The 40436-nt window shown below is 27.1% G+C and carries 35 protein-coding genes and 1 pseudogene (1 of these 36 only partly in view); 33 read left to right on the forward strand and 3 right to left on the reverse strand.

Going from position 1 to position 40436, the window contains the following annotated elements; translation table 11 throughout:
- The 3 genes from B5E87_RS05785 to B5E87_RS05795 all read left to right on the forward strand — a co-directional run.
- Window positions 1-199, forward strand: partial view of a caspase family protein gene (locus B5E87_RS05785; protein ID WP_087243981.1) — the end only. The gene continues 770 nt to the left of window position 1, outside the view; 199 of the gene's 969 nt are visible here — the last part of the coding sequence; its start codon lies off the left edge, out of view; it ends in the stop codon at window positions 197-199.
- A gap of 25 nt (window positions 200-224) precedes the next feature.
- On the forward strand, window positions 225-530 hold the full coding sequence (locus B5E87_RS05790) for a toll/interleukin-1 receptor domain-containing protein (RefSeq protein ID WP_087243982.1): 306 nt from the start codon (window positions 225-227) through the stop codon (window positions 528-530).
- Between the two features lie 92 nt (window positions 531-622).
- Window positions 623-1018: a TIR domain-containing protein gene (locus tag B5E87_RS05795; protein WP_087243983.1), complete on the forward strand. Its 396-nt coding sequence runs from the start codon at window positions 623-625 to the stop codon at window positions 1016-1018.
- A 1168-nt stretch (window positions 1019-2186) separates the two neighbouring features.
- On the opposite strand, the gene B5E87_RS05800 is transcribed toward B5E87_RS05795, so the two are convergent.
- The gene (locus B5E87_RS05800; RefSeq protein WP_087243984.1) at window positions 2187-3197 is read right to left on the reverse strand and encodes a WYL domain-containing protein; all 1011 of its coding nucleotides are present in this window, start codon (window positions 3195-3197) and stop codon (window positions 2187-2189) included.
- Window positions 3198-3372: 175 nt separating this feature from the next.
- On the opposite strand from B5E87_RS05800, the gene B5E87_RS15530 reads away from it, so the two are divergent.
- The 24 genes and pseudogenes from B5E87_RS15530 to B5E87_RS05915 all read left to right on the forward strand — a co-directional run bounded on the left by B5E87_RS15530 (window position 3373) and on the right by B5E87_RS05915 (window position 32299).
- Complete coding sequence (locus tag B5E87_RS15530; protein WP_275112296.1) at window positions 3373-3498, forward strand: hypothetical protein; 126 nt, start codon at window positions 3373-3375, stop codon at window positions 3496-3498.
- A 35-nt stretch (window positions 3499-3533) separates the two neighbouring features.
- A complete protein-coding gene (locus tag B5E87_RS05805; protein WP_087243985.1) occupies window positions 3534-3674 on the forward strand; it encodes a zinc ribbon-containing protein in 141 nt (46 codons plus the stop codon).
- Window positions 3675-3926: 252 nt separating this feature from the next.
- On the forward strand, window positions 3927-4562 hold the full coding sequence (locus B5E87_RS05810) for a hypothetical protein (protein WP_087243986.1): 636 nt from the start codon (window positions 3927-3929) through the stop codon (window positions 4560-4562).
- A gap of 365 nt (window positions 4563-4927) precedes the next feature.
- Window positions 4928-5164 (forward strand): annotated as a pseudogene (locus B5E87_RS05815) (ATP-binding protein); the annotation flags it as partial.
- A gap of 134 nt (window positions 5165-5298) precedes the next feature.
- Window positions 5299-5832 carry a hypothetical protein gene (locus B5E87_RS05820; RefSeq protein ID WP_087243987.1) on the forward strand — a complete coding sequence of 178 codons (534 nt, stop codon included), beginning with the start codon at window positions 5299-5301 and terminating at the stop codon, window positions 5830-5832.
- Between the two features lie 113 nt (window positions 5833-5945).
- On the forward strand, window positions 5946-6140 hold the full coding sequence (locus tag B5E87_RS05825; RefSeq protein WP_087243988.1) for a hypothetical protein: 195 nt from the start codon (window positions 5946-5948) through the stop codon (window positions 6138-6140).
- Between the two features lie 647 nt (window positions 6141-6787).
- The gene (locus tag B5E87_RS05830; protein WP_087243989.1) at window positions 6788-8131 is read left to right on the forward strand and encodes a Wadjet anti-phage system protein JetA family protein; all 1344 of its coding nucleotides are present in this window, start codon (window positions 6788-6790) and stop codon (window positions 8129-8131) included.
- On the forward strand, window positions 8132-8770 hold the full coding sequence (locus B5E87_RS05835; RefSeq protein ID WP_087243990.1) for a DUF4194 domain-containing protein: 639 nt from the start codon (window positions 8132-8134) through the stop codon (window positions 8768-8770).
- Entirely contained in the window at window positions 8739-11978 is a 3240-nt protein-coding gene (locus B5E87_RS05840) for an ATP-binding protein (protein ID WP_087243991.1), read from the forward strand. Before B5E87_RS05835 ends, B5E87_RS05840 begins: the two co-directional genes overlap by 32 nt.
- Complete coding sequence (locus tag B5E87_RS05845) at window positions 11968-13158, forward strand: Wadjet anti-phage system protein JetD domain-containing protein (protein ID WP_087243992.1); 1191 nt, start codon at window positions 11968-11970, stop codon at window positions 13156-13158. Before B5E87_RS05840 ends, B5E87_RS05845 begins: the two co-directional genes overlap by 11 nt.
- A gap of 840 nt (window positions 13159-13998) precedes the next feature.
- The gene (gene rhuM / locus B5E87_RS05850; RefSeq protein ID WP_241147138.1) at window positions 13999-14820 is read left to right on the forward strand and encodes a RhuM family protein; all 822 of its coding nucleotides are present in this window, start codon (window positions 13999-14001) and stop codon (window positions 14818-14820) included.
- A gap of 891 nt (window positions 14821-15711) precedes the next feature.
- The gene (locus B5E87_RS05855) at window positions 15712-16551 is read left to right on the forward strand and encodes a hypothetical protein (protein ID WP_087243993.1); all 840 of its coding nucleotides are present in this window, start codon (window positions 15712-15714) and stop codon (window positions 16549-16551) included.
- 525 nt (window positions 16552-17076) lie between these two features.
- Window positions 17077-17592 carry a DUF4839 domain-containing protein gene (locus B5E87_RS05860; RefSeq protein WP_087243994.1) on the forward strand — a complete coding sequence of 172 codons (516 nt, stop codon included), beginning with the start codon at window positions 17077-17079 and terminating at the stop codon, window positions 17590-17592.
- Window positions 17546-17788, forward strand: a complete 243-nt coding sequence (locus B5E87_RS05865) for a DUF4839 domain-containing protein (protein WP_158095563.1) — start codon at window positions 17546-17548, stop codon at window positions 17786-17788. The genes B5E87_RS05860 and B5E87_RS05865 overlap by 47 nt, the downstream gene beginning before the upstream one ends.
- A 36-nt stretch (window positions 17789-17824) precedes the next feature.
- Entirely contained in the window at window positions 17825-18736 is a 912-nt protein-coding gene (locus tag B5E87_RS05870; protein ID WP_087243996.1) for a restriction endonuclease, read from the forward strand.
- 28 nt (window positions 18737-18764) lie between these two features.
- Window positions 18765-19547, forward strand: a complete 783-nt coding sequence (locus B5E87_RS05875) for a hypothetical protein (RefSeq protein WP_087243997.1) — start codon at window positions 18765-18767, stop codon at window positions 19545-19547.
- A gap of 557 nt (window positions 19548-20104) precedes the next feature.
- Window positions 20105-20911, forward strand: coding sequence for an AlbA family DNA-binding domain-containing protein (locus tag B5E87_RS05880; RefSeq protein WP_087243998.1), 807 nt, complete (start codon window positions 20105-20107; stop codon window positions 20909-20911).
- Between the two features lie 263 nt (window positions 20912-21174).
- Window positions 21175-23196, forward strand: coding sequence for an ATP-dependent nuclease (locus B5E87_RS05885; RefSeq protein ID WP_087243999.1), 2022 nt, complete (start codon window positions 21175-21177; stop codon window positions 23194-23196).
- On the forward strand, window positions 23181-25124 hold the full coding sequence (locus tag B5E87_RS05890) for a UvrD-helicase domain-containing protein (protein ID WP_087244000.1): 1944 nt from the start codon (window positions 23181-23183) through the stop codon (window positions 25122-25124). Before B5E87_RS05885 ends, B5E87_RS05890 begins: the two co-directional genes overlap by 16 nt.
- 411 nt (window positions 25125-25535) lie before the next feature.
- Complete coding sequence (locus tag B5E87_RS05895) at window positions 25536-27449, forward strand: HsdM family class I SAM-dependent methyltransferase (RefSeq protein WP_087244001.1); 1914 nt, start codon at window positions 25536-25538, stop codon at window positions 27447-27449.
- Complete coding sequence (locus B5E87_RS05900) at window positions 27439-28488, forward strand: restriction endonuclease subunit S (protein WP_158095564.1); 1050 nt, start codon at window positions 27439-27441, stop codon at window positions 28486-28488. The genes B5E87_RS05895 and B5E87_RS05900 overlap by 11 nt, the downstream gene beginning before the upstream one ends.
- Window positions 28489-29670: 1182 nt before the next feature.
- Window positions 29671-30900 carry a nicotinamide riboside transporter PnuC gene (pnuC, locus tag B5E87_RS05905; protein ID WP_087244003.1) on the forward strand — a complete coding sequence of 410 codons (1230 nt, stop codon included), beginning with the start codon at window positions 29671-29673 and terminating at the stop codon, window positions 30898-30900.
- 74 nt (window positions 30901-30974) lie between these two features.
- Window positions 30975-31532: an elongation factor P gene (efp, locus tag B5E87_RS05910; RefSeq protein ID WP_087244004.1), complete on the forward strand. Its 558-nt coding sequence runs from the start codon at window positions 30975-30977 to the stop codon at window positions 31530-31532.
- A 20-nt stretch (window positions 31533-31552) separates the two neighbouring features.
- Window positions 31553-32299: an SDR family NAD(P)-dependent oxidoreductase gene (locus B5E87_RS05915; protein WP_087244005.1), complete on the forward strand. Its 747-nt coding sequence runs from the start codon at window positions 31553-31555 to the stop codon at window positions 32297-32299.
- Here B5E87_RS05915 and B5E87_RS05920 read toward each other — a convergent pair.
- Both B5E87_RS05920 and B5E87_RS05925 read right to left on the reverse strand, forming a co-directional pair.
- On the reverse strand, window positions 32296-33555 hold the full coding sequence (locus B5E87_RS05920) for a methionine gamma-lyase family protein (RefSeq protein WP_087244006.1): 1260 nt from the start codon (window positions 33553-33555) through the stop codon (window positions 32296-32298). The genes B5E87_RS05915 and B5E87_RS05920 overlap by 4 nt on opposite strands.
- 145 nt (window positions 33556-33700) lie before the next feature.
- Window positions 33701-34444: a Type 1 glutamine amidotransferase-like domain-containing protein gene (locus B5E87_RS05925; RefSeq protein WP_087244007.1), complete on the reverse strand. Its 744-nt coding sequence runs from the start codon at window positions 34442-34444 to the stop codon at window positions 33701-33703.
- A gap of 105 nt (window positions 34445-34549) precedes the next feature.
- Here B5E87_RS05925 and B5E87_RS05930 point away from each other — a divergent pair, with 105 nt between their 5' ends.
- The 6 genes from B5E87_RS05930 to B5E87_RS05955 all read left to right on the forward strand — a co-directional run bounded on the left by B5E87_RS05930 (window position 34550) and on the right by B5E87_RS05955 (window position 40425).
- On the forward strand, window positions 34550-35161 hold the full coding sequence (locus tag B5E87_RS05930) for a hypothetical protein (RefSeq protein ID WP_087244008.1): 612 nt from the start codon (window positions 34550-34552) through the stop codon (window positions 35159-35161).
- 41 nt (window positions 35162-35202) lie between these two features.
- Complete coding sequence (locus tag B5E87_RS05935; RefSeq protein ID WP_087244009.1) at window positions 35203-36105, forward strand: restriction endonuclease; 903 nt, start codon at window positions 35203-35205, stop codon at window positions 36103-36105.
- A 388-nt stretch (window positions 36106-36493) separates the two neighbouring features.
- Window positions 36494-36829, forward strand: a complete 336-nt coding sequence (locus tag B5E87_RS05940) for a nucleoside triphosphate pyrophosphohydrolase (protein ID WP_206393143.1) — start codon at window positions 36494-36496, stop codon at window positions 36827-36829.
- Window positions 36826-37788: an HNH endonuclease domain-containing protein gene (locus tag B5E87_RS05945; protein WP_087244010.1), complete on the forward strand. Its 963-nt coding sequence runs from the start codon at window positions 36826-36828 to the stop codon at window positions 37786-37788. Before B5E87_RS05940 ends, B5E87_RS05945 begins: the two co-directional genes overlap by 4 nt.
- A 148-nt stretch (window positions 37789-37936) precedes the next feature.
- Window positions 37937-40189, forward strand: coding sequence for a GmrSD restriction endonuclease domain-containing protein (locus B5E87_RS05950; protein ID WP_087244011.1), 2253 nt, complete (start codon window positions 37937-37939; stop codon window positions 40187-40189).
- Window positions 40190-40245: 56 nt separating this feature from the next.
- Window positions 40246-40425, forward strand: coding sequence for a DpnD/PcfM family protein (locus B5E87_RS05955; protein WP_087244012.1), 180 nt, complete (start codon window positions 40246-40248; stop codon window positions 40423-40425).
- The last annotated feature ends 11 nt before the right edge of the window (window positions 40426-40436 follow it).

Below are 40436 nucleotides of genomic sequence, written 5' to 3' on the forward strand. Positions count from 1 at the left end.
AGAACACAAGGTTATAGAACCATATGCTAATCAAAAAAATGTTGATAAATTTAAAGAACTTCAATTATTTGAAAGTGTTGGATTAGTTGAACCAGTTGGGACAGAACATATGTATTTTGCTGCAATGGAATCTAAGGCATGCAAATTAACAGCGCTAGGTCTTCATTATTGGAGATTATCCAAAGATAAACGATTTTAAAAATATATTAGGAGGAAAAATGTAAATGAAAGTATTTATTTCACATAAAGATGTTGATAGTGCTCAAGCGTTGTTATTGAAGAAAGAATTTCAATCACTGGGTGTTGATGCTTATTTAGATGTACTTGATTCGAGCATAAAAAATGGAGGAAAATCATTAACAGAACATATAAAGAATCAATTGAACAATTGTACCGATATAATTATACTTATGTCTGAATCGACAAAAGAATCATGGTGGGTTCCTTTTGAAATAGGAATGTCAGCACAAATAGATATGCCTACTGCAACATTCTTGAAAGAAAACTCGACAGTCCTTAAAAGAAAGTGATAAAAACTTTATTTATAAGGATACCAGAATTAGAAGAAATATTGAAACCCCAATATTCTATGAAAACTTAAAAAAGGAGTTGAGATAATATTATGATTTACAATCTTTTTATTAGTCATTCATGGACATATAGTGATGCATATGAAAAACTTGTTGCTTTATTAGATAGCGATGCATATTTTGTTTATAAAAACTATTCTGTTCCAAAAAATGATCCGATTCATAATGCACGTTATGATTATCAGTTAAAGGAAGCAATTAGAAATCAAATGAAATATGCTAGTTGTGTTTTGATATTAGCCGGAGTGTACTCAACTTATAGTAAATGGATTAATATAGAAATTGATATTGCGAATGAATTAGGAAAGAAAATTATTGCAATTGAGCCTTGGGGAGCTGAGAAAACATCACTTGTAGTTAAACAAAATGCAGATGTTGTTGTTAAATGGCAAAAATCTTCGATTTTAAAGGAGATAAGAGGCTTTTAAAAGCTATATAAAAAGCATCAAATTGTTATGAAATAATCCTCCTTTATTTGGTCGTTCAAATAAAGGAGGATTACTTTTATTATGGCACACTTACAAGAGAAAAAATAATAATTTACAAAAAAGAAAAAACGATGAATTAAATTTTTCACAATCCAAAGAATATTGTTCAACGATATAACGTACATTATAAAGTATACCACTCTTTCATTATTTTGAGTTTCGCAAAAAGTTTTCTACATAAGAAAAGGATGTCTGGTTAAATGAAAAAACTTTTTTCGATTGGCAGTCATGAGGATAATTTGTTATGTACAAGAATAATATTTATCATAAATCTCATTGAGGATTTTGTTTAAGATACAGATGTATAAAGGAAACATATAAAACTAGAAGATAATTCTTATCTCATAAGTGAAAGTCCTACCCTACTGAATGTCAAATAAAGGAGGAAATCTAAACAAGTGTAAAATTGTGAAATATCGTGAGGAAGAATTATGGGGAATCTATATGCCTATGCTTAGGATGATCGAAGTAATTGGGAAAATTAATGTGAAGATAGTTGCATGTCAATAAAGATATTACGATGAAAATTCCATATAAATGGGCATTATGCTAAAGGGAATGTTGTTTAGTTATTAAATTTATAATTTTCCCAACATTCTTGAAAGTTATGTACTCAAATAGAATTCTTTGGGTATATAAAAAAGTATTTGTGAAATAATGAAGATATATGATAAAAATTAGAGAAAAATATGCATAAAAACTATGAAAAAGATAGGGAGCTAATCAAAAGAAAGCAAATTTGAATAGTACCGAGATTTAAAAATGTCCATAAAAATGAGCCACCTCTGTCTAGTAGACAGGTGAAATAATTAAAATTGTTGTTGATGAAGTTGTCGATGAGACAGCTTCATTTTCTTTATGTAGCTAATGTTGTTCTGTTTGTATAATATGTTCTCGTTTATATTTTATTATTCTCTGAAAGAAAAATCGTCATCATACTGGTGTGATGACGACATTAAACAAGTAACACTACTCGATTTTTTAAGTGAAATATTCAAATAAACTCTTTACTACTATTATTTCTAATGTTTGAGATTTTTTATAATGAATTTCATATCATAAAGCATTTTCATATTATTAAAACAGTGTTGAAAGTATGCTAAATCATTTAAATATTTTTATAATTATTTAATGCTTCCTTATATTCCTGTATTATTTTAATTCTGACTTTCTCAGGCTCTAAAACAATTACCTCATTAAGAAACGGAGCAAAATATGACTTAAATTGTAGTTCTGAACAATTGAAGTAATAAATTCCTTTTTCTTGATCACTTTCCGGTAATGGTATAGGTCTTTCTAGATATCTGGAATCGAATAAATCTTTACCCCTGTCTGTTAATATGACTTTATAAATTGTATTATTATTAATCGAAAACTGAACACCATTTAATTTCATTTTTTTGAATTGTTCTTCTATATCAGGTTGAAATGTTCGAACACTTGCATCAAGATATACACTTGTAATATTAAATATATGTATTGTGCTAGCGAAATATTCATTCGTTTCTTCTTTATAACCTTGATATAAAAGATAATTATATAGTCCTTCTTTAGAAGTGCAAATTTCTTTAGGACTAATAAATATTTTCTTTCCCGATTTTGTTTTTATACGGATATTTTGATTATTTTTGATTGCATCATTAATTTTATTTATTATACCTTTATAAATATTTTTTTCTCTCTCGCATTGAGGCTCTTTCAGATATGAGTAAATAATATTAGCTAAATATTCAGACTCACTTGCATTTTTTGGACAGGCATCAAGTATAAAGTCTAATTCATCATCATTTTTATTTTTTCTTATGTGTATCTTTTTTTTACGTTTTCGTTTGCTTTCACCATCTAAAATTGATGTTTCAGATATATATTTAGTAATTTTCCATGCAATATTTTGATAACTTATTTCACTAAAATCATGAACATTACTTTCAGTTGTGATTGCCTCCTGTATTTTCTGTTTTAAAGAATTTATATTATGGTTATAGTTTGAATAATGATTTATTATTATTTTTTTTATTATATCTGATTTATTTTTTCCTGTTTTAAATAATTTTTGATCTTCAATTATTTTCTCATAAGCAATAGGATCTAAGTATATGGTAATTTGATTATCTGTCATTTCTTTCTCCTTTCAACCCATATTTTGTAGGTGCTTATATATACTATTTTATCTAATTATTATATTTATTCAATATATTTTGTGGGTGCATTGAAAATATAAATAACCATATTAATATTATTTTAAATAAAATATAATATAGGTATAGACATTATTAAAGAAAGGAGGATAATAAATGGCGACACACCATGGCGGAAAGATTGGAAAAGCAGCTAAGACTTTAGCGAATAAAAAAAGTAGTAAATCTGCAAAATCTAAAGCTGGGGCTACTTTAGCTAACCACAAGCATAAATGTCATTAGATGTATTATTTTTAAGCAAAGAGAGGTGATTGATAGTGTATAAAACAGGAGAAAAGCCAGGTAAGGGAACTTACGTCTGCACAAAATGTGGCACAGTTGTAACATTAGATGATACTAATGATACTTTACCACCATGTCCAAAATGTCATAATGTAACCTATCGTAAAATATCATAAGGCAACTCATTTGTATGGATATAGTAAAAACATTATTAATTCTTTAACAATAACTAACTAATCTATTTATGTTTTACCCAATACTTTATGTAAAGTTTCTTTTTATAGATAGCTTTGTTGATAATAGTATTGGGTAAAACATAAGCTTGAATATTTTTAAGTTTAATAGAACAATACTAGTTATAAAATAAAAAAATTTACATATCACTTATTTAATCTAATAAATACTATAAGTTGAAAGAAGGTTTTAATTTGATAAAAGATCAATACAGTCTATTAGAAAGTTTAGGAGAACAAGTATATTTTTTACAAAAATCAATTGAGGAGTATGATTCGGGAGTAATAATAGAAGCTAAAAGGATAGCTACGATCTTAAGAATTTTATTTCATCATACAAGTAAAAGTAAAGCACTACTTTATTTATTAGATGACTTAGACAAAACATATTTTCTTAGTACTTCAGTTCCTTATTCAGAAAATAATCTATTAACTCATTTTGGACTTTTGAATCTCCGTGCTTCCAATGATGGAGCTAAGATGAAAGCAAGATTATCAAAAGATATTACCTTTAGCCGATGGGTAACATTTGACATTTGGTGGAATGAAATCATTATCAAAGATGAAAATTCACAAACATATACTAGAAAACAATTGATAACGAAAATTGCAAATACTGATGGTGGCGCTCATGTAGATGACAATACCACATTATCTTATGAAAATCTGAAAACTGGAAAGGGAACAGGATGGTATTTTAAAGGATCAAATTCTAAAATTGAACAACATATTAATAGTAATGTTGCGTTTGAATCAATAAGAGAAATTGCTTTTGAAGTACTTCATTCATTGAAAAATAAGTACCCTATGTTAGATATTAAAATTTTTTAAAATAACACTTTAACAACTGATTATTTATGGAAAGTTAATGATTAATCAAAAATGTGACAATATGCTGAATGATAAATTTGAACTGATTTTCTAAGCAAAAAAAACGTTATATTTTAATCAAATTAATCTTGAGGGTATTAAATTAAACGAATTAAAAAGTAAGTGAATTTATGTATTTTGGTATATGACGGACGATGTGGCTTTAACTAGCGGTTTGATGGTGGCTATCATATAATAAACAGAGTGGCTCTCGCCACCCAATATATACATATATTCGACTGCCAGATTTATTGTCCAAATTAGAGTTGTCAAGAATACAAGGAACATATAAAAATAAAATCAAACAATAAGAAAAATGCAATCTTCTTATTCTTGATGAGTGGCTGTTAGTTAATACAAGCAACATTGAACATCAAGATATATTGGAAGTATTGGAGAAAAGATACAGAATGCATTCAACAATATTATGTTCACAATTTGATGTAGGAGGATGGCATAGCAAGCTAGGTGGTGGTGCATTAGCTGATGCTATAATTGATAGAATTATACCAAAATCACATACAATAAAGATACTAGGTGATAAATCAATGAGAAGTCGATAAAAAAAGAATCCTGATTTAACAAGAATCAGGATTTCATTATTGATTAGATTCATCGGAATGGCTGGTCAGCTCAATCGGAATGATTGGTCAACTTGAGCAGAATAATCAATAAGTAAGCATAAGGAGCAAAGAATATGAAACAAGGTAAAGTCATACTTTTTGATATTATTGTTGGTGTTATTGTTTGTTTAATATGTATCAGTTTTTCAGCAAAGGATATGATTGTTCAAACGGTTAATGAAGGAGCTATTGGTCATGCAGTAGCCATTCGTATTATGGATGACGTTGATGAAGCCTTTCCTGATACACCTATTGATACATTGATTGATATTCAAGAGTCTCTTGGAAATTCAAAAGCACTTGATACAATAACAGGTAAGTATATAGATGCAATGAGTGATGCTATATCAAACAATCAAGTTCCTCAATATCCAGATATTTCAAATGATTTAGTCGCATTAGCTAATGAAACGATTAATACAATAGAAAATCATTTAAATATTGAAATAAGTGAATCACAGCAACAAGTTATTCTTTCACAACTTCTTGAAAAAAGTCAGGATATTGAATCATCAATTCAAACGTATATTGATTCTCTTATAAATACAAGTTATTTACCTGATGTTCAATCAATGCTTATGAAGATGTATCAGTTTATAACATCTTGAATCTTTAGGTTTATTCTTTTGATTGTTTTGATTATTAGTGTTTATTTGATTGTTTCTTGGAAACAATCACTGAATAAAATCATGATGCATTTAGGCATATACCAGTGTTCATTGTGGGAATTGTTGTTGCATGGGTCATTCCAAGTATTGCTCAAAGTATTGGATTTGAACTTACAAATCATTTCTTAGGGAGAGCAATGTACATCAATACAGGCATGATGCAGATTATAGGGATGATAGTGCTTGTTATAGTGATTGTTTTGGTATTGATATTAAAGATTATTCAAAGACAAAAACAACCTGTTTAAAATGTATACTAATTTGTCAGTTTTCTAATCAGTATTTATTCAAATTCATGGACATTTTATATGATCAAGCAAAATATTAGTAAAAAGAAACTTATCTTTATAATAATATTATTAAATGCATGTTTGATAGGAATGGATAATGATGTGTTTAACCTTCAAATGCCTTATGATGATATTTCTGCCTTATCTGTGAAATCACATGTTATAAATAAAGTGATATAAATATAATATATTGATAGATAGTTCATAGAATTATTTGAACAAGTACAAACTTTTACGTTTTATTATCTAATATTTGAGTAATTATGTAATAGAAATAATGTAATGTAAAAAGAATTTGAGCATAATTTATATGATAGTATATTTTATTTTGTCAAAGTAATGATATGTTTTAATTATTTAGATAATTTGATAAAAAACATTATAAGCAATATCTAAAAAATATTTCAAGTTATATTTTTGTTGCCTATTTTGTTAAAAAGGCTTTTCATTTCACCTTTTTTAAGTGACCTTACAAATATTTATTTCGTTACAGCCCCTAGTATTCTATTTAAATAAAAAAATGAAAATTTATGTTTAGAATTGATATGTCATTTGTCAAATAAATAAGATATAATAAGTAATATAGATGAGAGTGTGGTGTGACGATGAATAATTTATTTGATATATTGCCAGAAAATTTTTTTAATATCTTTTATAAGAATAAAAGAATTATGAGTGACTGTCTTTTTATACTCTATGATTATATGAAGGAGGATACTGCGTTTGCTTCGTTGAAGGAAAATGTTATTTTTGAATTAACAAAGTATTTTAATAATCATATTGTTGAGATAGATGATATAGAAAGTCATGCTGCTAAAGATAAAGCATATTATGTTTATCGACGTTTTAAAGAATGTAAATGGATTACAGAAGAAGTAGGAAATAATTATCAAATTTATACAAGTTTTGAAGATTATGCTATTGTAATTTTAGAAGCTTTTATGAATCTAGATAAAGACAGTGATGTTGAATATTCTAGTATGGTTTATGGTATATATAAGTCTTTTATTAATTTCGATGTTGAAAATGGTCATAAAACATTGGAAGCAGAATATAGCCGTACTAAAGAAGTGATGACAAAATTAAAAAATCTAAATACAAATATTAAACGATATATTAAGAGACTCTTAAAAGATAATATGAAAAATAATTTAAATGATATATTAAATGCTTTATTAAGTGATTATCAGGTTAAGATTATTGATAGGGCATTTTATAATTTAACAACACGAGATAATCCGGTTAAATATAGAAATAGTATTATTTCACAAATTCAAAGGATAAGAGATAATGAAATATGGGCAGATACTATTGTTAGAAATATCATGGTTACCAAAGATATTGATTATAATGAAGCTTATGATCTTTTTGACCAACAAACTTTATATATTCTTGAGGCTTTTGAAAATATTATGGATTTGATTAATGAAATTAGTCGTAAAAATGAAAGGTTTGTTGCTGCGGCAACAAATCGAATCATGTTTTTGATTAATGTTAAGGAAGATATTGGTGGTAAGATTAATGAACTCATTAAAGAAGGGCAAAGAGATGCTACACTTTTTGAAGATATTACGCATATATCAATTAATAAGTATTTAGACGAAGAATCATTATACACACCTAGACAACCAAGAAAATCTATGGAAGTTGAATTGATTATTGAACCGCATCTAGATGAGAATGTACGAGCAGAAGCTTTAGCAAAAATGAAATTGAATGCAAGATATACAAAGATTTCAATTGAAAAAAATATCTTAGAAATATTAAAAGATAATCATGAAATTTTAGGATCTCAATATTATGAAGAGAAAAAAGATATCTCGCTTTTTGTTTTAACATGGTTATATGGGTATAGTCAAAATGCAAAATATCAAATTGAACCACTTGATAAAGTAATTATAAAAGATAAATATCAATTTAGAGATTTTATTATACGAGGAGTCAAATAAATGAATAAAAATGAATTAATGAATAAGGTATTACAAGAGTATACGAGTCTTTCTGATATACAAAAAGATAAATTTTCTCGTATTGCTAATAGATTATTAGCAGTTAATTATCTATGTGGTGGTAGAAAGAAAGATCGTGATGATTATTTTTTTATCCAAAGCAATGAACAATTATTCCAATGCTTTTTTGCTATATTAGATTATAAATTTTATTTAAAGAAAGTTGACAGTATTGCTTATATCAATAATAACCAAAACTATAATCATCTTTCTATTAATCAACTCTATTCTGTTATTCTTCTTTTATTAAGAAAATTATATTTTCAAAAATCATTGGAATTGCAGGATACAGACTTTATTAATATAACATTAGGTGAATTGCATGCAGAAATTGAAGCTACTGGACTGTATGATAGGCGTATTACAAAAACTGAATTAAAAGACGCATATCAGTTTTTATCTCGATACAATATATGTGAAAGAATTGGTGAATTAAATGATGATGATACACGCTTGATTATTTATCCAACTATAAATTATATTTTACCTGTTACTAAAATTGATGAACTTACTAATCGTATAAATAACTACAAGAAGGGAGATAATAATGAAAACATTAACCAAAGTGAAGTTGATTAATTGGCATTCATTTACCAATGAGTCATTTGAAGTTTATCACAATACTTTGATGACTGGAGAAAATAGTGCAGGAAAATCTACAATATTAGATGCTATACAATATGTTTTGACTGTTGGAACATGTAAATTCAATAAAGCAGCTAGTGATATTGGAACAAGAACTTTAGAATCTTATATTAGATGTAAAACTGGAAAAGAAGGTCAAGAATATGAAAGAAATGGGGATGTTTCTTGTTATATTGCTTTAGAGTTTTATGACGAAAAAACAAGACAATATCAAGTGATAGGAGCGGCTATTGACTTGATGAGAGGTAGTAAACCTATTCGTGATTTCTTCCAAATTATTAATACGCAAATTAAAGATGTGACTTTTATCTTGGATGACAAAGTCCTCACGAGAAAACAGTTTAAAGATATATTAATACAAAACAAACAAATAGCTTATTTTAAGGATACTATAAAAGAAGGTAAAAGATTATTTGCTAATGCACTAAGTGTTAAACCTAAATATTTTGAATTGGTTTCACGTGCATTGGCTTTTAAAGCTATTGATAATGTTTATAATTTTATTATGGACTTTTTATTGAAAGAGGATTATGTTGATATTAATAATTTAAGACAAAGTATTCAACATTATCAGCAACTAGAAGAGCAACTTAAAGTTAGTAAGGTTGAATGTGATGCACTTGCAAAGATTGCAAAGCAATATGATGACTTTGCAACAATGGAATTTAAGAAAGAAGTATTATTATTTGTTAGAGAAAAAATGACTGAAAAGCATTTATTACATTTGATAGAACAGGATAAGAATAATGAAAAGAATTATAATGCAAAAGTTAATCAACTAAACTATAAACTGATACAGATTGACACACAATATGAGTCTTATAGAAAACAATTAGATGTACTGGAAGACTCAATGCAACAAAATGAATCTTATCAATTAAGAAAAAATTTAAATGAAAAATTTAAAGAACTTGATAGAGAAAAAAATAAGAATGAAAATAAATATAAAGACGTTATTCAAAAAATTAAAGATGAAGCAAGACTATTAAAGAAGATAAATGGACAAAATAAGTTTATTGATTATGTCAATAACTCTCAATATGATGGTGAAGTACTAAATGAGCATATACAAAATGTAATTCATTATATTAAAGAAAGAAAAAATAAATTATATAAAGATATTCAAGATAAAAAAATTCATTTGAAAGAGAATATTGATGAATACAATGATATTTTAAACAAATATAATGCATTAAAAAATAATCAATTTAGCTATAAAAATGAAATTCAGGAGTTGATTAATCTCTTAAAAGAAAAACTTTTTATGCATTATGGAAAACATGTTGAAGTAAAACCATTATGTGAATATTTGGAAGTAAAAGATGAAAGTTGGAGAAATGCTCTTGAGGCTTACTTAAATACACAGAGATTTGATATCATTATTGATCCAGAATATTTTGAATATGCATTACTAGTATATGAGGAATATAAGAATAAAAGAGGAATTTATGGAGTAGGAATTGTTGATGTTGCAAAATTAAAAAAATATGACGATATTGAAATTGATGGTACGTTAGCAAATCAATTAATCTGTAAAAATACATATGCTAAATGGTATGTCAATATGTTATTGAGATATGTCAAATGTGTAGATGATGCCAGAGACTTACGCAAGCATAGAACAGCTATTACTCGAACAGTTATGTTGTATAAGAACTATACAGTGCGTGCGTTAAATCCACGATCTTATAAAGTTCCTTTTATTGGATATAATGCTATCAAGATACAAATGAAACAACTAGAAGTCCAATTAACTAATTTAAAAGAAATCATTGATAAAGAAAAAAAGGACGTCGATCAACAACAAAAGATTTTAGATTTGATTAATCAATCTCAAGCAGAAAGTATTTCTTTTCAAATAGACATTATAGATGAATATCAATCTATAGAAAAGCAGTTGCATGACATCAAAACACGCTTAGATAATTTAAAATTAGATGACTCTATCTTTGCGTTGCAAGAAGAATACGATAAATTGAGTGAACAATTCAGTTATATTAGAACTCAAAAAAGAGAAACAACAGAAGAAGTTGGAAAAATAAAAGATCAATTGAAATCTATTAAACATCAACTTGAGCAAAATCAAAAAAATCAGCAAACTATTCATGAAAGTATTGTTCAATATGAAATGGATCATATTGATATTACTCAACAAACTGATCAATGGGTCCGAGACTATGAAAAACGTTACTTTAGAGATTTTCAAAGCATTTTTAAATCTATAGATCAATGTGAGTCACAATATGATAAAGATTTATCAACTTCGAAAAATAATATTGTCTTTATGATGAATAATTATAATAATGAGTTTAATATTGGTTTTGAAAACTCATTGGATGATATACAAAGTTATTTAAAAAGATATTTTCAATTAAGAGATATGGATATTATTGATAAGACAGAAAAAACTAGACAAGCTAAACTCAAGTGTGAAGAATCATTTAAAACATCATTTATTTCTGGATTAAATGAAAAAATAGAGAATGCAAAAAGAAATATCAATGCTTTAAATAAAGGATTATCACAAAGAAATTTTAATGGCGAGACATATGAATTTATTGTAACAGCAACAAAAAAAGAAAATTTCAAAGAATATTATAAAATTATACAGACTGGCAAGGAATATATGACAGATAATCTTTTGTCTGAAACCTTGAATGATGGCCAACGACGTGTTATGGATGAATTATTTGCTAAATTATCATCAGTTGAAAATGACAAAGAAACTGATAAAACGTTAATGGAATATACTGATTATCGCAATTATTTGGATTATGATATCAAGATTAATTATGATGATGGATCGTTTGCTTATTTTTCAAAAGTTAATAAAGAGAAATCTGGAGGAGAAACACAAACACCTTTTTATGTCATTATGGCTGCAAGTTTTGAGCAAGTTATTCAAAATCAAAGACAAAATGAAGATTTTGGATGCGTTGTTCTCTTGGATGAAGCATTCAATAATATGGATGAAAGAAGAATTCAAGAGATGATTAAATTTTATAATGAAAGAGATATACAAACGTTTATTATTGTTCCTCCATCAAGAGCGGCAACTATTATTCCTTATGTAAATACAAGATTGTTAGTAATTAAACAAGATAACCATTCTTTTGTGGAAGTGATTACTGATGAAAAATAAACAATTCCAAATTTTAAATAGATTACTTGATAAATATGAGAATAGTGCGTATTTTAAAGGAACATCGTCTAAAAAAAGACGTATTACACTTAAGCTTTATAAAATGTTTCCTGATTATGGAAAAAGTGACCATTATTTAGAAACAGAGACAATTGAAAATGAAGTAGAAATTTTATTGAAATTAGGATTTGTTACTGAAGGGAGAAGTAAGGATTTTGGAAATCGTGAAATTGTACTAAATACAGATGAAACAGTGATTGATAGCATATATCAATACATAGGTAGAGAGAATTTAAAACAGTATAGAACTGTATTCTTGAATGAAATTAAAAAATGTCAAGCAAGTGGTTTTATCAAGGATTTTCTTCAGGAAATTGAAAAAAGAACTTTAGAATATCAATCATTAGCTCCCTATTTAGAAACCAATTCTGTTTCTGAATTACATGATATAATTCGCATACTAGATGCAATGATTAACCAACAAGAAGAAATATCATTTCGAAGGTTTTCCGTTATGACTTTGCAAGATTCGAAAAAATTGGAATTATATAAAAATAAGATTTATCATATTGCTCATGATTTTTATGATGATTCATTTGATAACGAAAATGAAGTTTTTGAACATTTTGGTATTATGAGAAATCCTTCAATGATTTATGTTAAAGGTCATATGAGTTTTCAAATTCATAATCAAATGATTAATCTTGAAGATTTTGATAATCAATTTGCATTTTTTTCTGAACATATTAACCACTTAAAAATACAATGTATTAACGTGAAAAATGTAATAACAGTAGAGAACTGGACATCATTTCATGATTTAAAATTAAATGATTCATTAATCGTTTACTTAGGTGGATTTCATAATTCGATATTGAATGAATTTTTATTTAAATTATATAACTATTTAGGAAATCAAGTTAAATATCTCCATTTTGGCGATATTGACGCTGGAGGATTTTATATTTATTTAAACCTTATTCAAAAAACGGGGATTCCTTTTCAAACGTGGAAGATGGATATTTCAACTTTAAAACAATATGAAATGTATACGAAGCCATTAACACTAAATGATAGAAATAGACTTCTTAAATTGAAAGAAGAATATAATCAACCGGTTATTGATTATATGTTAAAGAAAAATATTAAGTTAGAACAGGAAATTATAACTTTTGATTAATAATTATTTATTATTAATAAGGTTTTGAAACAGTATAGCTCGTTTACAATCAAAGTAAGAATGACAATATTTTACATTTTAATCTTTTATTGGACACTGAAAAACTTGGTATTTTCATTCATTTGGAGATTAAGTGTATTTGGAGAATATTTTATGATTAAAGACTTCCGTTTTATTTGTTAAAATGCTTTAGTGCTTGTATATTATAGGCATTTATATAGGTCAAGTAAAAGTGAAAATGCCTTAAAAAATATTAAACATTTTCTCTTGACTTTATTACTTCAGATGAATTTTATAATTTTAAAATATTCATTTTCAGTATAAATGAGTAAATAAAATGATTCCGCAAAACATGAATCAAACAAAAGGATTATATGATATAGGAATTAAATTAGAATTCAAATAATGACTATAAAGTAATTCGAATTGTATCGAAATCATAATCTTCCTAAGTTTTTGCTTTGTACTCTGAGTATTTCACTAAAAAGATGACACCGTTTCACTCATTTGATGACGTCATCACACCAGTGTGATGATAAAAAAATAGTCACTATAGATTTGACCATAGTGACATTTTTTATTAATCCTTTTTCGCGTTCTCATTGATTTGTTGCCCTTTATATGAATAGTATATGAAGACGATACTATTCTATCAAGTATGGCATCTGCTATTGATCCTCTGCCTAGATTTTTGTACCAATAAAGGTAAAGGGATTTTTTATTATTATAGGGAAAGTCTTACATAGCTAAAATAAGTAAATTTAATAATGTTAAGAAAAATGATACAAATGATTATAAAAAATATATAATAGTATAAAAGAAACGGAGGAGGTTTACTGAATGGATAATAATTCAAAAATGATTATTTATACAACAGAAGATGGTTTGGTGAAAATAGAAACAACTTTTAATAATGAAACAGTTTGGTTATCGTTAGATCAAATGTCATCATTATTTCAGAGGGATAAATCCACTATATCTAGACATATTAAAAATATTTTTGATGAAGGCGAATTAATTAAAGAATCAGTTGTTGCAAATTTTGCAACAACTGCCAGTGATGGAAAAACATATCATGTTGATTACTATAATTTAGATGTTATTATTTCTGTTGGCTATCGTGTGAAATCAAAACGAGGGGTTCAATTTAGAATATGGGCAACTAATCTTATTAAAGAATATATGAAAAAAGGTTTTGTTCTTGATGATGATCGTTTAAAAGAATTAGGCGGTGGAGGATACTTTAAAGAGTTGCTTGAAAGAATTCGAGATATTCGTGCATCTGAAAAAGTATTTTATAGACAGATACTTGAAATATATGCTACAAGTATTGATTATGATCCAACAGCTGATGTTTCTATCCAATTCTTTAAAAAAGTACAAAATAAGATTCATTATGCTATTCATGGAGAGACTGCAGCTGAAGTTATTTATCATAGAGTAGATGCTGAAAAGGAATTTATGGGTTTGACTACTTTTGCAGGTAATCAACCAACACTAAGAGAAGCAAAAATTGCAAAGAATTATCTCAATGAAAAAGAGTTAAAGGCAATGGGGCAACTTGTATCAGGATATCTTGATTTTGCAGAAAGACAAGCACAGCGTGAACAAGTGACGACAATGGAAGATTGGGTCAAACACCTAGATAATATTTTAAGATAATATTTTAACGGTCACTGGAGAACAATTATTAGTTGGCAATGGTTCGGTTTCTCACCAACAAGCTATGGAAAAAGCTGAAACAGAGTATAAGAAATATAAAGCAAGAACATTAAGTGATGTAGAAAAAGATTATTTAGCCGCCATTAAAGAATTAGAAAATTTGAAATAACTTCATCTATTACTATGTTTGAAATTTAGTTTAGTGTCAAAAAATCAATGATTTCTATTTAAAACTATTATTGTAAGAATAGACATGAACTATGAATTAAAATAATCAATTTTTGTGATTGTTAATGAATTCCTTTTTGCTTTAAAGATAAATCATTTATTAATTTATTTCCAAAAATAATATTTTCATTTTTGAAAAATTTTATGGTTGATTTTAATATTGAAAATTATAGATCTTATTATTCAAATAAGTATAATATTTATTAATAATGAGATGTTTAATCTCAAAGCATCCTATGATGACGAGTGACGGATCTGACTCGTTGGTAAAATAAAAAATGGCTCAAGGATACCAGATAGGGAAATCTATAACATCTTTTTTAGGCTGTTGGCTTTTTGTTTGCCAATAGCCTGAATGCTATTTATTGTTTGATTTTTTAGTTTCAAAAGGATTTCATACATTAAAGAATTTTTATAATAACGATGACCAATAAAATGACTAAATAAATGACCAAATAAAAATAGAGTTATTAATTTATTAATTAACTTATAAAATGAATAAAGACATATTTTAGCTTTATTTTATCCAATTATAAGTATTATAATTGATTAAAGAAGATTTATATGTATTGATTTGTATAATTTCCATATGGTGGTTCTTTTAAAATATATTTTTTCTAATATAATGATGATGAAAAAAAGTAAGCATAGGGAGTAAAGAATATGAAACAAGGTAAAATCATACTTTTTGATATTATTGTTGGTGTTATCGTTTGTTTAATGTGTATCAGTTTTTCAGCAAAAGATATGATTATTCAAACGGTTAATGAAGGAGCTATTGGTCACGCAGTAACCATTCGTATTATGGATGTCGTTGATGAAGCCTTTCCTGATACACCTATTGATACATTGGTTGATATTCAAGAGGCTCTTGGAAATTCAGAAGCTCTTGATACAATTACAGGTAAATATATTGATGCAATGAGTGATGCTATATCAAACAATCAAGTTCCTCAATATCCTGATATTTCTAATGATTTAGTCACATTAGCAAATGAAACGATTAATACAATAGAAAATTATTTAAATATTGAAATAAGTGAGTCACAGCAACAAGTCATTCTTTCACAACTTCTTGAAAAAAGTCAGGATATTGAATCATCGATTCAAACGTATACTGATTCTCTTATAAATACAAGTTATTTACCTGATGTTCAATCAATGCTTATGAATATGTATCAGTTTATAACATCTTGGATCTTTAGGTTTATTCTTCTGATTGTTTTGATTATTAGTGTTTATTTGATTGTTTCTTGGAAACAATCACTGAATAAAATTATGATGCATTTAGGCATACCAGTGTTCATTGTGGGAATTGCTGTTGCATGGATTATTCCAAGTATTGCCCAAAGTATTGGATTTGAACTTACAAATCATTTCTTAGGGAGAACAATGTATATCAATACAGGCATGATGCAGATTATAGGGATGATAGTGCTTGTTATAGGGATTGCTTTGGTATTGATATCAAAGATTATTCAACGCCAAAAACAAACAGTTTAGAATGTATATAAAATAAATATTTAAAAGTTTTATAATTTAGCTAGATGATAAATAATAGTATGGGGAATATAGATGTCTGATTAAACTATATTTGTTGAATGTGTTAATTCATAAAAGATTAAAATGATAATTTTTCACTTTTTAATATAGTATTGCATAATCAATTATTCAAACTAATATTAGATGCAAAAATATTAATATTTGTTTAGAATAAATGGTCTGATTTGGAAAGTGAATTAAAATTTATTTAAATCATAAAATCAAAAAGCAGTATTAAAGAAATTAAAAAATCTATTAATCAATGAATATGTCATTATTCTAGTTAATAGGTAGAAAGAAGGGGAAATAATTGAAAAAATTATTTATAAGGTATTAATAGCAATATTATTTATTTTTCCATTCATAACAGGTTGTTCATCACATTCTGATGATCAAGAAGAACAAAACGTTATAGAATCTGGAATTCAAACTATTTTTGAAATAGAATGTGATGAAAATTGGTTTTTTAGTAAATATGATGTGGACATGTATATTGATGATGAATATGTGGGTTTTATTAGTCATGGAGGAAATGAAACAATTGAAGAAAAATTGGAAAAAGGAAATCACAAGATAAAGTTTACGAATACTGAAGATAGTGAAGTTACTGGAGGAGTAGAAATTAAAGTTGAAAAAGAAGAAACATATAAAATGAATTTGTCTTGTCATAGTAATGAAATTTCAGTTGAAGTTCTTGAAGGAACTCTAGTAGAAGATGAAGAATCAAATGTTGATGTTCCTGAACAAGAAGATACTAAGACAGAGGATAATAAAGCAATTGATGAAAATCCAAAAGAAGAAGTTGAAGATGTGATACTTACTCCAGATAATTGCCCTGAATTAGAAGAATTACTAACATTAAAAGACGAATTTGATTCAAAAATTTCAGATTTTGCTTCTAAATACGCTGGAGATAAAATTGAATTTGATGCTAATATTGCTTCAATGTCTTATCATGAGAATTACAATACAAGATTTGATTTTTTTGATTCTTGGTGGTGATTATAGTGAAACATCAGTTTCAGGCCCTTATTTTCAATTGAGTGATGTTAATGTATTGGATTTAAATTTAGTTGGAGATAATATTCCGGATTCTTTAGCAACTGGAATGAATATTCATATTATTGCAATTGTAGATGAATATGATTCAAATTCAGGATTGTTTCAACTTGTTCCAGTTGAAACAAGAATGCGATAATGATATTAATGAGTAAAGGAAAGAGGTAAAGATTAAATGGCTGTAATATTAAAAAATTTAAGTTCAGATGAAAAAGTGGCATATCTGTATAAACCTATATTAATAGTTTTACAAGAAGCTGGAGGCAAATTAGATAGATCAGAAATAAAAAGTAGAATATCTGACTTAGATGAGCAAATTGCAGAATTTGCAGAAGTAGTAAAAACATCTAAGTCTACTGGAAATACATATAAGGAATTTAATTTCAAATTTAACTTTGCGATTAAAGAATTATCGTTTGTAGAGTATTTGAGTTATACAAAAGGAAATCCAAATATTACTTTAACAGATAAAGGTTTAAACGTAGATATAGATTCTTTAGATGTCAACAAAGAAATTATGATTCCAGCTAAAAAATTTTGGAATGAATTAAGTAAAAAGAATAAAAAGAACGAAGAAAATAAAACAATTGAAAATGATGTTGATGAATCAATGTCTGAAGATAGAATACTTAATGATTTTAAGGAAAATTTACTTCGAGCTATTGCAAATATGAGTCCTAAGAAATTTGAAGCATTTTCTAGAGCTTTATTAACTAAAATGGGAGTTGAATTTACAAATAAAGGTGTGCAAATTAGCAATGATGGTGGTATTGATGGCTACGGCTATCATAGAGATCAAGATGATTTTAGAACTACAAGGGTTGTTATACAGTGTAAGAGATACAATACTGGTCCTGTTACAGAACCAGATATTAATCAATTTTTAGGAGCAATGAATAAATTTCAAGCTGACTATGGTGTTTTTATTACAAATAGTCGTTTCACTAATAGTGCAAGAATTGCATCAAGAGAAGGGTCTCCAATTACATTGATAGATGGTAATGACTTGGTTGATCTTGTCATAAGATATCAATTGTATATTACACCTGTTACTACATATGTATTAGATGATTTCTATAATGAATAATATTGTATAGTTTATAGGAGGTTACTTTATGTCAAAGACATCATTTGAAAAAGCAATTGAAAAACAAATTAAGGAAAGTAAACAACAGGAACAAAGGCAAAAGCAGGAAAATAGAAGATTAGAAAGACAAAGAAAAAGAGAATCTGAAAAGAAAATTCAAATTCAACAACGAACTGATAATGCTTTATCAATTGTTAGGACATCGACTAGAATTGGAGATATGACTATTATGAATGAAACATATGAAATAATGCTTAAAATTCTTTTAGATAAATATACAGGTAATATTGATGAACCTATTAATGAAAATATTAGTATTTTTCCTACAAATATCCAATCAGATATTGAATTGAATTTTGAAGTTTTAAAAGATTATGGAATGATTTTTAATTGGCGTTTGTATATAAACGGACACTTTACTCTTTATTTAAGTTATGATGCTATCAATTATTTTAATAATAAGAAAAAAGCAGAAGAAAATAAGCAAAAAAATTATATACAAATTGGGAATTTGAACGCTAATGGAAGCAACGTTGTATTAGGTGACTTGTTTAATTCATCTTTATCTATTGATAATTCAATACAATCAATAGAAAACGAAATTAGAGAAAAAGGTGGAGATGATAAAGAAGAATTACTTGCATTATTTGAAGAAGTAAAAGATTATGCAGAAAATATTCAAAATTGTCGTTCTGTTACTAAAAATAGAAATTTATTAAGCAAGTTAAAAGAACATGTTTTTAAAAATAGTTGGTTTTATGCAGAAGTTGTAGCATTTTTAGGAGAAGTAGTTTTAAAAACTATGGGTTAAATATCTATTAATGATATTTATAGTAAGGTATTTTGTTATGAAAGTTGAATCTACGAAAGTAAATCTTTTTTTGAGGAAGTAAGATTATATATAGAGTATATGAGTGATTTGTGGATGAGAACGATAAATTTCTTCTATATTGCTTTATTTCATAGACTATTTAATGTATTTGACATGTATGAAGTATAATTTTAAAAAAATACATTATATTATTTCATAATATTTGAGTCATTTTAAAATGACAAAATAAATGCGCTAGATTTAGCGATATTTACATAATTAGCGAAGATCAGATAATTTATTTAAGAAGCTTTATAAAAAAATTTATAATCAATACCCAGAAACTATCTCGAGTTATATTGTGATATATAAAGAATTATATAATGAATGAATTTTATCGTATATTCAATAAGTATAAATATTTATTTTGTTAAAAATACTTTCGATATTTGCAAAAAGATAACATGAGAATTTATTCTATTTTCAAATAATTGTTGTAGGTCATTTGCATACATGAGATAATAACAGTATACATTTTAGGGAGGAAAATATATAATATGGAATTTCCAAAACAAATAAAAGATATAGTATATAATTTGCTAAGAGAACCAAGTCTAGAAAAAATGCGAGAATTTTTACATGCCCAAACAGGTGAGCATAATTCTATTGATTTTAAGTCTCAATGGATAGAAAATGCAACTTTAGCAAAAGAAATGCTTGCTTTAGCCAATTCATATGGAGGAATTATACTGTTTGGGGTATCTGAAAATGAAGATAAAACGATTTCTATAAACGGATTATCAGAAATTATAGATAAAGCTGATATATCAAATGGTATTAAAAATTATATATCGTCAAATTTAAAATATGAAATTTATGATTTTGTATATAATACAGCGGAATATGATTATTTAAAAGATAAAAAATTTCAAATGTTAGTTGTAGAAGATACACCAGAGTTTATTCCTTTTTTATCAAAAAGAGAAAGTGGATCATTAAAACAAAATATGATTTATGTACGCCGTGGGACTTCTTGTGAAATTGCGAATGAAGAGGAATTACAATCTATTCTTGAAAGGCGAATTAATTATTTGCATCCACTTAGTGGAGAACCATTGTCATTAGAAGAACATTTAAATCAATTAAAAATTCTTTATGATAACATTGATGAAGAGCATGTTTATTATAAAAATGGTTTATCAAAGGGAATGAAATCTATTTTTGATTCTGTTGTGAATGTATTTGGAGATGAAAAGGTCGTTGAACCTAATCCTTTATATCCTTCTGAAAACTATGAACAATTTATTTCTAGAATGATTAATGCAAAAAAGAAGAAAATTGAAAGAATTCTTGATTTATATTAAAGCAGTGAAATAAAATAATTATAATTTTTGGTTGAGATACAATCCAAATTATTGAATTAACCATGTTGAAGATTTGATATAATTTTGATGCACGAAGTATGACAAAATAACTGATAAAAACTATATTGAACTAAATGTAAGTTAAATGAACTATTTACTTAATGAGTTCGAATGTTAATAGCACAGAGTAGATATTCTCTAATTGCAAGTAGAAATTTGAAATAGGGATATATGAAGAAAATACGAAATGGGTGAATATTATAATGTATATAAATAAAATACATATTCAGAATTATAGGAATTATAACGATTTTTCAATGAATTTTCATAAAGGACTTAATGTAATTATTGGTTCTAACAATACCGGTAAAACGGGATTATTATATGCAATTTATCTACTTGAGCATCCTTCTATTGTATCTGTTGATGATTTTAACAAAAACAATCTGCTCAAATACACTGAATTGTATGTTGATTATCCACCGGAAATTGCTATAGAATATTACATTAGCCATAGAATTACAGAAGATGATACTAGCGATGAAAGTATAATAAGACTTTTACCATTCTTGGGTATAAAAGAATTTGAAGAAAACAGAACCGAAAAAGATGGTAAGATTGAATATAATATAGCTGCAAAAATCAAAGCAGTCTTTTCTTTGGATGTAAGGTATTTAGAAGACTATAGAAAAGAATTTAAATTAACCAATAATTTTGATGAATACTTTATGATGTTGAATCGCTTTGTTGAAAAACATTATTCTTGGAGTTACACTAATGGAATTACAGATACAAAAGCAGAACAAAAGATGGCAACAAGTATATTTGATATACGATTGATTGAAGCTGAAAGAACGAATGAAGAAGTTAGAAAAGAAGTAAAGCGAGAAATAGATGCTTTTACTAGGGATTCTAAGCGCGCTGCAGAATTGGATACTTTGAGAAAAAAAGTTTCGGATGAGTTGAAGATTATTTTGAATGATTCCATAACAAAATTATCAGACTTATTTAAAAATGAAAATAATGAAATTGGTTTGAAAAAAGGTAATGTTTCAATATTTTCAGATATAAAAGCTAAATTTTCAGTTTCGGACGCCTATATAACAGAAGTTAAAGATACGAAAAGTGGATTTGTAGTACCTCTTCAATACAATGGACTAGGATACAATAATTTGATTAATATTTATATGCTTATTAAATTAACAGAAGTTCAAAAAGGTAGAGATTTTAAAATTTTATGTTTAGAAGAACCTGAAGCACATTTACATCCAGCAATGCAATACAAGTTATTTAAATATCTTAAAAATTTAGATAAGAAGAATGAGTTAAATCAGCAAATTTTTGTAACCACACATTCAAGTAACATTTCTGCAGTAGCCGGAATAGACAATATGTTTATGCTTTCATATGAACGAACTGGTAAATATCCTGATTGCCGTCAACAAAGTTTGAAAGAACAATTTAAGGATTCAGAAGGAAAAACAGAGAAAAAAGAAGCAAAATTACATTTAACAAAGTTTTTAGATGTTACACGTTCTGATATGCTATTTGCAGATAAGGTGATTTTGGTAGAAGGTATTGCAGAAAAATTGTTGATGCCTCTATTTATGGAAGCATGTGGTTGTTCATATGAGGATGAACATATTTCTATAGTTGAAATTGGTGGGAAACATTTTGAACATTTTGTAGAGTTATTCAATGGGAATGCTGTAAATAAAAAGGTACTTTGTATTACAGACAAAGATTTTAAATGGATTGATAATGATGGAAAATTAAAATCTTTTGAATCATATCAAAGCGAGGAAGTAGCACATATTAAAAAACTAAAAGAACGATTCAGTATAGAAAATTTTTGCATACATACTCAAACTCTTGGTGGAAAAACTTTTGAAGATGAGTTATTTCTTGCTAATATGGATAAACCTGAAGTAGCAAAAATTATCTTTAAAAAAGCTATATGCGATGGATTGGAAGAGTTCTTTAATAAGTATGATTTTAATATAACAGAATGGATTATGAACAAGGAAGATATTGATGGTAGATCACGTAAAGTAATAAATAAGTACTTAAAAGCCTTTGAAGAAAGAGTTGATATATTGCCTAGAAAGACAGAATTTTATGAGAAACTCATATTTGCAGAATTATTTTTACATTATGCTAAAAATAAAAAAGGTGATGTTGCATTAAGTTTATTAACAGACGTTGATTTGTATAATGAAGATGAAACTACTAAGTTAATTGTACCTGAATATATACAGGAGGGGTTAAAATGGTTAATGAAATAACATCTGGTGATATATTGAATGTGGAGCAACTAAAAAAACACTCAAAAATTTATGCCGGACCCGGCGCAGGAAAAACTTATTTTTTAGTTGAAAATGTAAAAAACATTTTAACAACTAACGAATCTATTGTAAATAGCAAATCTAGAAAGGTTCTTTGTATCACATATACTAATACTGCGGTAAATGAAATACAAAAGAGGCTTGAAAGGTATATTGATTATGTTGAAGCATATACAATACATGGATTTATAATTGAACACATAATTAAACCTTTTCAAGATGATTTGATAGGTATAATGAAATCGGATTTTAACATATCTGTTTCAAAAAAAGGTATGATTTCTTCTCAAATTGAAGGACTTGGTATTTTGCATGGGATTAATAAAGAAGAAATTTATAGCTATATAAAAAATACAAATCCAGAAAAATTTGATACAGACAAATTTAATTATAGTAAAAAGATTATGGGAGAAGTTGAAGTTGATAATAATCTGTTCTTAAAGTCAAAAAAAGAGAGAGAAGAACCCATTCATGAAATTAAAGCTTCAAAAAGCATTAAAGAAGATCATAAACTTCCTCTCAAACAGTATATGTGGTCCATTATTAGAAAACTAACACATAATGAAATTTTATATTTTGGATATAGAATTTTAGAAAATAATCCAATAGCTCTATATGCTATACGTGTTAAATTTCCGTTTATATTTATAGATGAATTTCAAGATACTAACCCTTTGCAAACATTACTTGTAAAATTAATTGGACAAAAATCAACTAAAATTATTGTTGTCGGAGATGTTGCTCAATCAATTTATAGTTTTCAAGGAGCCAAACCAACTGATTTTAACGATTTTTGCATTGATCCTGAACATGATATTTTATACTCTATAAATGGAAATAGACGTTCTACAGAAAACGTAGTTAATTTTTGTAATTTTTTAAGACAATCAGATACAAATATTATTCAAAAAAGTATTAAATCATATGATAATGAAGGAATTAAGAAAAAGACAGAAGCTAAAAAAATACATTTTTTGATTGGGGAATCATCAGACAATAAAAAGATTATTAGTGATGTTATAAACGAAGGAGGAGTTGTTTTAACAAGAGTATGGGCAGCAGCTTTTGATTACATTCAAGATGTAGAAGAAAATCAAGCTAGTTTGCTAAAATCCATATATAATAGTTATAGTAGGTCACCTATACGGCTTAGAGATGAAATAATGGAACATAATAATGTTAAATGGGTACGATCTTTTCGTTTCATTTTTAAATTATGGGAAAGTTTTAAAAATGGATCTTTTATAGATATGATTTCTGCATTACAGATATATTTGGATATTAATGTCCAAAAGATTACTCCTAAGTTTATTTTTCAATTTAATCATATGTTAAGGGATATTTTTAAAGATGTTAATAATTCTTCCTTCACTTGCGATGTTATAGAAAAATTTAATAATAAAATATTGGACGGTGAGTATATTGGTTTAAAAGAATTGTTTAAAGAAGGTATTACTAAAATATCTATTTTTGACGAACAAGAAAGAGAGAACTTAATAAGCTGCGTATCTTTATTAAGATGGGATACATCATATAAATTATTTACTGAAGTCTTTTCAGAAAATAGCAAGTATATGACAGTACATCAAGCAAAAGGATTAGAGTGGGATAAAGTGATTGTGTGTTTAATGCCAGCTTCTAGAGACGGAATAGTTATTTCGGAGGTGTTTTCAAACCCCCAATTAATGGCAGAGAATAGTTCTGATGAGTTTGTAAGAATGTATTATGTTGCGTGTAGCAGAGCGAGAGAAGATTTATATATACATATTCCGAATGGATGTAGCAAAGATATTATAATAAGAAATCTAGATGAATATGTACAAAATCATGGATGTAGATTAGAATATGAATTTTTGCCAATGCCATAGAAAATTTTACTATTAGGAGAAATAATTTGAAATATAAATTTTTGAAAATGGGGGGGTTATGTTACTACAACGGGAGTATAAATAATTAATTAGAGATTTAATAGAGCAAATTATATGCAATATGTTTCTAAAAATTAGCAAATATATTAAATACAATTACCTTGTTTTGGAGTTCATGGTAAGATATGATTGAAGAAAGTTTAAGAAGATATTATCCTAAAAATATTAGGATTACCGAAAACATATGTGCTAGAAATTTTTAAATAATTTGTATCAAAGTAATCAATTTGGAGTGGAGAAAACAAATTAAATACTAACATTAATTATGAAAGAAATGGAAAAGTCTTGTGATAATTAATAATTATATGCTTAATGAAATAAATTTATTGGTTGTGGAGAGGAATGTTAATAATGGCAAAAAAAGAAATAAAAACAGATTTGTGGGTTTATGATTTGCTTAAAGAAGCTGGAATAAAAATTGATGCACAAGGTTCAACTATAAAAGAATTGGATTTAGCATTAAAAAGTGCATCAAAAAGAGGGACAGGAAACGTAGGTTTCCCTGAATATTGTGGAATTGTTAAAGATTTTGTCATAGTTATAGAAGATAAAGCAGATGTAAAAAGTCATATGATTATAGATGAAGATGTAATCAAAGATGATATAAAAGCTATAACTGATTATGCTGTAAATGGTGCCCTACATTATGGTAAACATATTGCTAAAAACACATCCTACAAAAAAGTCATTTGTATTGGAGTCTCTGGTAATGAAAAAAATCATAGAATTACACCTGTTTTTGTAGATGATACAGAATATTATAGAATTCTTCCTGATGTTGAAAGTTTCATATCGTTCAATTCTGATAACATTGAGGAATACTATATTAAAGAAGTTCTTAAAGAACAAACAGATAAAGAAAAGGAACTTGCTGAAATCTTAAAAGATGCTGCATCTTTGCATGAGGATTTAAGAAATTATGGGAATTTAAAAGATATCGATAAACCCTTGGTGGTTTCAGGTATCTTGCTTGCCTTAAATGAAAAAAAACAAAATTTAATTGATGAGCTTAATGGTGATGATATTACAACTGATGGTCAAATTATATATCAAACAATTGAGACCGCATTAAAAAGGGCAAACGTAGCTCCAGATGTTAAAAGGGATAAAATATTGCATCAGTTTACTATAATTCAAGATACTGCTATTTTAAATATTAAAAATCAAGTGTTAGGGGAAACCCCTTTGAAATATTATACAAAATTTCTATACCAACATATTTTCAGGGCTATAAAATATACTGATACTTCTGAAGATTATTTAGGAAGATTTTATGGTGAATTTATGAGTTACAGTGGAGGAGATGGTCAAACTTTAGGTATAGTTTTGACCCCTAAACATATTACAGAATTATTTTGTGATTTGGTTGATTTAAAGCCTACTGATGTGGTTTTTGATCCATGCTGTGGCACTGGAGGGTTCTTGATTGCTGCAATGCAGGATATGCTTAAAAAATCAACTTCAGAGAGTCAAAAGACACAAATAAGAAAAAATCAATTACATGGAATTGAGTTGCAACCATATATGTTTACGATAGCAACAACAAATATGATTCTTCGAGGTGATGGAAAATCTAATTTAATAAATGCTAACTTCTTTGATGAAAAGCCAAATAAATTACAATTAAAAGGGGCAACAGTTGGAATGATAAATCCTCCATATAGTCAAGGATCAAAACAAAATCCTCAACTTTATGAAATTTCATTTATTGAACACTTATTAGATTCATTAGCGCCAGATGCAAGATGTATTGCGATTGTTCCTCAATCAACATTTACTGGTAAAACAAAAGATGAGCAAAGTTTAAAAGAGAAGATTTTGAAAAATCATACACTTGAAGGAGTAATAACTTTAAATAAAGATACATTCTATGGAGTTGGAGTATTGCCTTGCATTGCTGTATTTACTGCGCATCAAACACATCCATCTGATAAGGAATGTAAATTTATAAATTTTGAAGATGATGGTTGGAAAGTATCTCCTCATATCGGATTACTTGAGACAGAATCAGCAAAGGATAAAAAACAACATTTGTTAGACGTTTGGTTTGATAGAATAGAAGCAGATACAAATTTTTGTGTAAAATCAACAGTTGAATCAACGGATGAATGGTTGCACAGTTTTTACTATTTTAATGATAATATTCCAACCGAAAAAGATTTTGATAAGACAATTGGTGATTTTCTTTCGTTTGAATTTTCCATGATAATGCAAGGCAGAAAATATCTTTTTGAGAATGGAGGAGAACAAACTGATGAATCTTAATGATAAAAAATGGAAAGAATTTCATTTTTCTTCTTTTGTTAATTCAATTGACAGAGGTAAAGTAAAAGATTTAAGCAAAATTGATGTAGGAGAGACGGCTGTAATAGCAGCTGCAGGTGCAAATGAGGGAATCTCAACTTTTGCTAATTGTAACAAAAAATATAAAAATGCCATGACTATTTCTTTAAATGGTGTTGGAACAGGAACTGCTTTTGTTCATAATTATTCGTTTAATTTAAATTCTGACTGTGGTGTTGTTATTACGGGGAGTAAAATGTCTATTGATGTCTTAAGATTTTTCCAATGTTGTATTAATATGCATAAAAATAAATTTAGTTATGGATATAAAGCAAATGAAACAAGACTCAAAAGACAAATAATTCTATTACCTGTAAAAGATAATAATGAACCAGATTTTGAGTATATGGAACACTATATTAAAGAAATTAAATTTAAAAAAAAGGAGGAATACGTAAAATTTTGTAAAAATAAACTAGATGAATTAGGAAAAGAAGTATCAATCTTACCTCTTAATAAGATTGAATGGAAAGAATTTTTCGTAACAGATATTTTTAACAAACCAATGAGAGGAAAAAGAATTATTTCTGCCAATTATATCGATGGGGATAAACCTGTTGTTTCATCAGCTGGAGGAAATAATGGAGTAATTGCATTTGTTGGTAATAAATATAAAATTAGAGAATATGAAAATTGCTTGAGCGTTGCAAACGGAGGAGTTTCGGCAGGATTTGCTTTTTATCATCCGTATAAATTTATAGCTACGGATCATATTACACATTTTAAAGGACAACAATTAAATAAATACCATTATTTATTTCTTGGCACAGTAATAAGGAATCAGATGCATACAAAATATGATTTTAGTAGAGAAATGACAGATCCAAGACTACAACGAGAAAAAATAATAATTCCTATTACAAAAGAAGGGAATCCAGACTATTCTTATATGGAACAATACATAAAAAATATAATGATTAGGAAATATTCCGAATATTTATCATATTTAGAAAGAGATTAAATATATAAAATTTAATTATATTCTATCATTTATATAATTATTTAGCGTATTATTACATAGATATTTTTTGTTTAAATCCATTTATTTTAACAGCATTAATTACTTGAATAACAAAATCGATTTTTATGCATTTTCTTCAATTTTAAGACTTTTTCTTTATATCATATTTTTATTTTGATAATCTATTTTCGATGTGTTTTAAGATTGAATTTAATTGAATTTCTTTGGGTTGTTTTTTTAGAGTGATTCAATTTTATATATTGAAAAAAGAATATGCTGAAAACGAAGATGTTTTATGGTTCATATACTCCCAGATATGAGCAATATATCATATAAGCATCGTATTAGGTGTAAATAATAATTAAAAATATACTAGCTAATATGTGTTGATGAAGGATAAAATAATTATTGTTATACTTAAGTTTTATTTGAAAGCAACTAAATTCGATGTTAAAAAGTATGAGTAAATGATAATGAAGTTTCTATGCTAAATAAAAAATTTATTTTAAAAAAACTTGTTATGATAATATAGTAGTTCTATTTTGCATATTATAATGAAAATGAAAAGTATTGTGTTGGATAAATACAGATATAATAAAAAACAAATTTTTTGATAATTATTTATAATCAAATATCATATATGAAATATGAAGTGTTTTATTGCTTAATCAGAGTTTTAATGAGTAATTGTAACAAATACCTAGAATAATATTTTTGATGTTAAACTTAGGAAAGTATTAATACTATAAATACATTTTTAATTTTATACGCTCTTTTTAATAAAAATGTTGCTAATCTTTTCTCGTTGAAGAAATATATCGTAATCATCTTTATAATTAGCCTCTTTAAGAGACAGTGGCATTGAAGTAACATATAAAAATATATTTTTATATGATGATCTCTCTGCTAGTAAATTCATGAATTTTTGAAGATTATTAATACATTAAATAAATAGCAATAAAATTCTTAAAAAGAGCGATTTTATAAAGAATCTTGAAATAAACGAACTTTCATTATACGATTAGAGATTTTATAAGATGTGTAGAAAAAAATTAAAGGTTCTAGTTCTAGTAATAAGTAATTTTAATACTAATTAATAATTAAATATACCATCTTCCACCAAAATAGTTTATAATAGGAAAGCATGTTATAAAATGCAAATGATAGGGGAGAAGGTTTGATATGATAAAGTTTTTTAAAGCCAATATGGAACCTAGAAAAGGGTTACGTATTGCAGAAGTTATTATTTCTATTTTATTATGTGTTGCTTCTATTGTATCTATTGGATATGGTATGTTCCAAGTGAATGCCCATGTCAATGATGCAAAGTTTATCCAAAGTATAGAAATGACTAGAGATAGGGAACTAGAAGATTATAGTGAGGATAATACAGTTTGTGATGTTACATATATAAGTGGGGATAAGCAATTAGTTGTTTCTTATTCGTATGAAGATTACATTCAATTAGAAGATGATAGTATTACAGCATATGAATATGAAACTGATAATGGAACAAAGCTCTATTTTGATCATCAAAATATAACAGATCAGGAAATACAACATTCATATGGACAAGTCAAAGCCAATGAATTAACACCTGTGTTTAACTTTGGAATTGCTTCATTTATTTTGATGATATCTGTTTTGATTATGACATTATTTGCAAAACAGTTTACAACATATGAAAAATCATGGTTTTTATCAATCATGGTATTGGCTACGATTATTTCTGTTATTTTTCCAGAAGAAAGTGCAAATGGTGTCAATGGAATTATCATCATGTTGCTTTATTTACTAGATACATTCCTGAATATTCTTTGTGAGTTACTTATTTCTAAGCAATCAAGATACAATTTCCTTGTTTCTGTATTCGTAGAAATCGTAGAAATAGCAATGTGTGTTGTCTTAATGTATCGTTTTGCGACAATGGTCACAACATTATTGTTCTGGTTACCAATTGATATTATTAGTTATATTAACTGGACAAGACATAAAGATGAAGAAGAAAGTGAATTGACAGTTGTCAGAAAACTCAAAGGATACCAAGAAGTTTTGGTTATTGTAGGTATTGTGGTTTGGACAATTGTTGTGGGATATTTTATTAGTGGTTTAGATATCTCAACTGATTTTTACAACAACCAATTATTAGAAACAGCCATTATATATATTGATGCCTGTGCATCAGCTGTAGGAATTGCAAATGGATTGTTTATTTTCTTTAGATTAAGGGAACAATGGATTGCATGGTATATTTGTGCATTCCTTGAAGCTGTTATTAATGTGATTTCTGGACAATATGTTTTATTAGTTCTAAAATTAGGTTACTTTACAAATACCACATATGGTTATATTAAGTGGAGTAAGTATATTCAGTCACATTCACAAGAAAAACAAAAACAAATCACTGCATGAGACTTGTAGATTGTTTATAAAATTGGTAAAATAAGCGTGAAAGAAAATCTTAAAAAATATAAGGAGTGAAAAATATGGCTATATCAGCGGGAGATTTTAGAACAGGATTAACTTTAATTGTTGATGGTGATCCTTGCCAGGTATTAGACTTTCAACATGTGAAACCAGGAAAAGGTGCAGCTATCTTAAAAACAAAAATGAGAAACTTAAAAACAAATGCAATTCAAGAAAGAAACTTTAATGCAAATACAAAATTTGATCAAGCTAATATTTCAAGAAAAACAGCACAATATTCATATAAAGATGGATCAACATTTTATTTCATGGATATGGAAACATATGAAACATATGAATTAGCTAATGATCAAGTTGGAGATACTCAATATTATATTATTGAAGGTTCAGAAGTTTCATTAATGTTCTTTGAAGGTGATTTATTATCAGTATCTGTACCAGAAAAAGTAGAATTAACAGTTGTAGAAACAGATCCAGCTATTAAAGGAGCACCATCTAATCAAACAAAAGATGCTGTGACTGATACAGGATTATCATTACGTGTTCCTCAGTTCATTGAACCTGGAGAAAAAATTGTTGTCTTTACAGCAGATGGTAAGTATGCAGGAAGAGCTTAATCAAGCTCTTTTTTTCAAAGATGAATAAAGTTGTATTAATTACAGGTGGAGCACAAGGTATTGGAAAAGCCATTGCTTTGGAACTTGGAAAACAAGGTTATGATATTGTGATTAATTATCTCACATCCAAAAAAGAAGCTCATGCATTAAAAGATATGATTATAGACAATTATGGTGTACGATGTATGGCTATTCAATGTGATGTGTCTAAGGAAGATGAAGTTGATCAAATGATATCTTCTATTGAATCAGGACTAGGTGGTGTTGATATTTTAATTAATAATGCTGCTGTTGATTTATCTAATCTCTTTCATTTGAAAAATGCTGAAGAATTTAGAAAGACTTTAGATGTCAATGTTGTGGGTGCATTTAATTGTAGTAAACGTGTTTATCGACATATGTTAGATCAGGAATATGGCAGAATTATTAATATTTCTTCAACTAATGGTATCAATACATATTATCCTATGTGTATAGATTATGATGCTTCTAAAGCAGCATTGATTTCGATGACACATAATCTTGCTTTTGAGTTTGCTCCATATGTCAATGTCAATTGTATTGCTCCAGGTTTTATAGGAACAGAAAATGAGTTGGACGGATATGATAAAGAGTTTTTAAAAGAAGAAGTTGAAAAAATTATGGTCAATCGATATGGTAATCCTCAAGAAGTGGCTTATTTAGTGAAATTTTTAATAAGCGATGAAGCTAATTTTATCAATAATACTGTCATACGTATTGATGGTGGACAAAAGGGAAGTTGCTAATCCAACTTCCCTTTCATATTTGATAATGCAAGTAAAATAGATAATTTACCATATTCAAATGTTAATCCACCTTGTATGTAAAGTGTATAAGGTTCAATAACAGGTGCATCAGCACTTAATTCAATCGTGCTACCTTGTGTAAAGCTACCTGCTGCCATGACTTCATCAAAAGGATAGCCTGGCATAGGGGCAGGTAAAACTTGAACGAATGAATCAATAGGGCTTGTCTGTTGAATCCCTTGTGTAAAGTTCACTAAATTATCTTTTGTTTTGAGTTCTAAAGTTTGAATGATATCTGTGCGTGGCTCATCATAACGAGGAGATACGTTAGAATATCCTAATTTTTCTAACATATACGCAGAAAATACAGCTGTTTTTAAAGCATTTTTGACAGCATTAGGAGCCATAAATAAACCTTTAAAGAAAGTATTGTTTAAGTTGAAATTAGCACCTAAATCTTTTCCAATACCAGGAGCAGTCAAACGTTCAGCAACCATATGAATAAGTTCCTGATTTCCTGCTATATATCCACCAGTAGGTGCAATTCCACCACCGAGGTTTTTCATTAAAGAGCCTACAACCACATCAGCTCCAACATGACCAGGTTCTTTGTCTTCTACTAACTCACCATAACAGTTATCAACCATGATAATGACGTCTTTATTTACTTCACGAATCTTTGAAATTATACGTTCAATCTTTGAAATAGAAAGAGATTGACGATGTGAATATCCTCTAGATCTTTGAATTTCAACAAGTTTGACATTATTCTGTTTTAATCTCTCTACAATTTTCTTATCATCAAAATCATCATTGACTAATTCAATCTGTTCATATTTCACACCATTAGCCTTTAATGATTGTGTAGAATTTCCACTCAAACCAATCATTTCTTGTAAAGAATCATAAGGAGCTCCAGATAAAGAAATCATGGTATCTCCATGTTTTAATAAAGCAGAAAGCGTTAAATATAATGCGTTTGTTCCACTCATAATCTGAGGACGAACTAAGGCATCTTCACAACCAAGAACAGTCGCAAAGATTTTTTCTAATTTATCTCTTCCTTCATCATAATTTCCATATCCATTAATATCTGCAAAATCAGAATAAGAAACTCTATTTTCTATAAATGCTGATAAGATACGATTAGAATTTATTAAAGCTATTTCATCTATTTTTTTATAAATATCATTTAAAATATTTTCTGATTCTTTTGCTATTTCCAGTAAATCTGGATGAATTTGTTCTAATATCATGTTTATAATCCTCCCATAATTAATCCATTATCTATTATACATGAATATTGATAGTTTGTATTAAAATCAATTAAAATATTTCAATCACTTTCAATGTATAATTATTGTATTTTTATAAAAATAAAGTTATAACACGATAATCATGCTATAACTCTATTTCATCTATGCGTTTTGTTTCATCTTCATGACATATAAGTTGAATATGTCCATCAACAATGAGATAACTTTCACCATATATTGTTTCGTGTTTATCAGTGAGTAAATAACTTCCATCAACCAATACGATGAATGGATGACCAATGCTATCTTTATAAGTGATATCTTCATATAATCTCATACCATCTAAGTATTTATCTTTAACCATTTGATAATGAGGAATAATATTTATTTTTGTAAGATTCAAACCACTTATCCATCTTTGAAACTCTGGATTTATAGCTTCGCCATCTTCTTCAGGCTGACAATAAACAATATCTGCACTATTCATACTACCAGCACTAATACCAATGATAATTCCATCAAAATCTTTGATTTTTTCTCGCAGTTGAATATCTTGAAAGAATTGATTTTGAGTAGGAACATGACCGCCACCTAATAATATAACATCATATTTTTGAAGCTCATCTTTTGTAAAGTCACTATATCTTCTATCAATCAGATCAAAACATTGAATAGAAAAGTTTTCTTTCAAAAAAGCTTCTCTAAAGAAGTCACACATTTCATCATTTTGTTCATAGGCATCGGGGCTAGCTGCAATAATACAACAACGACTATGCTCTTTCCAATATTTTCTCAGTTGATCTACAAACTGATTTTTCTTATCTAAACCATCTACTTTTCTACTTCCATCTAATGGACCAGTAGGACTACTCGTTAAAAAAATGACCATATTTTTCACCTCATGTTTATTTTATCACAAAAATGATCGAAACAAGATAAATAGATAAGGAAAATCTGTTATAATAATCATAGAAAGAAAAGGGAGTTGAGCAATATGCATTTAAGTGATGAAGAAAAAAGGGCAATGTTAAGACAAATGCAAGATGGTTTTATTAGGTATCATCAAAGAGAAGAATATATGAAAAATATATCTATTGATGAGTTATTAAAAGAAATCAATCCATTAGGTTTTCAGTATACTGAACAAGACATATTGGATAAGTATCAAGAATATATGAGTGTAACAGATACTGATGATTATTTTTTTAAAAGAGATCAGATGAGTTGGGAAGCTGTTGATGATAAAGCACAAATACTAAATTCTGATGCTTTGCTTCAACTTATATGTAAAATAGTTAAAAAACATTATGATATAGAAAAAATATGCGATCCATGGTTTATTATGGAGAGAATCGATGTGCTGGATGACGTTCCAAAAAATGAAGCACAAGAAAAAATATTAGGAATTATTGAATCTATAGTAGAATATGGGAAACTACGACATATCAATAGTGTTGAAGAAATTATGGAAGATTATGATATGAATGCGATTTTAAAAGATCAGATTCGTCGATGTCATCAAAGAGATGCTCATTTTAAGCAAGTAATCAAAAGTTATTATGATACATTCATGGATGCTGATCATAGCATTTATAAAATAAAGTAGAAATGTTATATATTTTGTAAAAAAAGTAAAGGAGATAACAAATGATACCACAATATAATGAAATGTATAATGAAGTGTTACACGTATTAAATAAACATCATCAGTTAAGAGTACGTGATATGGTAGATGAAGTATCTGATGTATTACATTTAACTGAAGATGAAAGAAATCAAAAGATGGAAAACAGTCATAAAACAGTGATTTATCATCGTTTGGGATGGACAAAAACATATTTAACAAAAGCAGGATTGATTCGTTCTGTAGAAAGAGGTGTTTATCAAATTACACCTCAAGGAGAAAATATACTATCTTCTCATATTCATGTTGATGATGATTATTTAATGCAATATGAAGAAGTTAGACAGTTTGTAAATCGTCATAATGAACAACCTGAAAATCAAACAAAACCAAAAGAGTCTACACCTTTAGAAAATATTGGTCAATCTATTAAGATGATATCATCACGTGTCAGTGATGAATTGTTGGATATGATTATATCTAAAGATCCAGCTTTCTTTGAAAAACTGGTTTTAGATTTATTAGATAAAATGGGTTATGCTTATGATAAAGAATCTATCATTTCAACTGATTATAGTGGTGATGAAGGTATAGATGGAATTATCAATGAAGATCAGTTTGGATTTAATAGTATTTATATTCAAGCTAAGAAATGGAATAGAAGTAGTGTGGGAAGACCAGAAATTCAGAAGTTTTTAGGCGCAGTAGCTGGTCAAGGTGGTACAAAAGGATTATTTATTACAACATCTACTTTTACAAGAGAAGCCATTGATTATGCGAAAAAACAATTACAAGTTAAGCTCATTTTAGTTGATGGTAAAATGTTAACGGATTTAATGATGAAATATAATTTAGGTGTGAGTATTGTGCAGACTTATGAAATCAAACAATTAGATTTGGATTATTTTGATAGTGAACTTGTTTAATATAAATATATTTCATAGGCCATTAGACACGCTTGTTAAAAATGTTTGATATTTTTCAGGAATAAATCTGATTACTACTCGTTTTCTAAATAATTTTTATCTGAAAACAAAACTTAAAATGACATACAAAAGTCAAATGCTTCAAGTGGACTGTGAAATACATTATTACTGAATAATTAAAGTTTTCATTTTAGAGGAATTAATGAGTGGTATAGAGAAAAAATTTAAAGAGATACGGTTTGATAACGCAAGATATAATAAAAAGAGTCATTATATTATTTTAGAATTCTTTAAAAGAATCAAGTAAGTGAAATATAGATGATTTTTTGTAAATGTTATTAATATATATAATTAATTTATGTTAAATTGAAGTATAAAGGTGAAAATAGTGAAAAGGATATATAATAAGCTTGTGAGAGACTATATACCAGAGATTATAGAAAAAGATAGTAAAGTATTTAAAACACGAATACTTACTAATGATGAATACATTATCGAGTTAAAAAAGAAATTAATTGAAGAAGCTTATGAGGTTAATGTAGCGTTAACCAAACAGAATATAATTGAAGAATTAGTTGATGTTATAGAGGTTGTTGAGGCTATTAAAGATATTTATAATATTAATGATACAGAGATTCAAAATGTTAAGGATAAAAAAAGTAAAAGTAATGGCAAGTTTGAGCAAAAGATTTTTTTAGAATATGTCATTGAGGATGAGATATGAGTGAATATATAAAGAATTGGTTAGATATTATTGAAAATATGAATAATGATAATACATATAAATTAGCATGGGGTAGAGCATTGTTGGAATTAATTATAGAACTTGATGTTGTTCAAGATGTGAATGTTTTTTCGTTTCAACAAATAGCAGTGAAGATGCTCAAATATTATTGGAATCAAATATATTTTTTTCAGTTAAAACAAAGTCCTGCTAAGAAACCTATTATTGTTCAAGAAACTGAGAAATGTATTAGTTATGTTAACCAAATAAGGCAAATGAATAATCCTATATGGTTTGATTTGGCTGAAGATTATTTAAAAAAAGATTTGGAATTTTATCAAAAAAAGATAAATAAAATAGCAATAACATTAAAACATGATGTATCTTGGAGATTTAAAAAAGTTAAAGATAAAACATTAGAAATTTATAGGATAGATTTAAAACAAAGAGAAATTTACTTTTCTAAAGAAGAAGTTATAGATTTAAAAGAATATGCTTTTATATTATCACAATTATTGAATTACAGGTGGGCTCAATTACTAGAAAAATTTAATAATAGTCCAAAAATATCTTTGAAAGTAAAAGGAATTTCTGATGAAAAAATAAGAAGAAATAATTTAACAAAGTTTAAAAATATATTGTTGGAACAGATGAAAGATGGAAAAATCATTGATTTTTATACAGGTGATATCTTAGAAGAAAATGATATATCTGTTGATCACGTTATACCATGGTCCTTCATGTATAGTGACGATATATGGAACTTAGTGATTACTTCTAAATCAATGAATTCTAGAAAAAGTAATACAATACCTGATGAGAAAACTATAAAAAGATTAGAAAACAGAAATAAAGAATTAATAAAAGCTATTGATTATGGAACAATCTATTATAATGATTTAAAACAAGCAATAGAAAATAACTATGTGCAGAAATTCTATGTTTCTTGTAAGATGTAAGATTATCATTAAAGCAAAAATGCTAACTTTTGTGGTTAGCATTTTATTATGTCGAAGTAATTATTATCTTAAAAAATATTTATGTAGATTAAAAGATCTTTACGCAGATCATAAAATATGATCTAATTATGTTAAGAGGTGTTCAAAAATGTCTAAAAAATGGAAAATTAAGGATTATAATGCTAAAGAGATTGCTGATAAAATTAAGGAAGGTATTATAAAAGTTCCTCAATATCAGAGAGGCCAGGTGTGGAAGCCAAAACAAAAAGAAGGATTAATGGATTCAATAAAAAAAGGATATCCTTTTGGATCAATTTTGTTATATAAAAAAGCAGATAATGATTATGAACTTATAGATGGTTTGCAAAGAATATCTACAATATATGAATATATATATAATCCAAGTAAATACTTCCAACAATATAATATTTCAGATAGTACATTAGATAAAATTTTTTTAGAATTAAAACTGGTTGGAAATAAAGAAACTATTAAAAAGAACATTGAAAAGGTCATTAAAGAATGGGTTGAAGATAATACACGTACATTAGAAGATATTAAAAATATGAATGCAGCTAAATGTGTTAAATATATTCAAACCGAATTTCCAACATGTAATAATGGGGCATTATTTGAGATTACTAATATTTTAATTGATGAATTTTCATGCTTTAGAAATGAATGTGAAGATTTGGTAAATCTTGAAATTCCAGCAATAGTATATGAAGGTAATCCAGATAGTTTACCAGACATATTTAGTAGAATTAATTCTAAAGGCATAACATTATCTAAATATCAAATATTATCAGCTACATGGACAACGTATGAATACAAAATTATTGATAATAAATTGTTGGATATTATAGAATATGTAGATAAATTTTACGGAAGTATTTTGGAAAATAATTTCAGTATTGAAGGGTATAATCCTTATGATATAAAAAAGACGAAAAAATTAAATTTTTATCAAATATTATTTGGATTTGGAAAACTAATATCAGTAAGATATCCATATTTCTTCTTTAGATCAAAAAATGATCAAAATGTAGAAAGTAGTGGCTTTAGTCTTGTAAATGCTTGTATAGGAAATCAAAATAGTAAATTAGCAGAATTACCAGCGATAATACAAGAACTATTTCCTACAGACAATCAATTTAATCAATTTTTAGTTAATGTTTTAAATACAATAGATTGTGTATATGCAATTTTTAAACCTTATTTAGAATTTAAATTAAATAAAAGAAAAGATTCTAAAGCTATTAATCAATCAGAATTTCAAATCTGCTCAATAGTTTCGAATTATTTTAATTTTAAATATTCTACATACACATATGATGAATCTGGTAATGAAATTATAGGTAGAACAATTTTAATTGACAGATCAAATGCTGATTATAAAAAGTTTAAAAAAGCATTTAAAAGCTATGCTTTTAAACGATATCTTGTTGACATATTAAATGATTACTGGCGTGGAAGTGGAGACAGCAAACTTAATCACGTGTCTTTAGACAAAAATTATTATACTGATGAAATATCACCAGAAAAACTTGAAAATGAACTAGATCATTGGATAAGCAACATTAATAGTCGTAAAGAAAGTAAAAAAGTAGCCGAGCCAAAATCTATTGAAAAATTATTGTTAAGTATTATTTATAATAGATCATTTTCTGCCTATGAACAAAATGATGACATTAATTATGATATTGAACATTTAGCACCTAAAGGTAAATTGAAAATTTTAATTAAAAAGGTTGCAAAAAATGATGAACAAATTGGATTACCTATCAGCTCTTTTGCGAATATTTGTTTGTTGAGAGAAGCTATTAATAGAAAGAAAAAAGATAAAACATTATATGAAGATAATAAATATCTACAATGTCTATATGAAAAAGAAATTTCTCTTCAAGAAATTGAAGCACGTTTTTCTTTTACTACAAAAAAAGATTTGGAATGGATGGATAAAGATTATACTGACTTTAACGAATTAAAAGAAGATTATTTTAGGTTTTTAGACTGTAGATATAAAATCGTAAAGAAAAAAATTATTGATAATCTTTTTTATAATCAACTTGAATTCAAAAATCATTGTGCAAATAATAACAAGAATTCCCAAAAGAATTTATCTGTAAAAGACAAATCTTCAAAATACGTTTTATCAACTAAAAGTGAAATGCTTTACGAAGAGTTAAGTCAATCTGAAAAGGATATATTAAATATTGTAAAAAAGATGAAAAAAAATGAATTTGATATTACAGAAATGTATAATTACAAAGATGAATTAGAAGAATTATATCCGAATAATAATAATCTTGAATCAAAGATTCGTCAGAATTTGCAACATTTAAGAGATAAAGGATATATAGAATTTATATCTCGCGGTAAGTATAGACGTTTCAAATAGTTTCATCTTAACTTGACTTACTTTAAAAATTGATCCATGATAATCATGGTGATGAAATGAAAAAATATACAATAACAATTCATGAAACTTTAAGTAAAAGCATTAGTGTAGAAGCTGAAAATGAAGAACAAGCAAGACAGTTGATACAATCAAAATATGATTCAGGTGAATTTATGCTTTATCCTGAAGAATGTGATATTGAAACAAGTATTGAAGTTAATGAAAAGATCCCTTAGTAATGAACTAA

Origin of the sequence: Massilimicrobiota sp. An142 (genome assembly GCF_002160725.1) — a bacterium.
In the GTDB taxonomy this organism is placed as follows: domain Bacteria; phylum Bacillota_I; class Bacilli_A; order Erysipelotrichales; family Coprobacillaceae; genus Allocoprobacillus; species Allocoprobacillus merdigallinarum.

Excerpts from the sequence above, each read along its gene's own strand:
- B5E87_RS05890 (WP_087244000.1), top strand. The coding sequence starts at position 23,181 with ATGGTTAATGAAATAACATCTGGTGATATATTGAATGTGGAGCAACTA.
- B5E87_RS05875 (WP_087243997.1), top strand. The coding sequence starts at position 18,765 with ATGTCAAAGACATCATTTGAAAAAGCAATTGAAAAACAAATTAAGGAA.
- B5E87_RS05795 (WP_087243983.1), top strand. The coding sequence starts at position 623 with ATGATTTACAATCTTTTTATTAGTCATTCATGGACATATAGTGATGCA.
- B5E87_RS05955 (WP_087244012.1), top strand. The coding sequence starts at position 40,246 with ATGAAAAAATATACAATAACAATTCATGAAACTTTAAGTAAAAGCATT.
- B5E87_RS05885 (WP_087243999.1), top strand. The coding sequence starts at position 21,175 with ATGTATATAAATAAAATACATATTCAGAATTATAGGAATTATAACGAT.
- B5E87_RS05930 (WP_087244008.1), top strand. The coding sequence starts at position 34,550 with ATGCATTTAAGTGATGAAGAAAAAAGGGCAATGTTAAGACAAATGCAA.
- B5E87_RS05870 (WP_087243996.1), top strand. The coding sequence starts at position 17,825 with ATGGCTGTAATATTAAAAAATTTAAGTTCAGATGAAAAAGTGGCATAT.
- B5E87_RS05820 (WP_087243987.1), top strand. The coding sequence starts at position 5,299 with ATGAAACAAGGTAAAGTCATACTTTTTGATATTATTGTTGGTGTTATT.
- B5E87_RS05840 (WP_087243991.1), top strand. The coding sequence starts at position 8,739 with ATGAAAACATTAACCAAAGTGAAGTTGATTAATTGGCATTCATTTACC.
- B5E87_RS05855 (WP_087243993.1), top strand. The coding sequence starts at position 15,712 with ATGAAACAAGGTAAAATCATACTTTTTGATATTATTGTTGGTGTTATC.
- B5E87_RS05925 (WP_087244007.1), bottom strand. The coding sequence starts at position 34,444 with ATGGTCATTTTTTTAACGAGTAGTCCTACTGGTCCATTAGATGGAAGT.
- pnuC (WP_087244003.1), top strand. The coding sequence starts at position 29,671 with ATGATAAAGTTTTTTAAAGCCAATATGGAACCTAGAAAAGGGTTACGT.
- B5E87_RS15530 (WP_275112296.1), top strand. The coding sequence starts at position 3,373 with ATGGCGACACACCATGGCGGAAAGATTGGAAAAGCAGCTAAGACTTTA.
- B5E87_RS05935 (WP_087244009.1), top strand. The coding sequence starts at position 35,203 with ATGATACCACAATATAATGAAATGTATAATGAAGTGTTACACGTATTA.
- B5E87_RS05915 (WP_087244005.1), top strand. The coding sequence starts at position 31,553 with ATGAATAAAGTTGTATTAATTACAGGTGGAGCACAAGGTATTGGAAAA.
- B5E87_RS05830 (WP_087243989.1), top strand. The coding sequence starts at position 6,788 with ATGAATAATTTATTTGATATATTGCCAGAAAATTTTTTTAATATCTTT.
- rhuM (WP_241147138.1), top strand. The coding sequence starts at position 13,999 with ATGGATAATAATTCAAAAATGATTATTTATACAACAGAAGATGGTTTG.
- B5E87_RS05790 (WP_087243982.1), top strand. The coding sequence starts at position 225 with ATGAAAGTATTTATTTCACATAAAGATGTTGATAGTGCTCAAGCGTTG.
- B5E87_RS05950 (WP_087244011.1), top strand. The coding sequence starts at position 37,937 with ATGTCTAAAAAATGGAAAATTAAGGATTATAATGCTAAAGAGATTGCT.
- B5E87_RS05865 (WP_158095563.1), top strand. The coding sequence starts at position 17,546 with ATGAGAATTACAATACAAGATTTGATTTTTTTGATTCTTGGTGGTGAT.
- B5E87_RS05945 (WP_087244010.1), top strand. The coding sequence starts at position 36,826 with ATGAGTGAATATATAAAGAATTGGTTAGATATTATTGAAAATATGAAT.
- B5E87_RS05895 (WP_087244001.1), top strand. The coding sequence starts at position 25,536 with ATGGCAAAAAAAGAAATAAAAACAGATTTGTGGGTTTATGATTTGCTT.
- efp (WP_087244004.1), top strand. The coding sequence starts at position 30,975 with ATGGCTATATCAGCGGGAGATTTTAGAACAGGATTAACTTTAATTGTT.
- B5E87_RS05860 (WP_087243994.1), top strand. The coding sequence starts at position 17,077 with ATGTATATTGATGATGAATATGTGGGTTTTATTAGTCATGGAGGAAAT.
- B5E87_RS05800 (WP_087243984.1), bottom strand. The coding sequence starts at position 3,197 with ATGACAGATAATCAAATTACCATATACTTAGATCCTATTGCTTATGAG.
- B5E87_RS05900 (WP_158095564.1), top strand. The coding sequence starts at position 27,439 with ATGAATCTTAATGATAAAAAATGGAAAGAATTTCATTTTTCTTCTTTT.
- B5E87_RS05835 (WP_087243990.1), top strand. The coding sequence starts at position 8,132 with ATGAATAAAAATGAATTAATGAATAAGGTATTACAAGAGTATACGAGT.
- B5E87_RS05845 (WP_087243992.1), top strand. The coding sequence starts at position 11,968 with ATGAAAAATAAACAATTCCAAATTTTAAATAGATTACTTGATAAATAT.
- B5E87_RS05920 (WP_087244006.1), bottom strand. The coding sequence starts at position 33,555 with ATGATATTAGAACAAATTCATCCAGATTTACTGGAAATAGCAAAAGAA.
- B5E87_RS05880 (WP_087243998.1), top strand. The coding sequence starts at position 20,105 with ATGGAATTTCCAAAACAAATAAAAGATATAGTATATAATTTGCTAAGA.